At 67.3% G+C, this 55,611-nt stretch carries 55 protein-coding genes and 1 tRNA gene (2 of these 56 only partly in view); 28 read left to right on the forward strand and 28 right to left on the reverse strand.

Annotated features, from left to right (window positions below):
• The 4 genes from FDK12_RS04455 to FDK12_RS04470 form a co-directional block, all read right to left on the reverse strand.
• Positions 1-292 carry the 5' portion of a hypothetical protein gene (locus FDK12_RS04455; protein ID WP_137368442.1) on the reverse strand. Its footprint begins 53 nt before the window's first position, so only the first 292 of its 345 coding nucleotides appear in the window; it begins with the start codon at positions 290-292; the stop codon falls past the left edge of the window.
• An 86-nt stretch (positions 293-378) separates the two neighbouring features.
• Positions 379-1,353, reverse strand: a complete 975-nt coding sequence (locus FDK12_RS04460; RefSeq protein ID WP_137368443.1) for a DNA topoisomerase IB — start codon at positions 1,351-1,353, stop codon at positions 379-381.
• A gap of 79 nt (positions 1,354-1,432) precedes the next feature.
• Positions 1,433-2,371, reverse strand: a complete 939-nt coding sequence (pheA, locus tag FDK12_RS04465; protein WP_137368444.1) for a prephenate dehydratase — start codon at positions 2,369-2,371, stop codon at positions 1,433-1,435.
• Positions 2,368-2,694, reverse strand: a complete 327-nt coding sequence (locus FDK12_RS04470) for a rhodanese-like domain-containing protein (RefSeq protein WP_137368445.1) — start codon at positions 2,692-2,694, stop codon at positions 2,368-2,370. The genes pheA and FDK12_RS04470 overlap by 4 nt, the downstream gene beginning before the upstream one ends.
• 159 nt (positions 2,695-2,853) lie before the next feature.
• Between FDK12_RS04470 and FDK12_RS04475 the strand changes: the two genes are divergently transcribed.
• Both FDK12_RS04475 and FDK12_RS04480 read left to right on the forward strand, forming a co-directional pair.
• Positions 2,854-4,293, forward strand: coding sequence for an amidase (locus tag FDK12_RS04475; RefSeq protein WP_137368446.1), 1,440 nt, complete (start codon positions 2,854-2,856; stop codon positions 4,291-4,293).
• The gene (locus FDK12_RS04480) at positions 4,294-5,757 is read left to right on the forward strand and encodes a peptide MFS transporter (RefSeq protein ID WP_223263088.1); all 1,464 of its coding nucleotides are present in this window, start codon (positions 4,294-4,296) and stop codon (positions 5,755-5,757) included. It abuts the gene before it with no gap.
• A gap of 89 nt (positions 5,758-5,846) precedes the next feature.
• Here the strand turns inward: FDK12_RS04480 and FDK12_RS04485 are convergent, their stop codons facing one another.
• The gene (locus FDK12_RS04485) at positions 5,847-7,094 is read right to left on the reverse strand and encodes a glycerate kinase (protein WP_137368448.1); all 1,248 of its coding nucleotides are present in this window, start codon (positions 7,092-7,094) and stop codon (positions 5,847-5,849) included.
• Positions 7,095-7,146: 52 nt separating this feature from the next.
• Entirely contained in the window at positions 7,147-7,314 is a 168-nt protein-coding gene (locus FDK12_RS15015) for a hypothetical protein (RefSeq protein ID WP_181036337.1), read from the reverse strand.
• Between the two features lie 157 nt (positions 7,315-7,471).
• Here FDK12_RS15015 and pgm point away from each other — a divergent pair, with 157 nt between their 5' ends.
• The 3 genes from pgm (at position 7,472) to FDK12_RS04500 (ending at position 11,628) form a co-directional block, all read left to right on the forward strand.
• Complete coding sequence (pgm, locus tag FDK12_RS04490) at positions 7,472-9,103, forward strand: phosphoglucomutase (alpha-D-glucose-1,6-bisphosphate-dependent) (protein ID WP_137368449.1); 1,632 nt, start codon at positions 7,472-7,474, stop codon at positions 9,101-9,103.
• A 133-nt stretch (positions 9,104-9,236) separates the two neighbouring features.
• The gene (locus FDK12_RS04495) at positions 9,237-10,565 is read left to right on the forward strand and encodes a uracil-xanthine permease family protein (protein ID WP_137368450.1); all 1,329 of its coding nucleotides are present in this window, start codon (positions 9,237-9,239) and stop codon (positions 10,563-10,565) included.
• A 25-nt stretch (positions 10,566-10,590) separates the two neighbouring features.
• A complete protein-coding gene (locus FDK12_RS04500) occupies positions 10,591-11,628 on the forward strand; it encodes a hypothetical protein (RefSeq protein WP_137368451.1) in 1,038 nt (345 codons plus the stop codon).
• Positions 11,629-11,670: 42 nt separating this feature from the next.
• On the opposite strand, the gene FDK12_RS04505 is transcribed toward FDK12_RS04500, so the two are convergent.
• From FDK12_RS04505 to FDK12_RS04515, 3 genes are all read right to left on the reverse strand, one after another.
• Entirely contained in the window at positions 11,671-12,792 is a 1,122-nt protein-coding gene (locus FDK12_RS04505) for an HTTM domain-containing protein (RefSeq protein WP_137368452.1), read from the reverse strand.
• Entirely contained in the window at positions 12,783-13,535 is a 753-nt protein-coding gene (locus tag FDK12_RS04510; RefSeq protein WP_137368453.1) for a DUF5819 family protein, read from the reverse strand. The genes FDK12_RS04505 and FDK12_RS04510 overlap by 10 nt, the downstream gene beginning before the upstream one ends.
• Before the next feature lie 118 nt (positions 13,536-13,653).
• A complete protein-coding gene (locus FDK12_RS04515; RefSeq protein ID WP_189636262.1) occupies positions 13,654-15,957 on the reverse strand; it encodes a choice-of-anchor G family protein in 2,304 nt (767 codons plus the stop codon).
• Between the two features lie 496 nt (positions 15,958-16,453).
• Between FDK12_RS04515 and FDK12_RS04520 the strand changes: the two genes are divergently transcribed.
• Positions 16,454-17,107 carry a response regulator transcription factor gene (locus FDK12_RS04520; protein WP_137368455.1) on the forward strand — a complete coding sequence of 218 codons (654 nt, stop codon included), beginning with the start codon at positions 16,454-16,456 and terminating at the stop codon, positions 17,105-17,107.
• A gap of 209 nt (positions 17,108-17,316) precedes the next feature.
• Entirely contained in the window at positions 17,317-18,780 is a 1,464-nt protein-coding gene (locus FDK12_RS04525; RefSeq protein WP_137368456.1) for a glycoside hydrolase family 43 protein, read from the forward strand.
• Between the two features lie 162 nt (positions 18,781-18,942).
• Here FDK12_RS04525 and FDK12_RS04530 read toward each other — a convergent pair whose 3' ends face one another.
• The 4 genes from FDK12_RS04530 to FDK12_RS04545 all read right to left on the reverse strand — a co-directional run bounded on the left by FDK12_RS04530 (position 18,943) and on the right by FDK12_RS04545 (position 22,115).
• A complete protein-coding gene (locus FDK12_RS04530; RefSeq protein ID WP_137368457.1) occupies positions 18,943-19,773 on the reverse strand; it encodes a glycerophosphodiester phosphodiesterase family protein in 831 nt (276 codons plus the stop codon).
• Positions 19,751-20,560, reverse strand: a complete 810-nt coding sequence (locus tag FDK12_RS04535) for an HAD family hydrolase (protein ID WP_137368458.1) — start codon at positions 20,558-20,560, stop codon at positions 19,751-19,753. The genes FDK12_RS04530 and FDK12_RS04535 overlap by 23 nt, the downstream gene beginning before the upstream one ends.
• 72 nt (positions 20,561-20,632) lie before the next feature.
• Entirely contained in the window at positions 20,633-21,160 is a 528-nt protein-coding gene (locus tag FDK12_RS04540) for a YbhB/YbcL family Raf kinase inhibitor-like protein (RefSeq protein ID WP_137368459.1), read from the reverse strand.
• A 34-nt stretch (positions 21,161-21,194) separates the two neighbouring features.
• Complete coding sequence (locus FDK12_RS04545; RefSeq protein ID WP_137368788.1) at positions 21,195-22,115, reverse strand: carbohydrate kinase family protein; 921 nt, start codon at positions 22,113-22,115, stop codon at positions 21,195-21,197.
• Positions 22,116-22,378: 263 nt separating this feature from the next.
• Between FDK12_RS04545 and ftsW the strand changes: the two genes are divergently transcribed.
• On the forward strand, positions 22,379-23,602 hold the full coding sequence (gene ftsW / locus FDK12_RS04550; RefSeq protein WP_137368460.1) for a putative lipid II flippase FtsW: 1,224 nt from the start codon (positions 22,379-22,381) through the stop codon (positions 23,600-23,602).
• A gap of 70 nt (positions 23,603-23,672) precedes the next feature.
• Here ftsW and FDK12_RS04555 read toward each other — a convergent pair whose 3' ends face one another.
• Complete coding sequence (locus FDK12_RS04555; protein WP_137368461.1) at positions 23,673-24,638, reverse strand: TIGR03885 family FMN-dependent LLM class oxidoreductase; 966 nt, start codon at positions 24,636-24,638, stop codon at positions 23,673-23,675.
• 170 nt (positions 24,639-24,808) lie between these two features.
• Here FDK12_RS04555 and FDK12_RS04560 point away from each other — a divergent pair, with 170 nt between their 5' ends.
• The gene (locus tag FDK12_RS04560; protein WP_189636263.1) at positions 24,809-26,017 is read left to right on the forward strand and encodes an MFS transporter; all 1,209 of its coding nucleotides are present in this window, start codon (positions 24,809-24,811) and stop codon (positions 26,015-26,017) included.
• On the opposite strand, the gene FDK12_RS04565 is transcribed toward FDK12_RS04560, so the two are convergent.
• Positions 26,014-26,496, reverse strand: coding sequence for a PGPGW domain-containing protein (locus tag FDK12_RS04565; protein WP_137368463.1), 483 nt, complete (start codon positions 26,494-26,496; stop codon positions 26,014-26,016). The two genes, FDK12_RS04560 and FDK12_RS04565, sit on opposite strands and share 4 nt — an antisense overlap.
• 146 nt (positions 26,497-26,642) lie before the next feature.
• Between FDK12_RS04565 and FDK12_RS04570 the strand changes: the two genes are divergently transcribed.
• The 3 genes from FDK12_RS04570 to FDK12_RS04580 are packed head-to-tail and all read left to right on the forward strand — an operon-like array spanning position 26,643 to position 29,065.
• Entirely contained in the window at positions 26,643-27,620 is a 978-nt protein-coding gene (locus FDK12_RS04570; protein WP_137368464.1) for a ring-cleaving dioxygenase, read from the forward strand.
• Positions 27,621-27,627: 7 nt separating this feature from the next.
• Positions 27,628-28,269 (forward strand): alpha/beta hydrolase, encoded by a 642-nt coding sequence (locus tag FDK12_RS04575; protein ID WP_137368465.1) that lies wholly within the window; start codon positions 27,628-27,630, stop codon positions 28,267-28,269.
• Positions 28,262-29,065, forward strand: a complete 804-nt coding sequence (locus FDK12_RS04580) for an isocitrate lyase/phosphoenolpyruvate mutase family protein (protein WP_137368466.1) — start codon at positions 28,262-28,264, stop codon at positions 29,063-29,065. The genes FDK12_RS04575 and FDK12_RS04580 overlap by 8 nt, the downstream gene beginning before the upstream one ends.
• A 35-nt stretch (positions 29,066-29,100) precedes the next feature.
• Here the strand turns inward: FDK12_RS04580 and FDK12_RS04585 are convergent, their stop codons facing one another.
• Complete coding sequence (locus FDK12_RS04585; RefSeq protein WP_137368467.1) at positions 29,101-29,985, reverse strand: alpha/beta hydrolase family protein; 885 nt, start codon at positions 29,983-29,985, stop codon at positions 29,101-29,103.
• A 65-nt stretch (positions 29,986-30,050) separates the two neighbouring features.
• Here FDK12_RS04585 and FDK12_RS04590 point away from each other — a divergent pair, with 65 nt between their 5' ends.
• A complete protein-coding gene (locus tag FDK12_RS04590; RefSeq protein ID WP_137368468.1) occupies positions 30,051-31,160 on the forward strand; it encodes a GTP pyrophosphokinase family protein in 1,110 nt (369 codons plus the stop codon).
• A gap of 62 nt (positions 31,161-31,222) precedes the next feature.
• Here the strand turns inward: FDK12_RS04590 and FDK12_RS04595 are convergent, their stop codons facing one another.
• Positions 31,223-32,350: an alpha/beta hydrolase gene (locus FDK12_RS04595; protein WP_137368469.1), complete on the reverse strand. Its 1,128-nt coding sequence runs from the start codon at positions 32,348-32,350 to the stop codon at positions 31,223-31,225.
• A 344-nt stretch (positions 32,351-32,694) separates the two neighbouring features.
• Between FDK12_RS04595 and FDK12_RS04600 the strand changes: the two genes are divergently transcribed.
• Complete coding sequence (locus tag FDK12_RS04600; RefSeq protein ID WP_137368470.1) at positions 32,695-33,063, forward strand: hypothetical protein; 369 nt, start codon at positions 32,695-32,697, stop codon at positions 33,061-33,063.
• On the opposite strand, the gene FDK12_RS04605 is transcribed toward FDK12_RS04600, so the two are convergent.
• The 3 genes from FDK12_RS04605 to FDK12_RS04615 form a co-directional block, all read right to left on the reverse strand.
• Positions 33,036-35,465, reverse strand: coding sequence for a phosphoketolase (locus FDK12_RS04605; RefSeq protein WP_137368471.1), 2,430 nt, complete (start codon positions 35,463-35,465; stop codon positions 33,036-33,038). The genes FDK12_RS04600 and FDK12_RS04605 overlap by 28 nt on opposite strands.
• A gap of 49 nt (positions 35,466-35,514) precedes the next feature.
• Positions 35,515-38,127, reverse strand: coding sequence for an ATP-dependent DNA ligase (locus FDK12_RS04610; RefSeq protein ID WP_137368472.1), 2,613 nt, complete (start codon positions 38,125-38,127; stop codon positions 35,515-35,517).
• Positions 38,128-38,210: 83 nt separating this feature from the next.
• Positions 38,211-38,705 carry an SRPBCC domain-containing protein gene (locus tag FDK12_RS04615; RefSeq protein WP_137368473.1) on the reverse strand — a complete coding sequence of 165 codons (495 nt, stop codon included), beginning with the start codon at positions 38,703-38,705 and terminating at the stop codon, positions 38,211-38,213.
• A 69-nt stretch (positions 38,706-38,774) separates the two neighbouring features.
• On the opposite strand from FDK12_RS04615, the gene FDK12_RS04620 reads away from it, so the two are divergent.
• Positions 38,775-39,614, forward strand: coding sequence for a Ku protein (locus FDK12_RS04620; RefSeq protein ID WP_104116594.1), 840 nt, complete (start codon positions 38,775-38,777; stop codon positions 39,612-39,614).
• Positions 39,614-39,868 (forward strand): hypothetical protein, encoded by a 255-nt coding sequence (locus FDK12_RS04625; RefSeq protein WP_137368474.1) that lies wholly within the window; start codon positions 39,614-39,616, stop codon positions 39,866-39,868. Before FDK12_RS04620 ends, FDK12_RS04625 begins: the two co-directional genes overlap by 1 nt.
• 7 nt (positions 39,869-39,875) lie before the next feature.
• On the opposite strand, the gene nhaA is transcribed toward FDK12_RS04625, so the two are convergent.
• From nhaA to FDK12_RS04650, 5 genes are all read right to left on the reverse strand, one after another.
• The gene (nhaA, locus tag FDK12_RS04630) at positions 39,876-41,288 is read right to left on the reverse strand and encodes a Na+/H+ antiporter NhaA (RefSeq protein ID WP_137368475.1); all 1,413 of its coding nucleotides are present in this window, start codon (positions 41,286-41,288) and stop codon (positions 39,876-39,878) included.
• Between the two features lie 104 nt (positions 41,289-41,392).
• Positions 41,393-42,091 carry a potassium channel family protein gene (locus tag FDK12_RS04635; protein WP_223263089.1) on the reverse strand — a complete coding sequence of 233 codons (699 nt, stop codon included), beginning with the start codon at positions 42,089-42,091 and terminating at the stop codon, positions 41,393-41,395.
• Positions 42,084-43,385 carry a potassium transporter TrkG gene (locus FDK12_RS04640; protein WP_223263128.1) on the reverse strand — a complete coding sequence of 434 codons (1,302 nt, stop codon included), beginning with the start codon at positions 43,383-43,385 and terminating at the stop codon, positions 42,084-42,086. Before FDK12_RS04640 ends, FDK12_RS04635 begins: the two co-directional genes overlap by 8 nt.
• Before the next feature lie 294 nt (positions 43,386-43,679).
• Complete coding sequence (locus FDK12_RS04645; protein ID WP_137368477.1) at positions 43,680-44,348, reverse strand: haloacid dehalogenase type II; 669 nt, start codon at positions 44,346-44,348, stop codon at positions 43,680-43,682.
• Positions 44,348-44,599: a DUF2630 family protein gene (locus FDK12_RS04650; RefSeq protein ID WP_104116589.1), complete on the reverse strand. Its 252-nt coding sequence runs from the start codon at positions 44,597-44,599 to the stop codon at positions 44,348-44,350. The genes FDK12_RS04645 and FDK12_RS04650 overlap by 1 nt, the downstream gene beginning before the upstream one ends.
• Before the next feature lie 176 nt (positions 44,600-44,775).
• Between FDK12_RS04650 and FDK12_RS04655 the strand changes: the two genes are divergently transcribed.
• The 5 genes from FDK12_RS04655 to pstS all read left to right on the forward strand — a co-directional run bounded on the left by FDK12_RS04655 (position 44,776) and on the right by pstS (position 47,934).
• Positions 44,776-44,849 (forward strand) — tRNA-Val (locus FDK12_RS04655).
• Positions 44,850-45,046: 197 nt separating this feature from the next.
• A complete protein-coding gene (locus FDK12_RS04660) occupies positions 45,047-45,505 on the forward strand; it encodes an Hsp20/alpha crystallin family protein (protein WP_137368790.1) in 459 nt (152 codons plus the stop codon).
• A 118-nt stretch (positions 45,506-45,623) separates the two neighbouring features.
• Positions 45,624-46,421, forward strand: coding sequence for an SDR family oxidoreductase (locus FDK12_RS04665; RefSeq protein WP_137368478.1), 798 nt, complete (start codon positions 45,624-45,626; stop codon positions 46,419-46,421).
• A 102-nt stretch (positions 46,422-46,523) separates the two neighbouring features.
• Positions 46,524-46,745 (forward strand): hypothetical protein, encoded by a 222-nt coding sequence (locus tag FDK12_RS04670; RefSeq protein ID WP_104116587.1) that lies wholly within the window; start codon positions 46,524-46,526, stop codon positions 46,743-46,745.
• A 79-nt stretch (positions 46,746-46,824) separates the two neighbouring features.
• The gene (gene pstS / locus FDK12_RS04675; protein WP_137368479.1) at positions 46,825-47,934 is read left to right on the forward strand and encodes a phosphate ABC transporter substrate-binding protein PstS; all 1,110 of its coding nucleotides are present in this window, start codon (positions 46,825-46,827) and stop codon (positions 47,932-47,934) included.
• Between the two features lie 59 nt (positions 47,935-47,993).
• On the opposite strand, the gene FDK12_RS04680 is transcribed toward pstS, so the two are convergent.
• The gene (locus tag FDK12_RS04680; RefSeq protein WP_317616718.1) at positions 47,994-48,533 is read right to left on the reverse strand and encodes an SRPBCC family protein; all 540 of its coding nucleotides are present in this window, start codon (positions 48,531-48,533) and stop codon (positions 47,994-47,996) included.
• Between the two features lie 215 nt (positions 48,534-48,748).
• Here FDK12_RS04680 and FDK12_RS04685 point away from each other — a divergent pair, with 215 nt between their 5' ends.
• Together FDK12_RS04685 and FDK12_RS04690 are read left to right on the forward strand one after the other, a co-directional pair.
• Entirely contained in the window at positions 48,749-49,243 is a 495-nt protein-coding gene (locus FDK12_RS04685; RefSeq protein WP_137368481.1) for a Dps family protein, read from the forward strand.
• 236 nt (positions 49,244-49,479) lie between these two features.
• On the forward strand, positions 49,480-50,214 hold the full coding sequence (locus FDK12_RS04690; RefSeq protein WP_137368482.1) for a GAF and ANTAR domain-containing protein: 735 nt from the start codon (positions 49,480-49,482) through the stop codon (positions 50,212-50,214).
• A gap of 40 nt (positions 50,215-50,254) precedes the next feature.
• On the opposite strand, the gene FDK12_RS04695 is transcribed toward FDK12_RS04690, so the two are convergent.
• Positions 50,255-50,974 carry a FadR/GntR family transcriptional regulator gene (locus tag FDK12_RS04695; protein ID WP_223263090.1) on the reverse strand — a complete coding sequence of 240 codons (720 nt, stop codon included), beginning with the start codon at positions 50,972-50,974 and terminating at the stop codon, positions 50,255-50,257.
• A 150-nt stretch (positions 50,975-51,124) separates the two neighbouring features.
• Here FDK12_RS04695 and FDK12_RS04700 point away from each other — a divergent pair, with 150 nt between their 5' ends.
• The 3 genes from FDK12_RS04700 to FDK12_RS04710 all read left to right on the forward strand — a co-directional run bounded on the left by FDK12_RS04700 (position 51,125) and on the right by FDK12_RS04710 (position 54,014).
• Positions 51,125-51,643, forward strand: coding sequence for a gluconokinase (locus tag FDK12_RS04700; protein ID WP_137368483.1), 519 nt, complete (start codon positions 51,125-51,127; stop codon positions 51,641-51,643).
• A 30-nt stretch (positions 51,644-51,673) separates the two neighbouring features.
• Positions 51,674-53,074 carry a GntP family permease gene (locus tag FDK12_RS04705; protein WP_104116581.1) on the forward strand — a complete coding sequence of 467 codons (1,401 nt, stop codon included), beginning with the start codon at positions 51,674-51,676 and terminating at the stop codon, positions 53,072-53,074.
• A 172-nt stretch (positions 53,075-53,246) separates the two neighbouring features.
• A complete protein-coding gene (locus FDK12_RS04710) occupies positions 53,247-54,014 on the forward strand; it encodes an SDR family NAD(P)-dependent oxidoreductase (RefSeq protein ID WP_137368484.1) in 768 nt (255 codons plus the stop codon).
• A gap of 47 nt (positions 54,015-54,061) precedes the next feature.
• Here the strand turns inward: FDK12_RS04710 and FDK12_RS04715 are convergent, their stop codons facing one another.
• The gene (locus FDK12_RS04715) at positions 54,062-54,766 is read right to left on the reverse strand and encodes a substrate-binding domain-containing protein (protein WP_223263091.1); all 705 of its coding nucleotides are present in this window, start codon (positions 54,764-54,766) and stop codon (positions 54,062-54,064) included.
• 42 nt (positions 54,767-54,808) lie between these two features.
• Between FDK12_RS04715 and FDK12_RS04720 the strand changes: the two genes are divergently transcribed.
• On the forward strand, positions 54,809-55,201 hold the full coding sequence (locus tag FDK12_RS04720) for a DUF5997 family protein (RefSeq protein ID WP_137368486.1): 393 nt from the start codon (positions 54,809-54,811) through the stop codon (positions 55,199-55,201).
• Between the two features lie 168 nt (positions 55,202-55,369).
• Positions 55,370-55,611, forward strand: the beginning of a protein-coding gene (locus FDK12_RS04725; protein WP_137368487.1) for a hypothetical protein. The gene runs 583 nt beyond the window's last position; 242 of the gene's 825 nt are visible here — the first part of the coding sequence; its start codon is at positions 55,370-55,372; its stop codon lies beyond the right edge, outside the window.

The raw sequence follows: 55,611 nt of genomic DNA on the forward strand, positions 1-55,611 counted from the left end.
GCTTGTCCTTGTCCGTGTACTCGCCCTCTTCCGCCGGGCTCTGCGCGGAGGTGTACCCGCCCGAGCTTCCGGAGGGTTCGCTGCTGGTGTAGTTCCCCTCCCCGCCGTCGTCGACGACCTCCGACGCGTCGTGGTCGGCCCGCCCGGCCTGCTGATTGATGAGGGCCTGCTCCTCGGCGAAACGGATGACGTTGCCCTGGTCGCCGATGTCACCCTGCCAGTTGGGATCCGACGTCGAGCCGTCACCCTCGTTGGGGTTCACGATGTGTCCTCCATGAGCGTTCTCGGTCATGATGCTTCCTTTCGTCGAAGGATGCGCTCCTCGTTGGGCGCCCGCTGCCAGCGTACTGACGAACGGGATGGTTTGAAATGTGCGCGTCAGTCGCGCAGGAGTTCCTGCACGGCCTTCTCCGACGCCGAATAGGTCGTGATCGGGATGACCTCGCCACTCATGAACCGGTCGACGAGCCGGGGGTCCACGTAGGAGCTGCGGGCGACCGTCGGGGTGTTCCCGAGGTGGTCGGCGACGGCCTTCATCGTGGCGCTGACAGCCTTCTGGCGTGCCGTGCGGCTCGTCGCCTTGAGATCCTCCTTGGCCAGGGCCATGGCGGCGACGACGGTGGCCTGCCACGTCCGGAAGTCCTTCGCCGTGAAGGGTCCACCGGTGACCTGCCGGAGGAACTCGTTGAGCTGGGACCCGTCCACGTGGTGCCACTTGCCGTCGTCCGTCTCATAGGCGAGAACGGTGTCGGCGTCCTCGCGCTCCATCATGGGACGCAGGGCGTTGGCGAGGTCCTCGTCCTCCAGCCGGGTGTCCCACTGCTGGCCGCTCTTGCCGGGGAAGTCGAAGGTGATGACATGTCCTTCGACGGTGCAGTGCTCCACGAGGAGGGTCGTGACGCCGAAGGAGCCGTTCGCCTCCGCATACTGCGTCGAGCCGATGCGGAGGGCGCCTGCATCGACGATGCGGAGGGCCGCCGCGAAGGCGCGCTCCCTCGTCAGGCCCTCGCTGCGGAGATGCTGGGTGATGGCGCGGCGCGCACTCGGCAGCTTGGCACCGAAGTCGAGGGCACGGTCGAACTTCTCGCGGTCCTTCTGCTCGCGCCATGCCGGGTGGTACATGTACTGGCGCCTGCCGGCGTCGTCCGTGCCGATGGCCTGGACGTGGCCGTTGGGGTAGGGCGCTATCCAGACGTCCTTCCACGCCGGCGGGATGACGAGGTCCTTGATGCGTTCCAGCTCGTCGCGGTCCCGCAGCAGTTCGCCGTTCGGAGCGCGGTAGCTGAAGCCCTTGCCGTGGCGCCGACGCGTGATACCGGGCCTGCGCGTGTTGCTGCGGCGCAATCGAGCCATCGTGGAACCAGCCTTCGAGTGGGAGGAGGACCTTCGATAGTAAGCCTACTGTGCTTTCGGCCCTCCCTGCACCGTCGGTTCAGCGGCCTCCGAGGATCTGCCCGAGCCACGCATCGGCCGAACCGAAGGCCTCGTCGGAGGTGTGACGCTCGACGGCGGGCGTCCGGCGGTCGGCGCGTGCATAGGACCCGAGGAAGCGGATCCCGGGGCTGATGCGGTGCAGTCCCTTGAGCGCATCGGCGACACGGGCGTCCTCGACGTGGCCGTCCGCGTCCACGCTGAAGAAGTAGTCGCCGAGGAATTGCCCCGTGGGCCTGGACTCGATGCGGCTGAGGTTCACGCCGCGGGCCGCGAACTGATCGAGGATCTGCATCAGGGCGCCCGGGTGGTCCTCGGGCAGGGGGATCACGAGGGTCGTCTTGTCGGCTCCGGTGCGCGGCGGCAGGGCATCCGGCCGGCCGACGAGGATGAACCGCGTGACGGCGTCGCTGACGTCCCCGATGTCCGACGCCAGCACGGCGAGCCCGAGCCGCCGGGCCACCAGGGGTGAGCAGATCGCGGCCTCATAGGAGTCCTCCCCGTCGACGAGCCCGAAGGCCGCGGCAGCGGTCGACGACGCCGGGATGTACTCCGCTCCGGCGACATGGGCATCGACCCAGTTGCGGCACTGGGCCCAGGCGTGGCCGTGCGTCGCGATGCGGCGGACGGCGCCGAGCGCCGAACCCTGCCGACCAGCGAGGACGAAGGTGATCGGCACGAGTTCCTCGCGGAGGATGCGCAACGGCTTTCCGACGGCGATGGCGTCCAGCGTGGCGCTGACGCCGCCCTCCACCGAGTTCTCGATAGGCACCATGGCAGCGTCCACTGCGCCCGAACGGACGGCGTCCAGCGCCGCACCGACCGTCGATGCCGGCACCCGGCGGGCAGCATCGGCACCGGGCACCTGGAGCAGCGCGGCCTCCGTGAAGGTTCCCTCCGGCCCGAGATAGGCGTAGGAGGACGTGTCCGGACGCGTCACAGGACGGTGGGCTCGCTGCCCGTCTCGGACACCATCGGCTTACCGGCCTCGAGCCAGGCGCCCATGCCGCCGCTCACGTTGACGGCCGTGTAGCCGTTGCCCTCAAGCCACTCGGCTGCGCGCTGCGACCGGCCGCCGCTGCGGCAGATCACGTGCAGGTCCTCGTCGGGATCCAGCTCGGCGAGCCGTGCCGGAAGCTGGTCGAGCGGGATGTGCAGCGCGCCCTCGACGTGGCCCGCTTCCCACTCGTAGTCCTCGCGGACGTCGAGGATCCGCGCGTCGCTGGGCACGGCCGTCACCGGTACGTTCTGGGGTTCACTCATGCGCCTAGCTTTTCACGCCCCGGCGCGGGCCCGCCATTGCTACGTGCGGTCGCGGCTGCCGGTGGTCCCTTGAAGCGGCTCCTATAGTTGTGCTTGTTGTTGTCGGGGGCCCACGGCGTGGCGGGTCCCGGACCCGCCCGCCCAGCGACTGGAAGCCCCTTGAGCGAACTGCATGATCTCTCCGCACTCACCCTCCGGGACGCCCTGGCCCGAGGCGCCGTCAGTGCGCGCGAGGTCACCGAGCACTTCCTCCGGCGCGTGGACGCGCTCAACCCGGACCTCGGCTCGTTCGTCACGGTGACGCACGACGACGCCCTGCGCGCTGCGGACCACGCGGACGGGCTGCGCTCCACGGGAGTGGCCCTCGGTGCCCTGCACGGGGTTCCCCTTGCCCACAAGGACCTCACCGATGTCGCCGGAGTCAGGACCACGCTCGGCACGGCAGCGCTCGATCACGCGGCGGCCTCGGAGGACGCGCCGCTCGCCGCCGTCCTGCGTCGCGCCGGCGCCATCAGCCTGGGCAAGACCCAGGTGCCGGAGTTCGGGCTGAGCTGCTACAGCGAGAACCGCATCGCCCCACCTGCCCGCAACCCGCTCGACCGCCGGCTCAGCCCTGCCGGGTCCTCTGGCGGGAGTGCAGCAGCGGTGGCTGCCCGTATGGTTCCGTTCGCTCCGGGCACCGACGGTGGAGGTTCGATCCGCATCCCGGCAGCAGCGACCGGCCTGGTGGGCCTGAAGCCGAACCGCGGGCGCGTGCCCTCCGGCTCCGGGCAGGCCGACCTCGGGCAGTTCGTCGTCGCCGGACCGCTCGCCCGTTCCGCCGTGGACGCCGGGCTCCTCCTCGACGCCCTCGTGGCAGAACCGAACTACCGGCCCATGAGCGCCGCCTCACGGTACCCGGGGTCCTTCACCGACGCCGCTCTGCGCGCTGAGGGTCGTTTCCGCATCGGGGTCAGTACGGCGTCGCCCTTCTCGTCCGCGATGGACATCAGCCTGGACAGCGCTGCGACCGGGGCCCTCCACGCGGGGATCCAGCTGCTGCAGGGCGCGGGTCACGACGTCGTCGATGCCGACCTGGTGTACGACGAGCGCTACCACGACGCGTTCCAGCTCGTCTGGACCGCGGGCCTGGCGACCGCTCCGATACCGGCGGACCGGGAGGACCGGCTGACGGACATCACCCGCGTGCTGCGCCGCAGGGCGCTGGGACGCACGGCCGCGCAACTGGCGGGCGCCGTCGACGTACTGCGCCAGTTCGAGCAGAGCACCATCGAGCAGTACTCGCGCTACGACATGGTGCTCACCCCCGCGGTGGCCATGACCCCTCGTCCCATCGGGTGGTACACCGACGCCGACGGCGACACCGACTACCTGCGGCAGTGCCAGTACTCCCCCTACACGTCCATGGTCAATGTGTGCGGCCTTCCGGCCGTGACCGTCCCCACGCTGCGCCTCCCGGACGGACTGTCGATGAGCGTGCAGCTCATCGGACGCCCCGGGGAGGAAGCGCACCTCCTCGCGGCGACCGCCCAGATCGAGGCCCTCCGGGCGGGCGGAAGCGATTTTGCCTCCGCCGGCCCGAGCGGCACCATGGAGTAAGTGAGTACACTCCAGCGGACCGCCGACTCCGGCGAAAGAACGTTCCTTGGCCACCCGCGAATGTTGGCGAACCTCTTCAGCGTCGAACTGTGGGAGCGGTTCTCGTTCTACGGCATGCAGGCACTGCTGCTGTTCTACATGACGTATTCCCTGGCCGAGGGAGGGTTGGCACTCGATCCGGGCACGGCCGCCGGCCTCGTGGGCGCGTATGGCGGTGGCGTCTACCTCTCGACGATCCTCGGCGCCTGGCTGGCCGACCGGGTGCTCGGTAGCGAGCGGGTCCTGTTCTACTCCGCGATCATCATCATGTGCGGGCACGTAGCCCTCGCCCTGCTGCCGGGCGTCGTCGGCCTCTCGGTCGGCCTCGTGATGGTTGGCGTCGGGTCCGGCGGCCTGAAGGCCAACGCGTCCTCACTCGTCGGCACGCTCTACGCGCCCGGCGACGACCGCCGCGACGCGGGCTTCTCCATCTTCTACATGGGCATCAACATCGGCGGCCTCATGGGCCCGCTGCTCACCAACCTGGCCTGGGACACCTACGGCTTCCACGTCGGATTCGGGCTGGCCGCCGTCGGCATGGCAGCCGGGCTCCTCCAGTATGCAGCGACCCGCAAGAACCTTCCGGCCGCGGCGCACGCCGTCGAGGACCCCCTGCCCCGGTCGGCCTACCCGCGCTGGATCGCGATCGCGGCCGTCGTCGTCATTCTCGTCGGTGTGGTCCTGGCCACCGGGCTCCTCGATGCCGGCAACCTGGCCGGCGTGATGGCCTACACCGCCATCGCGGCGACCCTCGCCTACTTCGCCGTCATCCTCTCGAGCAGCAGGGTCACGGCCGAGGAGCGGCGCCGGGTCTACTCCTTCATGCCGCTCTTCGTCGCGAGTGCCGCGTTCTGGTCGCTGTTCCAGCAGCAGTTCACGGTGGTGGCGCTGTATTCCGAGAGCCGACTGGACCGGAACCTGTTCGGCTGGGAGATGCCGCCGGGCATGGTGCAGTCCATCAACCCGGTCTTCATCATCATCTTCGCCGGGATCTTCGCCGCCCTCTGGACACGGCTCGGCAGCCGCCAGCCCTCCTCTTCCCTGAAGTTCTCCTTCGGGCTGATTGTCATGGGCGTCGCGTTCCTCGCGTTCATCCCCTTCGCGGGCGGAGGGGCCAACAGCACACCGCTGATCGGCCTGGCCGGGATCCTGCTGCTGTTCACCTGGGCAGAGCTCTTCATCTCGCCGATCGGGCTGTCCGTGACCACCAAGCTGGCACCCGAGGCCTTCCGCACACAGATGCTTGCCCTGTTCTTCCTGTCCATCTCGCTCGGGACCACGGTGTCGGGCCTCCTTGCCGGTTTCTACTCGGAAGCGAACGAGGTGCCGTACTTCGCCTTCAGCGGCATCACGGCGATTATCCTGGGTGGTTCTCTCATCGCAGCCGCGCCTGCCATCAGCAAGGGCATGGGCGCGGTCCGCTAGCACCGTGCAGCCGCTCGATACCGCGGGTCGGCCCGTTGCGCGGACGGCGCCGTCGCCCGGACTTCTATCCTGAAGCGCGGGATCACGGTCTAGCGGGGAACAGTCGCTCCGAACACCCCGTAGACGTGTGCGGCGGCGTCCTCCATCAGTGACGCGGCGCCCTGGATGAGCTCCTCGAGAGCCATGGGACCCGTTGCGAGGGAGAACGCCCCCGCCAGCCCGGCGTCCTGCACCTGTACTGCCGAGAGCTGGACGCGCCCGGCGATCACGACGACGGCGCAGGTGTCGGGCGCGGTCGCGACGACGGCCTGCACCACCTTGCCACCCAGGGACTGCGAGTCGAAGGAGCCCTCACCGGTCAGCACGAGGTCGGCCTCGGCCAGCGCGCCGGCGAGCCCGACGGCGTCCGCCACGAGAGCGGAGCCCGGCACGATCTCCGCACCGAGAAACGGGACGAGGACGGCGGGGAGGCCGCCGGCGGCACCGGCACCGGGAACGTCCACCATCGCGACGCCGGTCCGCTCCTCGACGACGCGGGCGAGGTGGGACAGTGCGTGATCGAGTACGACGACGTCGTCCGGCGTGGCGCCCTTCTGCGGCCCGAAGACCGTAGCGGCACCGCGCGGTCCGCACAGGGGATTGTCGACGTCCACCGCGATGCGCCAGCGTACGTCGAGGGCTCGCGGGTGCAGGTTCGAGGTGTCGATCGAGGCCAGGGCAGTGAGACTTCCGCCACCAGGCAGCAGGGGGTCACCGTCCGCATCGAGGAACCGGGCACCGAGCGCGGACAGCAGCCCGGTCCCGCCATCCGTGGTCGCGGAGCCGCCGATGCACAGCAGGATCTCCTCGGCGCCGTCGTCGAGGAGTTGTGCCGCGATCTCGCCGACGCCGTAACTGGTGGCCGTGAGCGCATCGAGGGGGATGTCCGCGACCAGGGGCAGGCCGTTGGCTTCGGCGGCTTCGAGCACCCCACGTACCGGCAGCCGCTCCTGGCGCCTCGGGTCCGTCACGGGGTCCGACACGGGTGCCGCCTCCGCACCCGTGGCCGGGACCTGCGAGATTGCATACCGCGCCCTGCGGGCACGGCCGGCCGCGTCGTGGCACTCCGTGGTCCGCGGCTCGACCTCCCAGGCGGCGAGGAGCGCATCGAGGGTTCCCTCCCCGCCGTCCGCGAGCGGGGCCAGGACGACAGCCGGTTCGGGGTGACCGAGACGCCGGGCCGCAGCGCGGACCCCTGCGGACATGGCAAGGGCAGCCTCCGCCGCGGGGAGGCTGCCCTTGAGGGAATCCGGTGCGAGAACGATCCTGAGCGGACGCCGGTGCGCGTGCGTGGTCATCCAACCACCCTAGCGGTGGGTCCCGCCCCGTCCGAGAACCGGCCGGTATGCGTCAGTCGTCCGAACCGCCGTCGTTGTCCGCCTCGAAATCGGGGGCGATCTCGTCCTCGGTGCCGGGTCCGCCGTAGCCGCCGGCTGCCTGCTCCTCGAGCTTGCCGGCCTCCTCCGCGCCCTGCTCCTCGGGATCGCCGGTGGGGGTGTCGCTGGAATTCTCGCTCATGGTGGTACCTTCCGTGATGCGTCTGCCCCTGACTGGGTGCTGATACTCAGCTTACTGATGATCGTCGAACGGGCAACCGGATCACGTTTCCCCTGCGCTCGGTCGTCACGAACGATCAGCGGATGTAATCGGGGGCGTTCTTTGACATGCTGGGGCCATGGCTAACCGAGCGGGCACCGTAGCCCTTCCCAGCGACCTCGTAGATGTGACCAAGCTGCTCGACGCGTATTTCGACGTCGAGCCCGATCTCGGGGACCCCGCGCAGCGCGTGGCCTTCGGGACGTCGGGCCACCGCGGCTCGTCCCTGAAGTCATCCTTCAACGAGGGGCACATCGCTGCGATCACGCAGGCGATCGTCGAGTACCGTGCCGGGCAGGGGATCACGGGGCCGCTCTTCATGGGGAAGGACACCCATGCGCTCTCCGAGCCGGCGCAGAACACCGCGCTCGAGGTCCTGGCGGCCAACGGAGTGAGAGTCCTGATCGACGCGCGGGGCGCCTACACCCCGACCCCCGCGGTGTCCCACGCGATCCTCACCTACAACGCGGCGAAGATCGAGCAGGCCGACGGGATCGTCATCACGCCGTCGCACAATCCGCCGGCCGACGGCGGTTTCAAGTACAACCCGCCGCACGGAGGCCCTGCCGACTCGGATGCCACGACCTGGATCGCGAACCGCGCGAACGACCTCCTCGAGGGAGGACTGCGGGACGTCAGGCGCATGCCGATCTCGCAGGCCCGCACCGCGGAAGGAATCGGCAGCTACGACTTCCTGCAGCAGTACATCGACGACCTCCCCTCGGTCCTGAACCTCGACGCCATCCGGTCGGCGAACGTCCACATCGGCGCCGACCCCATGGGGGGCGCCTCGGTGGACTACTGGGGAGCGATCGGTGAGCGGCACAACCTGAACCTGACGGTGGTCAACCCGACGGTCGACCCCCAGTGGGCGTTCATGACCCTCGACTGGGACGAGAAGATCCGGATGGACTGCTCCTCGCAGTACGCCATGGCGTCGCTCATCGGCCGGGCGTCGGAGTTCGACATCTCGACGGGGAACGACGCCGACGCCGACAGGCACGGGATCGTCACACCGGACGGGGGTCTGATGAACCCGAACCACTACCTCGCCGTCGCGATCCAGTACCTCTACGCGAACCGCCCCAACTGGCGGGCGGACGCCGTCATCGGCAAGACCCTCGTGTCGTCGTCGATCATCGATCGCGTGGCCCTCGATCTCGGTCGGGTGCTGCAGGAGGTTCCCGTGGGCTTCAAGTGGTTCGTGCCGGGACTCCTCACCGGCGACCTCGCCTTCGGCGGCGAGGAGTCCGCGGGTGCTTCCTTCCTGCGCCATGACGGCACGCCCTGGAGCACCGACAAGGACGGCATCCTGCTGGCCCTCCTCGCCTCGGAGATCACCGCTGTCACCGGAAAGACCCCCTCCCAGCACTACGCAGGACTCACGGAGCGCTTCGGCGCTCCCGTGTACGCGCGCATCGACGCAGCTGCCACCCGCGAGCAGAAAGCGGCGCTGGGCAAGCTCTCGCCGTCCGACGTCACCGCCACCACACTCGCCGGTGAGGAGATCACGGCACGCCTGACGGAGGCTCCTGGCAACGGCGCGCCGGTAGGCGGCCTGAAGGTCACGACGGAGAACGCCTGGTTCGCTGCGAGGCCCTCGGGCACGGAGGACGTCTACAAGATCTACGCGGAGTCCTTCAAGGGCGAGGAGCACTTGAAGCAGGTGCAGGCCGAGGCCAAGGCCCTGGTGGACGGCGTCATCAGCTGACCACGGGAGAAAGCCCTGGCGCGGATCCGCAGGATTCGCCGACAGGGGTGTCGCACACGCCGTAACACCCCTGTCACGTGCTGCGGATAGGATTCTCCGGAACCCCCCGCGACCACCTGTGGAAGGCACGCCCATGAGCACACGAGGAATCAGCTGGACTCTCCATGGGGACGGCAGGAATGTCCTCCCGGGCGGTTTCGTCGCTCCCGAGGAACGCCTGAGCTGGCCCAGGACCATCGGCGTCGGAGCCCAGCACGTCGTGGCCATGTTCGGAGCGACGTTCCTCGTACCTCTCATCACGGGCTTTCCGCCGTCGACCACCCTCCTGTTCTCCGGCATCGGCACCATCCTGTTCCTGGTCATCACCGCGGGGAAGGTGCCGAGCTACCTCGGGTCGAGTTTCGCCTTCATCGCGCCGATCGCCGCTGCGCAGTCACAGCACGGCGCAGCCGGAGCCCTCGGTGGCATCATCATGGCGGGCGCGGCACTCGCCGTCATCGGTCTGATCGTCCACACTGCCGGGGCGCGCTGGATCCAGCTGGCCATGCCACCCATCGTCACGGGCGCCATCGTCGCCCTGATCGGCCTGAACTTGGCGCCCACCGCGAAGACGAACTTCGAGCAGGCACCCCTCACGGCCTTGGTGACCGTCATCGCGATCCTGCTCGTCACGGTGTTGTTCAAGGGAATCCTCGGGCGCCTGTCCATCCTGGTCGGTGTCCTCGCCGGGTACGTCGTCGCCATGTTCCGCGGTGAAGTCGATTTCGCCGCGATCAACGATGCCGCCTGGATCGGACTGCCGGAGTTCTCCGCGCCCGCGTTCCACCTGTCCGTCGTCGGCCTCTTCGTTCCCGTCGTCCTGGTCCTCGTCGCAGAGAACATCGGGCACGTGAAGTCGGTGGCCGCGATGACACATCGCGATCTCGATCCGCTGACCGGCCGCGCGCTCATGGCGGACGGCATCGCGACGATGGTCGCCGGAGCCGGCGGCGGATCCGGCACCACCACCTACGCGGAGAACATCGGTGTCATGGCGGCGTCGCGCGTGTACTCGACCGCGGCCTACTGGGTGGCGGGCATCGTGGCGATCCTCCTGAGCCTGTTCCCGAAGTTCGGTGCCCTGATCGCCACCGTGCCTCAGGGAGTGCTCGGCGGCGCCGGCGTTGTCCTCTACGGCATGATCGGGATCCTCGGTGTCCGGATCTGGGTGCAGAACCAGGTGAACTTCTCCAACCCCATCAACCTGTCGACGGCCGGGGTGGCCCTGGTGATCGGTATCGCCGACTTCACCTGGACCATCGGTGATCTCACCTTCGCCGGCATCGCCCTCGGAACGGCCGCGGCGCTCCTGATCTTCCACGGGATGACGGCGATCGCGCGGGTCCGCGGAAGCGAGCATGTCGCAGGGCCGGATGAGCTCGAATCAAGGGACCACGGCAGCAGGCCTTCGAAACTGGGCTGAGTCAGCCAGTGGAAGAATGATCAGCATGTCGCTCTTCCCCATCCCCGGTCCCCGGTCCCCGATGAACAACCCCCGCCAGACCTGGGCCTCCCCCGAGTGGCGACAGCAGGCGGAGCAGTGGATCGACCTCGTGCTGGAGACCTTCGGAGTGTCCCGGACCGGTCCGTCCGAACAGCCCCGCATCCGATTCTGGTCCACGCAGCTGACGGTGCCCACGGATCACGGAACACTGTGGTTCAAGGAGAACAACCTCGGACAGCTCGCGGAAGCATCCATCATGTCGCTGCTGGGTGAACTCGCTCCGGATCATGTCGCCGCTCCCCTGGCGATAGAGCCCTCGCGCGGCTGGATGCTCACCGCGGATCATGGAGCCACCCTCGACAGCCTGGGATCGGACGACGCTTCCGTCTGGTCGCGGGTGGCAACTGACTTCGCCGACCTGCAGCAGCTCGCCGCGCCGCACGGAGAACGGCTCTCGCAAGCCGGGTTGGTCATCATGAATCCCGAGGTGGCAGCGAACTTCGTCGAGAACCAGTTGCTCCTGCACACCGGGCTTCCCGATGGGCACCCGCTGTACCTGTCGGCCGAGGACGCGGACGACGTCGTACGACGGCTTCCGGTCATCAACGAGGCCGTCGACGTGCTGCGTGGTGTGTCCGTGCCTCTGTCGCTCGACCACAACGACCTGCACGCCCGGAACTGCTTCCTGCCGGGGAGCCCCGACGATCCGTTGCGTTTCTTCGATTTCGCGGACTCCTACTGGGCGCACCCGTTCAGCGCGCTGCTCGTGCCGATCACGCAGATGCGCGAGCAGTGGAACACGACGGCGGAGGACGCACGCATACAGTCGGTCGTCACCGACTATCTCGACCGGTGGACCACATATGCGCCATCCGAGGACCTCAGGGCTGCCGTCGAGCCGGCACTGAAGCTGGCGGGGGTGCACCGGTACGGCTCGTGGTTGCGCCTGCTGGTGTACGCCGACGACGAGTCGATGCGTACCTATGCCCCAGCAGCGCTTCACTATCTCCGGACACTCGGGAATCCGGTCCTCCGGGGGTAACGCATCGACCGGTCGATGACGACGGCGGCATGGCAGTCCGCCTCAGCGCCGGCTTACCAAAGCGCGATCCTCGCTGCGCGGGTTAGCAACCACATCGGTGTCGAGCCCCGGCACTGATGCAGACGGTACGGTTGTTGCCACTCCTCGTCGGATGCCCAGCTTTGCAGTCAGCTTCTGCAGCGCACCGGCGCCCCAGCGCTGAATTGCAATCCAGGTGGTGCTGCCGACCAGGACTGCATCGGCAGAGGCCATGATTCCCGAGAAGAACGGCAGGCCCATCGCGATCGCGATTCCGAGGTGCATCGCCAGGATCCCGAGCAGCGTGATGCGCCGGGTCACCTTGTTGAACAGCAGGAACGGGAAGGCGATCTGGATGATCACCGTGAAGTAGGTCGCCAGGACCGTCGCCCAGGCGAAGAACGTCAGAGCTCCCGAGAGCCAGGGAAGCGCTCCGTAGGTTTCGGACGCGAGCGGGTAGTAGACCGCGGTGCCGTTCTGCCAGGCGGTGCCCTGCACCTTGTACATGCCGGCCTCGAAGTAGACGAGGCAGAGCTGGGCGACGACCATGCAGAGCGCGAGGTTGTGCAGCACCGAGCCAGTCTGGGTACCCGGCGGGGACTTCCGGGCTCGCCGCCTGGCATCCAGCGACCATCTCCTCGAGATGTCCGCGAAGACCAGGTAGATGAGCATGATGCGGAAGAAATAGTTGCCGCCGTCGGCGATCACGGTGTTCTGTGCGTTGATGCCTGCATAGAACACGAACAGCAGGGGTGTGATGAAGCGTGTGCGCCACCCCAGAATGAATGCGATGACCAGCGCGATCGTGATGACGTACCAGGTCCAGAAGGTGCCGCTGCCAGCGTTCCGCAGCAGATCGAGCGGCCACATGTAGCCGATGACGTTGCGGTGGGGCTCCCAATAGGCCGAGCCGGGGCCCCAGATGCGCTCTGCTACCGGAAGGTTCGCCAGGAGCCATGCGAGTACGAGGCTCCCGGAAACGATTCTCATCACGGCCAGGCCGTAGGAACCGTGGCGGTCGGCCACGAACCAGGAGGATAGCCCGAGCAGCCATTCGGACGGCTTGTTCCGGTGCGCGCGCACCCAGGATCGGATGGGACGGTCTTCGGCGGCCGCCGCCGGTCGAGGAGGGGATGTTACAGCCATGCGTTTCGGGTCTCCTCGCTGAAGGGCATGACGCTGCGCCAGCCGATGTTCATGAAGCTCTGGGTGGGTTCGGCTGAGGCGTGGTGACGCTGCTCGAAGGGAACGACGGCATCCCGGCGCATGCGCACCTCGACAAGCGATGCTTCCTCGCCCCAGGTGTGAAGCGCATACAGCGAGGCGAAGCCTACGGCGACGTCCTCCATGCGCTGGTAGGTCCGCAGCTTGTTGAGCTGGTCGGCCGCGATGGTGTCGGCTGCTTCCTCGGAATCTAGGTCCACGCCGAAAACGGGTTCCTGGTCGAGGTGGCTTCCTTCGGCCATCTGACGGTAGTCCGGCGACAGGGCAGAAGCCGTAGGCCAAAAACGGCTGTGCACAACCTTGGATTGCCGGTGCTCGCGATTGGCGATGGTCCGAAGAGCCGCGTGAGGGGCTTCCTCCTCGCTGACGTTCCGCCACTCGGTGAACTCGGCGCCGGCCGCGTCGCCGCCCGCGCAGACCTTTGCCGGGCTGATGCACGCCCGAACGAGCATGTACTCGTCCTGTGAGTAGACGCCCGGCGCGAACAGGTTCCAGCCCTGGTCCAGCGGACCCAGGAAATACCGGTTGAGGCCCGGCTGCAGGGACTGCTTCAAGGGAGTCTGCGGTCCGGTGAAGGCGAGAGTTGCCGCCATGTGGCCGCCGCCGATCAGGGCTCCGACGAGGAGGACGATGGCGGGGATCTTTCGGATGCGTGGTGAGCTCACTGCTTTGCTCTCTGGAGATGGGAAAGGGAAGGGGTGTGCGTGAGGGGGCGAGACAAAGCCATGGCGGCAAGGGTTGTCCCCTGCCGCCATGGTTTGTTCCAGCTGGACGCGTTCCTGGTTAGGCGTGCGCCTGGTTCCGACGCTTGCTCAGGACCAGTCCGGCGATGCCGACCAGGAGGAGCAGGATGCCGAAGCCCACGAGGGGAACGACTCCTTCAGCGCCGGTGTGGACGAGCTGGGTGCCGGTGACGGCACCCCGCTTGTCCGTGACGCCATTCAGGGGCGGCGTCGTGGCGGTGTTGGTAGCGCCGTTCGTTGCGGGGTTCACCGCAGCGTTATCGGCACCGGTCACAGCCGTGTTGTCAGCTGTGTTATCGAGCGTGTTGTCAGCCGTGTTGTCGAGCGTGTTGACGGTGGTGTTGTCAGCACCGTTGTCTGCCGGGTTCACCGGGTTGTCAGCGCCATTGTCAGCACCATTCACAGTCCCGTTGACCGCACCATTGTCAGCACCGTTCACAGTTCCGTTGTCGGCACCGTTGACGTCACCCAGGACTGCAGTGTTGTCGGCACCGTTGACACCGCCAGCTACAGCCGTGTTGTCAGCGCCATTGATAGCACCAGCCACAGCAGTGTTGTCGGCTCCGTTGATCGCACCAGCCACAGCAGTGTTGTCCGCACCGTTGATCGCACCGAGCACCGAAGTGTTGTCCGCGCCGTTGACGTCACCCAGGACTGCAGTGTTGTCAGCCGTGTTCACCGTCGTGTTGTCGGCGCCATTGATGGCACCAGCCACAGCAGTGTTGTCCGCACCGTTGATGGCACCAGTCACAGCAGTGTTGTCAGCCGTGTTCACAGTCGTGTTGTCGGCAGTGTTGACTCCGGTGTTGTCGCCCGTGTTGTCGCCCGTGTTGTCGCCCGTGTTGTCGCCCGTGTTGTCGCCCGTGTTGTCGCCCGTGTTGTCTTCCTCAAAAGCGAAGACCGTGGAAGTCGCGAAGCGAAGCGACACCGGATCCAGTCGAGGCAGCAGTGTGACAGCGAGCGCGCTCACCGTGAAGGAATCGTCACCGAGAAGTCCCGGCGTGGGCTGCTCGTTGACCACGAGTTGAACAACCTCGGAGAGTACTACCGCGAGACCAGGCGACAGGGCGCCTACGGTCTGGTTGACGAAATTCGTGAGGCCTGCGGTCGCGTTGCTCAGCGTGCCGGTCAGGGCTGAACCGATTGCAGGTACAAGATTCGAGGTCAAGAGACCCGAAAGAGCCGTGGTCAGGTTTGCGTCCAGACCCGCGATGTTGAGCGCGACAGTCGGTGCCACTGCACCGGGGGTGCCGGTGAATCCACCGAGGGTTCCCGTGAGGGTAGCCGAACCCGAGAGGGTTGGAACGAGGGGAAGCGTGGAGGCGACCTCTACGCCAGCATTGACCGTTACCTGAAGCGCTGGGACAGCTCCCGTGATAGCGGTGTTGATCTCGGCGACAGCATCGGTCAGCACCTGGGTCACGGCGGCCGTGATCCGGTTGATGTCCGCTGATGTCAGCACCTGGGTGTTGGCGGGCCGACCGTTGAGGCCGAGAGCATCAAGGTCGACTGCGATCTCGCCGGTTCGCAGGTTCACAGAGACGAGCCCATCGGTGCTGACTCGAGGTGTGTCCAGGATCGGATCGACGACAGCGTCCAGGGCTGCGCCTGCTCCGTCCACCGTCACGGTGACCGGTCCGACGGCGGCGTTGGCGAGACCGAGAAGCGACAAGTCCAGGTCGATCCCAGCGCCCGCGTTGTTCAGCGCTGCTGCCAGACCGTCGACGGTCCTGCTTACGTCCGTGGTCAGGGTTCCGACCAGAGGGCTGCGCAGGAGGAGTTGCGCATCCGCGACGACGTACTGCGAGGTCGGCGTCTCGACGCCGCTCTGCGCAGCCCGCGACGCGAGCACACCCAGATCGAGCGAGAGCTGGTCGACGACGCTACCGCCGGCAACCTGGCTCAGCAGGGGCGTGAGGTCGACGGATGCTGCGTCCGCCCCGGACGCGGGCGAGACTGCAATTGCACCATCGGCGCCGACTGCGCCGGCAGCGGCGACAGCATTGGTGGCCGACGGAGCAGATGCGTAGGTGTTGAGCACTCCGGCTTCGCCGAACGATAGCAGGCCGCCCGTTCCGCCAGCGGGGTTCAGCAGTGGAACTCGGACAGTGCCGAGATCGACCTGGACTGCGTTCAGCACGGTTGCATTGAGCGAAGATGAGTCTGGTCCGGGATCGCTCGGGAATGCGCTCTCGGCAAGGCCGAGGCCGATCAGGTCGATTCCGGTGAACAACGAGCCGCTGAGAACCTCGGCACGCGCGGCACTCTCATCGGTGGGAAGGGGAGCGGCAACCGCTCCCTGCAGTGGAGCCAGGGCAAGGCCCGCTACAACTCCTCCTGCCATCAATCTCATGGTATTTCTATGCCGCCGTGTAGGCGGCCCCCCAATAAGTAACGTCAAAACTGCTCCTTGATCAAGAAGAAGCGCGCTCAGGACATGGCGCGGCCCTCGGAACGCTACCCACGCAGTAGGCCCGGAACCCATAGCAGGGCAGCTAGTGTGGCCTGTCCGACCAGCTAGCCTCACGCCCGTGCAGCGGCGACGACGGGCGGCAACATCGCGTATGGAAGGGCAGGAAACGCCGTGTCCTGCCTCCGACACCACGGCATGCTCTGACACGTCACCGCACGCCACGGATGGTGCCACTTCACCAGCCCAAAAGGACCGCGGCGAAGTAGCTGACAAGCTATCTGCGCGGTCCGACAGGCCGTAGCCGGTATCCCGTCTGGCTATCTCTGCCGGTTTCCGATATTCCTAGTTGAGGGGAGGCCGCGAGAGTTGCCGATCCGCATCACCGATTGCGTCGAGCTATCGGTTCAGGGGGAGGTTCTCGGCTTTGGTGCAGAAAACACTGCGCGTCCATCTGGTGGATGATGATTACCTGGTGCGCCTTGGGATGGAGCGCCTGTTCGAGCGTCTTGATCACATTGAGCTCCAGGCCGTCAGCTCGACGGGTGATGACGCGATCAAGAACGCGGTCGCTCTCATGCCCGATGTCGTGCTGATGGAGACCAAGGTGCGCAATGTCGACGCGCTCCGAGCCGTGCAGGAAATTTCCGCTCGCGCTCCCAAGGTCAAGGTAGCGATGCTGTCTTCCATCACCGACTTCGACGTCATGCGGGATGCCTACCGTGCGGGTGCCGTCAGCTACCTCTCCAAATACTCGGTCTCATCCGATCTGGACGCCGCCATCCGCATGATCGACAGGGGCGAGTGCATCTTCTCCATGCCGCCCGATCTCGAGCGGTTTCCAGTGGCTGCCGAACCCGAGGAGTCATTCGAACTTGCGCTGATCAAGCGCCTGCCGGCTCGTGACCGGGCGATTCTGTCCGCGCTGACCGAGGGTCGGACGAATGGCCAGATTGCAGGCGCGTTGCACGTCAGCGAGGCAACCGTGAAGGCCCAGATCACGAAGATCATGGCGAAGCTCAATGTGGCCGGCCGAGTGCAGCTCGCGGTGCTCGCAGTAAGGGCCGGCGTCGCTGCCCTCTAGCTTCCTCGTCGCCCCTCATTTCTGGCCGCGATAGCGCGCACCATCCCCGGGCAGCACCGGAGCGTCTCCGAAAGTTATGCTTTTCTTGACCCTCCCTTGACTGACCCGGTGCCCGCGTGACACTGTTCTACAACGATGTAGACAACGATGTAAATCGAGCGTGCACCGTCGCCCGCCCGCCCTCTCCCCATCGAAAGGACCACGTGATAATGACGTCACGTACGAAGCTCTGGTCGCGATCCGCGAGTGTCGCAGCCGTCCTGGCACTCGCCCTCACAAGTGCAGCACTGCCGGCGACGGCAGAGCCGAAAGTCCCTGCCCAGACCGGCGCCCTCACCCAGCAATCCGCAGCCCGGACCATCGACGACCTCGTCGGAGGCAAGTCGGTCGTCGGCGACACGACGCCCATCCACGATCCGGCCCTGATCATCGACGACGACGGCACCTGGTACGTCTACTCCACCGGCCTCCTTGCCCGGGAGAACGGCGGCACCATTCAGACCTGGTCCTCGAAGGACGAGGGGACCACGTGGGAATACCGGGGCACCGTGTGGGACGAAATCCCGGCGTGGATCGACGAGCGCTATGCAGGCGGTGTCCTTCCGGAGAACCTCTGGGCTCCGGAAATCTACGAGAACGACGGCACCTACTACCTCTACTACTCGGCATCCCAGTTCGGCGGGAACAACTCCCTCACGGCTCTGGCGACGAACACCACGCTCGATCCCGATGACCCCGACTACAGGTGGGTGGACCAGGGGCTCGTCGTCGACTCCCCCGTCACAGGCCTCGACCCGAACAATCCCGGCAAGACCTTCAACGCCATTGACGCCGGCATCGTCGAGGACGCTGACGGCAAGCCCTACATGTCGATCGGGTCCTTCTGGTACGGGATCTTCCTCGTGCCGTTGGAGTGGCCGAGTGGCAAGCCGGTGGAGAACTGGCAGTCGCAGACCGTGAACATCGCGGACCGCTTCATCCCGGGCAACCCCATCGAGGCGCCGTACATCATGCAGCGCGACGGCTACTACTACCTGTTCACGTCCTTCGATTTCTGCTGCCGCGGCGCGGACTCCACCTACAAGATTGCCGTGGCCCGCTCGGAATCCATCACGGGCCCGTACCTGGACAAGCAGGGACGCGACATGGTTGGCGGCGGAGGAACCATCCTCATGGAATCCCACGGGGCGATGAACGGCCTGGGCGGACAGTCCGTATTCGGTGACTACCTCGCGTTCCACTACTACGACCGCAACAACACGGCGGCCCCGTACGTCCCGACGCTCGGACTGCAGAGGATGGGTTGGGAGGACGGCTGGCCCACCGTCGACCAGACCGTGGAGCTGCCCGAACTCGCCTCGGCACCGCAATCGGTGACTGTGCGGGACGGGCACAAGGCACGCTTCGTGGCGAGTGCGACCGGAACACCGGAGCCCGTAGCGGTCTGGGAGAGTTCCGACGACGACGGCGCCACCTGGCAGGTCGCGGACGTCACCCAGCGTGCGGAGCGCAGCGACGACGGCACCTACACGTCGGTCGCCGAGGTCAAGAAGGCGCAGCCCGCCGAAGACGGCCGGCTGTTCCGCGCGACGTTCTTGAACCCCCACGGTGCGGCGACCACGGATTCCGTGGAGCTGACCGTCGAACCGAAGCCCGGCAAGGGCCGAAAGTAGCCGATCGGGCGTCCGCAGCGCGGACGCCCGATCCTAGACTCGATGGGTCAGCGGTGGGCGCGATACCCCGTTGATCCATCGATACCGAGGGAGCCCGGTTGCGGGAGTGGCCGCGACCGGGCTCCCGCATGTACGGGCGGTGGCGGTGACTGCCGATAGAGGCTAGGCGCGTACGTCACCCTGCGGCCAGGCAGACCTCGCCGCCATGCAATCCGCGAGGACGTCCGCGGCATCGGACACGAGTCCGTCGACCCCCAGGTCCAGCAGGCGGTCCATGTCGGCCCGGTCGTTGATCGTCCACACATGGACCTGCAGCCCGGCCGCATGGCACGCGTCGACGAATCGGCCCGTCACGACGCGCATCCCGCGGTAGGTCTCAGGCACCTGGAGCGCCTGGACCGCTGAGGCTCTGCTGATCGCTCCAGCCAGGCCGAGCGGCGCAAGGAGCTTCAGGAGCGTGGTGACCGCCATTCCCGCCGACGACGCCGTCGGTCCCTTCAGCAGCCGCAGCACCTTGCGGCGGCGGCGATCGGAGAAGGACGCTACGAGCACCCGGTCATGGGCGCGAAGGCGGTTGATGAGGTCCGCGAACGGCCGCACGCAGGCACCACTCTTGACGTCGATGTTCAGGCGGAGGTCGGGCCACCGCAGCAGCACGGCTTCGAGCGTCGGGATGCCGCCGTCTCCGCCGACGGACAACCCTCCGAGCTCCCGCGCGGTGCGAGCCGCCATGCGACCATGGGCGTCGGTCACGCGGTCGAGGTCCTCGTCGTGGAAGACCATCACGACGCCGTCGCTCGAGGCGCGTACGTCGATCTCGAGGTACCGGAAGCCGAGCTCCACGGCACGCTCGAAAGCGGCCATGGTGTTCTCGCCGCCGTCCGGCGCGAAGCCCCGGTGCACCAGGGCGATCGGGCAGGGACTCGGAGGATTCCCTGCCGCATTGTGCAGGTAGGGGTAGGCGCCCTGGTCAGGCCGTCCGAAGCGCCGCAAGCCGTTCCTCCAGCACCTGTGCCACGCCGTCCTCGTCGAACGGCGGTGCCACGAGGTTCGCCGCAGCAAGGGCGTCTGGGTGTCCCGACGCCATCGCGTAGCCCTGCCCCGCCCAGCCCAGCATCTGCACGTCGTTCGGCATGTCGCCGAAGGCGACGACGTCCGCTGCCTCGATGCCTCGCTCGGCCGCATACTGCGCCAGCGTGACGGACTTGTCGATGTCCGGCACGGCCATCTCGAGCAGGGCGATGGTCGGCGCGGAGTGCGTCGTCGACACGAGGTGCGCGACGGCCGGCCGGACCGCGGCGAGGAATTCGTCGGGTGAGATGTCCTTCTCCCGCGCGAGGAACTTCACGATGTCCTCGCCGGGCAGCGATTTCTCGAAGGGCTCCGCCGTGAGGCCGCCGAGGAGTTCGGAGGTCGACGCGTCGGCGAAACCCGACTCGACCTTGAACCCCGACACCGTCTCCGCGGCGAAGGTAGCTGCGGGAAAGAGGCCGCGGATGATGTCGCGCGCGGCGTAGACATCCTCGGGGTCCAGGAGTTTCGCATCGAGGACGTGCTCGGATGCCAGATCGTAGGTGAGGGCCCCGTTGGAACAGATCACCGTCCCGGTGTGGCCGAGCTGGTCGCGGAGGGGCTGCAGCCAGCGGGGTGGACGGCCGGTGACGAAGACGACGTCCACCCCGGCCTCGGCACACGCCCGAAACGCACGGATGGTGCGTTCGCTCATCTTGCCGTCATGACCGACGACGGTCCCGTCCATGTCGCTCGCCACGAGGCGCATCACTGACTCCTTTGTGTTCTGGGCTTCCAGCGTACCGGCGCCCGTCCTGTCGCGGGTTGCTCGGTCCGTGACCTACTGCTCGAACGTACCGATGATCCGCGCGCGCCCGATGCCGTGCGAGAACAGGGTGAAGCCTAGATACGCGGGCGTGGCTTCGGCCGGGACATCGAGGGTCTCGACGTCGACCGCGTGGACGACCACGTGGTAGTGGTGCGGACCGTGTCCTGCGGGAGGTGCGGCTCCCACGAACCCGGCAAAGCCGCCGTCGTTCCGGAGCTGCACCGCCCCCTCCGGCAACAAACCGGAGCCCGGCGTTCCGGCACCCGCCGGCAGGGATGTGGTGGTGACCGGCAGATTCAGAACCGCCCAGTGCCAGAAGCCGCTGGCCGTGGGGGCGTCCGGGTCGTAGACGGTCACGGCGAAGCTCTTCGTGCCGTCGGGGAACCCACTCCAGCTGAGCTGCGGGGACTCGTCACTGCCACCCGCTCCCATCAGCCCTGACACCTGTGCGGCGTCGAGGGGTGCGTTGTGGCTGATGCTCTCGCTGGTGAGCTCGAACTCGGGTACCTGCGGAAGGTCTGCGTACGGATCGCGGGTCATCGCTGTGCTCCTGGGGGTCGTGGCGAAGTGTGGCTCAGGGGTGGATCATCTCTTCGCGCGTGGGCGGATTGGCCCCAGCACGCGAGACCGTGATGGCTGCTGCCCGCGCCGCGTACTGCAGCATGCCGGTCAACTGTCCGAGGTTGATTCGGCGCAGCTCGTCCCGCCGATGGGCTCCGTCGAGTTCGAGGTCCACGAGGGACCCGAGCAGGGCCGCCATGAACGAGTCCCCCGCCCCCACGGTGTCCACGACGCTCGTCGAGGGCGCAGGAACGGACACCTCGCCCGCCCGGCAGACACCCCACGGTCCTTTCGACCCGCGGGTGACGACGACGACGGCGGCCCCGGCGTCCAGCCAGGCCCGCGCCGACTGCTCCGGGGTGCGGTCGGGATAGAGCCAGGCAAGGTCCTCGTCGGAGGCCTTCACGACGTCGGCGAGCACCACGAACCTCTCGGCCTGCTCCCGGGCGAACGCCGGATCGCGGATGATCGTCGGCCTGCAGTTGGGGTCATAGGTGACGGTGACGAGGGGGTGGGCCGCAGTGACGAGGGCCAGGACGTCGTCGGCCCCCGGGCTGAGCATCGTGGCGATGGAACCGGTGTGCAGGAGGGTCGTCCCATCGAGGAGACTGTCCTTGCGCTCGGGCAGGTCGGGGAGCTCCCAGACGAGCCGGAAGTCGTAGGAGGCTCCCCCGGCCGGGTCGAGGCGCGCCGTCGCGACGCTCGTGGGAGCGCCGTCCGGTTCGACGGGAAAGGGCACTGAGTTGTCGCGGAGGTGCTTCCGGATCATCCGGCCGTAGTCGTCGTCGCCGTACCGTCCGACGAACTGCGCCGGATGACCCAGACGTGCGAGCCCCACGGCGACGTTCATGGGGCTACCGCCCACGTGCGCGCGCATTGAGGCGGTGTCGCTGACGACTTCGTCGATGAGGGTTTCCCCGATTACGGTGAGCACTCGTTCAACGTACCAGCCCCGGCAGGGCGCCGACCCGGAGCGTTGGATCCTGCCCGAGGGGTCCCTGGGACTATCCTGCCTGCCGCGCGCCGCAGTACCGGGAAGCGCGTCGCCGAGGCGGTCCTCGCCGCCGTTCCCGTCGCCGTTCTCGCGGAATCGCCGATGCGCCTCCACGAGGCGGAAGGTCATCCTTGGCACACTTGTATTCCTTCCCCTCCGCCCGGACCTGTGCACCTGGTGCCGGTCATGTCCCCAGGACGCCGATGACACCCGCCCCTACCGCCGCACGCTCGAATCCCTCCGGTGCTCGGGCACCTTTCCGCCAGGTCCGCCTCCGGAAGATCGTCGGGGCGCCGCGACCGTACTCGAACAGGAACTCCCGGAACCTGCTGATCACAACGACCTTCGCCCTGGTGACGATCGGTCTGATGATGGTGCTGTCGGCGTCGTCGGTCGAGCTGGTCGCGGCCGGCGAATCGCCTTTCGACACCTTCACCAAGCAGCTCATGTGGGCAGGCATCGGCAGTGCCGCGCTGGTGGTCTGCGCGTTCGTCCCCCTGGCGACGTACAAGAAGCTGTCGTGGCTGATCCTCCTCGGTTCCCTCGCCTTCTCCCTGCTGGTGTTCAGCCCGCTCGGCGTCGAGGTCCAGGGCAACCGGAACTGGATCGGGATCGGTCCCCTGACCGCGCAGCCGTCGGAGTTCCTCAAGCTCAGCATCATCATCTGGGGCTCCGCGATCCTGGCGCGGAAGGCCAGGCTGCTCGGGAACTGGAAGCACATGGCGATTCCCGTCGTCCCGGCCGCGATGATCGCGATCGGGATCGTGATCGCGGGAAAGGACCTCGGAACCGCGATGGTGCTGGCACTCATCGTCGTCGGATTGTTCTTCCTCGCCGGTGCAAGCCCCAAACTGTTCGTCGGCGGTCTGGTCCTCGGTACCATCGGGATCCTCCTGGCGGTGACCTCCAGTCCCAACCGCATGCTGCGCATCAGCGCGTGGCTGGACCCGGCCGCCGAGGGGACGGCCGAGGGACTGGGTTACCAGAGCGCTCAGGCCCTGTACGGCCTCGCTGGTGGAGGTGTCTTCGGCGTCGGCATCGGCCAGAGCCGACAGAAGGTGAACTGGATACCCGAAGCACACAACGACTTCGTGTTCGCCATCCTCGGGGAGGAACTCGGACTCGTCGGAGCCCTGCTCGTGATCCTGCTCTTCGCAGTGCTCGCGTACTCCATCTACCGGATCTCGAAGCGGTCCAGGGATCTCTACGTCACCTACGTCAGTGGAGCGATCCTCGTGTGGATCATCGGACAGGCCATCCTGAACATCGCCGTCGTGACCGGCATGATCCCCGTGATCGGCGTGCCCCTGCCCTTCGTCTCCTACGGCGGGTCCTCGATGGTCGCAGTCCTTGCCGCCGTCGGGGTCCTCATCTCCTGCTCGAGGGCTACCGACCGTGAGGTGTCGTCATCCGGCGCACCTGCCTGATCCTGCGCTGCCCCTCCCGGCGGCCGCCCCGCACGGCGCCGCGATGCGATGGGCGGGGGCTGGAAGGGCGCTACTGACCGGCCATGAACTGCGGCAGGACGTGCTGGGCCATCGTGTCGAGGAAGAAGTCCTGGTTCTTGTCGACGTTGTGCAGGTAGATACGGTCCACGCCCTGACCCGAGATCCTGTCGATCAGGCCGCTTAGCTCGCCCGGGTCAGCCGTGACGAAGACGGATTCGGCCACGGCCTCCGGAGTGACATGCTCGGCTGCCTGATCGTAGTGCTCGACGGTCTCGAGATCCCAGCACAGAGGCGGCGGGAAGACGTTCGTCCGCCACTGGTCGTGCGCAGTACGGAGGGCCTGCTCATGCGTCGGCGCGACACTCACCTGCGTCTGGACGACGACGTCGCCGCGCCCCCCGGCGTTGCGGTATGCGGCGATGACGTCCGCGAGGTCGGCCATGGGCTGCAGTATCGTGACCAGCCCGTCGGCCCATGACGCGACCCACTCGGCAGTCTCCCGCGTCACCGCGGCTCCGATCAGCGGCGGCGGCGATTCCGGCAGGGACCAGAGGCGTGCCCGGTCCACCGTGACCAGGCCTCGATGGCTCACTTCCTCACCTGCCAGTAGGGCGCGGATGACCTCCACACACTCCCTGAGCCGTGCCTTCCGCTCGGGCTTCGACGGCCATCTGTCGCCGGTGATGTGCTCGTTCATGGCTTCACCGCTCCCGAGCGCGGCCCAGAACCTGCCCGGGTACATCTCCTCCAGCGTTGCGATCGCCTGGGCGGTGATGACGGGGTGGTACCGCTGCCCCGGAGCGGTGACCACTCCCAAGGAGAGGTCCGTGGACTCGAGCGCGGAGCCCAGCCAGGACCAAGCGAACCCCGACTGGCCCTGACGCTCGCTCCACGGGCTGAGGTGGTCCGAACACATCGCTGCGGTGAACCCGGCGTCCTCCGCGTCCTTCACCACGGTGAGCAGGGCGCGGGGACCCAGTTGTTCGTGGGAGCAGTGGAAACCGAGCAATGTCACGGCGCGTACCTCGTTCTGGAGTGGGTATCTGCTGGCGGGCATCTCCAGCTTCGGTGGGAGAGGCCGGACGGACAAGGCCATCGCTGAACTTCCCGGCGCCACGCGGACCTGCTATGCGATCGGCACCGGCCCCCGGCGAGCGCCTGCCATTGTGCGTATTGTTCGTTCCGATGAAGCGCTCATTCCAGGCAACCCCCGGTACCGCCGGTCCCCTCTTCGCCATGACGGCGGTCGCACTGATCGCGGCCACCTACGGACTGGCGAGGTTCGGTTATGGCCTCTTCCTTCCGCAGTTCTCCGGCTCGTTCGCGCTCACGCCCACGATCGGAGGCCTGCTGTCCTCCGGGGCGTCCATCGTGTACTGCCTGGCCGCAGCCGTAGGGTTCCGCTATGCGCCGCACCACCCGCGCGCGGTGACCATCCTCGCCGGCAGCTCGGCGTCCCTCGGCAGCGCGGGCATCGCTGCATCCACGGTGACGTCCGCTTTCGCCGCGTCGGTCCTGCTGGCGGGCATGGGAGCAGGCTTCGCGTCTCCCTCACTGGTGGAACTCGTGCGCCGCAATGTCACCGAGAGCCGACAGGACTGGCTGCAGTCGGTGGTGAATTCAGGCACCGGCTTCGGCGTCGTGGCGGCCGGCGTGCTCGCCCTGGCGCTCAGCACCTCATGGCGGCTCGCCTGGGCACTCATTGCCGTCGTGACCCTGGCTTCGATGATCGGGGTCCTGATGACGGACTCCTCACGCGCACGGACCGCACCGGGGCGGCAGCACCACGGCGTCCCAGCGCGAAGGACCCGCTGGTCGGACCTGCGCCCCTTGACCCACCCTGTCCTTGCGGCCTTCGCCTACGGCACGGGGTGTGCCGCGCTCTGGATCCACGGCCGCACCCTCCTCGAACAGCAGGGAGGCATGACGACGACGTCGTCCGCGGTGGTGTGGATCGCCCTCGGGGCCGGCGGCGCTGCAGCCGTCCTGACGGCTCCGTGGCTGGCGCGGCACTCCGTCAGGACCACCTGGACGATCACGGTGTGTGCCACCGCCGGTGCAACCGGCGCGATCGCTGCCCTTCCCGGCAGCACCGCCTTCAGCTTCGCCGCAGCCGCCCTCTTCGGCCTGGCGTATACCGCGGCTACCTCCGTGCTGATCATCTGGGCGACGCATACTGCGACGAGCAGCGCCGCCGGAACCTCGGTGCTCTTCACCAGCCTCGTGCTGGGTCAGGCCGCCGGATCGACCCTGACCGGCTCGCTGATCGACGCAGCGGGCTTCGTTCCCGCCTTCGCTGTCGCAGCGGCGATCTCGCTGATCGGCGCGATCGGGTTTGTGCGCCCTGCCCGCTGGCGGACGTCGATGGGACGGTCCTTCGATCGGCTGCCCTAACGGATGTCCGTTCGTGCGGCGGACGGCCGCGGCGGAATAGGCCGACCACGGAACCGCCGCACGCTGTACACGATCAGGACGACGGCGATCAGCGATGACGCGATCAGGCTGATGCCCGTGCCCGGCCCACCGAACAACCACCACCTGGAATCGAGGAACCACCACGAAGGAACGCCGGGCTGCAGTATCCACACGACGCCGAGCCCCATGATCGTCAGGGCGCTCAGGCAACTCACCGCGATCCGGGGGATGGTCTTCACCCCGAGCGCTGCGGCATGGTAAGCATTCGCCTTCAGGGGTGTCAGATATCGGCGTGCCCAGTGGTACTGCTGCGACAGGACGGCGAGCCCGGCGGCCAGCATCAGGAGACCGGGACCCGGCAGCACGAGGGCGGCTGCGCCCAGGATGACGAGGGTCCACCCGAGCACCTCGATGCCCGTCCGGCGGATCCAGCCCCGAACCCGCTCTTTCGCTGCCATGCACACAGGATGACATAGGTAGCTGAACACTGACGACGGTCAGCAGGCTGCCCGTCAGTGCGCCGGGTAGCGGGAACAGAACCAGTAGTGCATGCGTTTGCATACACATCCGGGAGTACACGGGCCAGTCCAACCAGGAGGACAGTGTGACAGCACGAACCGAAGGTCTTCACCACGTCACCGCGATCGCTGGTGACCCACAGAGGAACATCGACTTCTACATCAAGGGGTTGGGGCTGCGCCTCGTCAAGAAGACGGTGAACTTCGACGATCCGGGTACCTACCACCTGTACTACGGCGACGAGTCCGGCCGTCCCGGCTCACTCCTGACCTTCTTCCCGTGGCAGGGCGTCCGCAGCGGACGCGTGGGAAGCGGGCAATCGACCACCACAGCGTTCTCCGTCCCGCAGGGCTCCCTCGGCTGGTGGCAGGAGCACTTCAGGGCCATCGGCGTCGAGTCCACGATCACGAGCGCCTCCTCGGAGGAGGAGCGGCTCTCGCTCCGCGACCCGGACGGGCTGCAGATCGACCTCGTCGCGTCGTCCGTGTCGGATCCGCGCAACCCCTGGGACTCCGCCTCCGTTCCGGCGGAATACGCCGTTCGCGGTCAACACTCCTCCGTCCTGACGGTCCAGGACCCCACCAGGACCCTCGAGACCTTCACGCGGGACCTCGGGATGACGGTGCTGGCGGAGAAGGGCGGCCGTTATCGCCTCAGCACGCATGACGGCGAGCCGGGCAGCATCGTCGACGTCGTCACCGATGCACGCGGCGAGCGCGGACTGGTCGCGGGCGGCACCGTCCACCACGTGGCCTTCCGCGTTCCGGACCAGCAGACGCAGGACGTGTGGCGCCAGGAACTCGCCGAACGGGGCTACGCCGTGACGGCCATCCTCGACCGCCAGTACTTCACCTCGATCTACTTCCGCGAGCCCGGTGGGACCCTGCTGGAGATCGCGACCGACACCCCCGGTTTCGACATCGACGAACCGCTGCTGGAACTCGGCCGTTCCCTGAAGCTGCCACCGTGGCTCGAGCCGGACCGCGAGGCCATCTCCCACGCGGTCGCGAAGATCGAACTGCCCCGGGAGAACAACCCCGCCATCCAGGCCTTCCTCAAGTAGGGCGAACATGACCACCCCCCAGACCTGGCCGCACCTGTTCGAGGCAGGGACAGCAGGCTCTCCCGTGCTGCTGCTCCTGCACGGCACGGGCGGCGACGAACACGACCTCCTTCCGCTCGCCGACCGGCTTGCCCCGGGCGCCGGCTACCTCGCACCGCGCGGACCCGTGCAGGAGCACGGCATGAACCGATGGTTCCGTCGCTTCGGCGAAGGTGTGTTCGACGTCGACGACGTCGTCCGCCGCGCCGCTGAGCTCGCCGGCTTCGTCGAGCGGGCGCGCAGCCACTACGGCTTCGGGGACCGCCAACTCGTGGCCGTCGGCTTCTCGAACGGCGCGAATATCGCGCTTGCCATGGCGTTGCTCCACCCGCAAGCCGCACCGAGGACCATCGCGTTCTCCGGCATGTACCCACTCGAGGGGAGGACGATCGACGCGGACCTCTCCGGGACGGCGGTCGCCCTCTTCAACGGGACCTCCGACGCCATGGCGCCGATCGACAGCGCCATCCGTGTCGGTTCGATCCTCGAGAGCCGCGGCGCCGAAGTAGACCGGAACGTCCGAGAGGGCGGCCACGGAATCCACCCCACCGAGGTAGCCGGCGCAGCCGCCTGGATCACCTCCCACACGAAGAAGGTTCGCGATGACTGAAGCACCCACCAGCACCGATCGCAGTGACATCGCCGCGAAGGCAACCACACTCGCCGGACTGCATGCCGCTCCGGAGATCCTTCAGGTGGTCAACGTCTGGGACGTCATCAGTGCGAAGACCATCGCCGATATCCCCGGAACGAAGGCCCTCGCGACCGCGAGCCACTCGATCGCCGCATCGCTCGGATATGAGGACGGCGAGAACATCCCGGTCGAGGAGATGGTTGCAGCCGTCGGCCGCATCGCCGCCGCGACCACCCTGCCCGTCACCGCCGACCTCGAGTCCGGCTATGGGAACCCCGGGGAGACGGTCCGCCGTGCGATCGGCGTCGGGATCGTCGGAGCCAACATCGAGGACCAGATGCGCCCGCTGGCCGATGCCGTCGACCAGATGGAAGCGGTGCTGAGGGCCGGCCGGTCAGAAGGCGTCGACTTCGTGCTCAATGCGCGCACCGACGCCTTCGTGAAGGCCGGGGACCGTGACCCGGACGATGTCCTTGCCGACGCCGTCGAGCGCGGCAAGGCCTACCTGGCAGTGGGCGCCACGAACGTCTTCGTTCCCGGTCTCCTGGACGAGCACGCCGTCACCACTCTCGTCAGCGCTTTCGGCCCGCAGCGCCTCAGCGTCATCAACGTTCCCGGAAGTCTCGCGCCGGCCCGCCTGCAGGAGCTCGGCGTCGCCCGGATCTCCTACGGACCGTGGACCCAGCGTGTCGCCCTGACCGCCCTCGCCACCTCGGCGCGGGAACTCCTCTCCGGCGGCGCGCTGCCCGAAGGTACGCTTCCCCTGAACTAGGACGAAGGGTCCGGGTCCGGGTCCCGGTCAGGTCGTCACGGCCTGCCGGGATCCGGTGCGAGCGCCGCCCTGTCGATCAGTTCCACGATGCGCTCCCAGGCGCTGGAACCGGGAGTGATGACGTCGAAGTGGTCGCCCGGGACTCGCACGAATTGCGCTGTCGCCCCCGCCGCCGTCGCGGCCTCGACGTAGCTCTCCGACTGGCTCGGAGGAACCGTCGTGTCCTCCTCGCCGTGCACCGCGTAGACGGGGATGTCCAAAGGTATCGCCGTCATCGGGTCGGCGAGGGCATACCGTTCGGCGTCCCCGGGTGTTCCGAGCAGGTTCTCCACGGCCTGGTCGCCGAGTCCGAGTTCCCGGGCTTCCCGAAGGTTCAGCACACCGGCCTGGCTGACGACGGCGGTCAGGGGCACCGTGGGCGTCCCACTACCGGGCGTGCCTGCCGGCAAACCTGACCGCCCGGCAGCCCACACGGCCAGGTGGCCGCCGGCGGAATGCCCCAGCGCCGTTACCGATGTGAAGTCCAGTCCGTGCTCCCTGGCAGCCACAGCCAGATGATCGATGCCCGCGGAGATGTCGTCGAACGTGGCGGGCCAGCCGCCGCCGTCGCCCGCGCGCCGGTATTCGAGGTTCCAGCAGGCGTACCCGCGGTGCACCAGGTCCAGTGCAAGCGGCTCGCCGAGCTCCGCACCGAAGGTCGACCGCCAGTACCCCCCGTGGATGATGACGACGGCGTCGCGCACGCGCCTGTCCTCGGGCGGCAGGTAGAGGTCGGCGAACTGGCTGGGATCATCGCCGTAGCGGTACCGCTGCGGCGCGGGGAGGCTCCTGGTGGAAGCCTTGACGCCACAGGCCGCGAGCAGGGCCGCCCCGACGGCGGACACCAGGGCGAGGACGAAGCGTCGACCCACAGGATTCATGAGGGAAGCGTAACCGTCCCCGGGGTTGGCTACGATGAAGTCTCTCCTCCAGAAAGGCACGGTACATGGGCGCGTGGGATGAACTCGACGAGCGGCTGCGCCCTGTCGTCGAAGCGACCACGCGCGAGTACGAGCGCGTACGGCCGGCCCTCGATCGCGTCACCGTCGCCATGCGGGACAGCATCGCTGCCATCTTCGACGGAAGCGACCTCAACCCCCTGTTCGTGACGGCCCGCACCAAGACGGTGGAGTCCTTCCGGGACAAGGCGTCCCGCACCCTGCCACCGACGGATCCCGGCGCCCCTCCCACCCTCGTGTTCCCGGACCCGCTCCGCAACCTCACCGACCTGGTCGGCGTCCGGATCATCACCACCCTTCCGCACGAGGTCGACCTCGCAGCGAACCTGCTGAAGCGCCAACGCAACGAGTTCGACTGCCGCGGTGACCGCGAGAAGGACATCGGTTCCATCGAGTCCGGCACGTACGGCTATTCGAGCCGGCACCTCATCATGCGCACCATCCACAACGACGTCGTCCGGTCCTTCCAGCAGGCCGTGGACCCCGAGACGAAAGCGGCTGGAAGCTACCTGTTCGAGGTCCAGGTGCGCACCGTCCTCGCCCACGCCTGGTCGGAGATCGAGCACGACATCCGCTTCAAGGCGTCCAATCCGAAGGCGTGGAGCCCCTACTTCGATCGGCAGTTCACCGGTACCGCCGCGATGCTCGAGACCGTGGAGTCGGCGTTCGCCGAACTGCACGAGCGGTACGAGACGGTCACGGGTTTCTGGGACGAGGATGGAGAGGGCAGCGCTCCCCTCACACCGAATCGGATACGCGACGTGTGGCAGACGCTCCTGCCGCACGTCGACCGGAAGTCGGACGACGACTGGGGCTGGGCCGCCGAACTGCTGGCCGCCCACGGCCTGACCACCACGCTCGAACTCGTCTCCCTGCTGCAGGCCGATACCATCACGACGGTCCGCAAGGCTCTGGACCACCGGTACTCGCCCGGTCCGGACCGCCTCCTGGACGACATGCTGTTGTGGCACTACGGCGAGCGCCACATCGACCTGACGGCCGAAGCGCCCGACGCCGACAGCACCTCTCGCCGCGACAGCCTCCAGCGCAGGCGCCGGCAGATGGAGATCTACCGGACGCAGCACCCCGGCGCCTGACGGCTCGCGCCTGCTGCGCATCGCCGGGTTGCCTCACCGGGTGGTGCGTCGGCCCGTCCGGTTCAGGGCCTGTCGGCGACGTGCGTGGACAGGAAGTCGAGGGTCCTGTCCCTGGCCTCGCGCGCCTCGGCATGATCGAGATGGAACTGGTACTCGTGCGGGAGCTCGGGTTCGTGGTTGGCGGGCCAGAAGAGTTCGGTGACCGGAACGCCGACTCCTTTCAGGCGGTTGCTGTACGGGACGGATTGGATCCACGTGAGTCCGTCGCCGTTCCCGCCGCTGATGAACGTCGGCGGGAGATCGCCCGTGACGAAATCGATGGTGGACATGGTGCTACCGGCGTACGTCGAGGACCAGTCGCGGGTGCCCGTGTAGGCCCAGAGTGCGGTCTTGAATCCCCACGCGGGGATGCCGCTGAGGTCCGCCATCGCGCGGAGGTCGTAGACACCGCAATGCAGGATCGTGGCAGCCAGTTCCTCCTTCCGGAGGGCGGGTTCTATCCCCATGAGGTTGGCGTAGTCGGGGTTCACGGTCAGGGTTGCCATCTGGCTCGCGAGCTGGGCACCGGCCGAGTCGCCGGCCAGGACGATGCGGCTGGTGTCGACGTGCAATTCATCGGCGTGCGCCTTGATGTAGGCCAGCGCGTCGTTGATGTCCTGCACTGCCGTGGGGTACGTGGCCTCCGGGGCGATCGGATAGCCCACCCCGATCGTCGTGTAACCCTCCGCGGCGAGAATCCGGAGGTACGGGTCCACGTCGCTCTGCGCGCCGGAGATCCACGCACCGCCATGGATCCACACCACGGTCGGGAGCGGTCCCGTTGTTCCTTCCGGGCTGAAGACATCGAAGACGGCACCGGGCTTGTAGGACACGCCGGTTCGCGTCCGGAGCGGCGCGTCGGGGACGTACGGGGTCATCTCTTCGACGAGGGCCTTGCCGCCCCGCTCGAAGATACTCCGGATCACCAGGGCGGACGGCCACGGCGTAGCGGACACCGCGATGACGATGATCATCGCCAGAACGATGACCTGACCGATCTTCCGTCGTCGCGAGAACCGCCTCCTGGGACGCATCGGTCCCGCACCGGATCGCAGCACCTGCTCCACCGCCGGTGATGCGCCGTCGGGCGACGTCACCCGCGCACCGGTTTCCGTCGATTCCCGTGACTGCCCTGATTCCCGTGATTGCATAGCAGGCTCTCCCCCATTGTGTGTCTCCGAGCAATGCTAGGACCTTCGCGTTCGGCGGAGAACAGGTGGGCAACTCTGCTCACCTCCGGACCCACCCGCGCCTGCCGGTGAGCGACACGTCGCGCCGTCGCCCAACAGCGCATGGCCCGACCCACGGGTGCTGCAATTTCGCAAGACCGGACAACAAAAAGCGGAGGCGGGCTTTGTCCGGGAATCGGCCCTATGGGAACGTTGACGGAGTCTCAGGATGAAGTGCCGGAAAAGGGGAACATGCAGACAACAGACGACAGCCACGTCATGGCGCGATGTGCAGGGCGGAACCGTACGGCGACAAAGGAGCGATCGTGCTGAGCGCACACCTCCAGCAGTGGAGTGTCGTCCAGGCCGTGAGGGAGTCGGGCCTGGGCCTGGACGACATCCTCACCGCCTACCTCGACCTGTCCGGCTGCGCCGCCCACCTCGAAGTGCAGGAATACCTCGACGGCCTGAGGATGCTGCCGGTGAGGGAACGGGACCTGCTGACCCAGGCGGTCAACGAACTGCTGGACTGTGCCGACTCCGCCGTCGCAGGCGCACACTACAGCGACGACGACGCTGCGCCCTTCGCGGCGTACGTCGACCATCTCCCGCAGCTCACACTTCCCACGGACGGATATGACGACGGCATCCCGACCGTCGGGGACAATCACATCAGCAACGACGAGTTCCTCTGACGGTTACCCCCGCCCGACTTCGTCGCGTCGTCGGGTGAGGACTCGTCCAATGTCCAGCCGGTGATGGATTCCAGGTCCTTGCCGGCGTCGCGCGTGTACTGCCACGCTCGTTGACGCTGGTCCTGCAGGTCCTGTCGGAAGCGGGCCTCGGATGCACCCAGTGCCGGCACGCGGTCGATGACGTCCATCGCCAGCTGGAACCTGTCGATCTGATTGAGCATCGCCATGTCGAAGGGCGTCGTCGTGGTGCCCTCCTCCTTGTAGCCACGGACATGCAGGTTCTCGTGGTTGGTGCGCCGATAGGTCAACCGATGGATGAGCCACGGGTAGCCGTGGTAGGCGAAGACCACGGGCTTCGAGGTGGTGAACAGGGTGTCGAAGTCCCGCGCTGACAGCCCATGCGGGTGCTCTGAGCTGTCCTGCAGCCGCATGAGGTCCACGACGTTGACCACGCGGATCTTCAGTCCCGGCACGCCTGCCGTGAGCAGGCCCGCTGCGGCCACTGTCTCGAGCGTCGGCACGTCGCCCGCACAGGCGAGGACGACGTCGGGCTCCACGCCCCCTTCCTCGGAGCCTGCGAAGCCGAGGATGCCGATGCCGCGCTTGACGTGCAGGTGCGCTTCGTCCGGGCCGAACCACGTAGGGGTCGGCTGCTTGCCCGTCACGATCACGTTGACGGTGTCGCGAGTCTGCATGCAGTGCTCGGTCACGGCGAGCATCGTGTTGGCATCCGGGGGCAGGTAGACCCGGATGATGTCCGCCTTCTTGTTGACCACATGGTCGATGAACCCAGGGTCCTGATGGGAGAAGCCGTTGTGGTCCTGCTGCCAGACGTGGCTCGACAGCATGTAGTTGAAGGATGCGATGGGCCGGCGCCAGGACAGCGTACGGTGCACCTTGAGCCACTTAGCGAACTGGTTGAACATCGAGTCGACGATGTGCACGAACGCCTCGTAGCAGTTGAAGACACCGTGCCGGCCGGTGAGCAGGTAGCCCTCGAGCCACCCCTGGCAGAGGTGCTCGCTGAGCACCTCCATCACGCGGCCGGAGCGCGCGAGGTGCTCGTCGACGTCCTCGATGCGCGGCTGCCATACCTTGTCCGTCACCTCGTAGACAGCGGACAGGCGGTTCGACGCCGTCTCGTCCGGCCCGAACAGCCTGAAGTTGTGCGGGTTGCGCTCCATGATGTCCCGCAGATACCCCCCGACGGTCGTCATCGGGCTCACCTTCTCCGTTCCCGGGCGCGTCACCTCGACGGCGTGATCCGCGTAGCGGGGCAATACGAGATCGCGGAGGAGCCAGCCCCCGTTCGCGTAGGGGGTCGCGCTCATCCGCAGGTCGCCGGGAGGCGCAAGTTCCGAGATCTCCGGCCTGAGTTCCCCCGACTCCGTGAACAGCGTCGCGGGGTCGTAGGACCGCATCCACTCCTCGAGCTGGTGCAGGTGCTCCTCGTTGTCGTGGATCCCGGAGAGCGGCACCTGGTGCGCGCGCCAGGTCCCCTCGACGGGCTTGCCGTCCACCTCGGCCGGGCCGGTCCAGCCCTTCGGTGAGCGCAGGACGATCATCGGCCACCGCGCGGCGGCAGCGTCCGCACCTGCCGGAGAGGTCCGCGCCTTGTCCTGGATCGCGAGGATGTCGTCGATGCAGGCGTCCAGGACAGCCGCGAAGTCGCGGTGGGCGTCCTGCGTGGCCGACGGATCGGAGACCGTCACGAAGTGCGGGTCGTAGCCGTAGCCGTACATCAGTTGCCGCAACTGTTCCTCCGGCATGCGGGCCAGCACCGTCGGGTTGGCGATCTTGTATCCGTTGAGGTGCAGGATCGGCAGCACGGCGCCGTCGACGGCAGGGTCGACGAAACTGTTCGAGTGCCAGCTCGTGGCGAGTGGCCCTGTCTCGGCTTCGCCGTCACCCACGACCGCTGCGGCGATCAGCGTCGGGTTGTCGAAGACGGCGCCGTAGGCGTGGGCGAGGGTGTAACCGAGCTCCCCGCCCTCGTGGATGGAGCCGGGTGTCTCGGGCGCGGCGTGGGACGGGATCCCGCCGGGGTAGCTGAACTGCCTGAACAGGGCATTGAGCCCGGCGCCGTCCTTGCCGATGGTGCTGTAGACCTCGGAGTACGTCCCCTCGAGCCATGCATTGGCGACGTTGGCCGGGCCACCGTGGCCGGGGCCGGTGACGAACAGCATCTCCTGCTTGCGCTCGGAGATGACCCGGTTGAGGTGCGCATAGACGAAGTTGAGCCCGGGGGTGGTCCCCCAGTGTCCGAGCAGGCGTGCCTTGACGTCCTCGCTCGCGAGCGGACGCGTCAGCAACGCGTTGTCACGGAGGTAGATCTGCCCCACGGAAATGTAGTTCGCCGCCCGCCACCACGCGTCCAGGCCTGCGATATCAAGACCGGTCATGTATGCCTCCTCGGTTATACGTCATGGTGGTTCCGCCTGGGCGGCGGAGTCAGAGCTCGACGACGACGTCTGACGGCGTCTTGTCGGGGCGCCAGCCCCGCCACACCGGGTGGCGGAGCCGTCCGCTTCCCGTGTGCTCGCTGTACTGGACTTCCCCCACCAGCGCGGGCCGGACCCAGTGCGCGTCCGACGCGTCAGCATTCGGCACGTCGTCGAGCGGGGCCGTCTTACGTGCCAGCTTCCGGAGGCGGGCACCGACCTCGGCGAGATCCCGTTCCGTCAGTCCGGATCCCACGCGGCCCACATATCGCAGGTCGACGCCGTCGGGCACTGCTACGAGCAGCGATCCGACCTTCGCGGTACGGCTGCCCTTGCCGGGGCGCCACCCGACCACCACCACTTCCTGGGTGTGGACGTGCTTGATCTTCACCCAGGACGACGACCGCGCGCCGGGCTGGTAGTCACTCGAGAGGCGCTTGGCCATGATGCCTTCGAGGCCGAGTTGCCGGCTGGCCTCGACTGCCTCCTCCAGCGTCGCATCGAGCGCCGGTGGAACCTGGATGTGACCGTCCTCCGCCTCGTCGACCGCTTTCTCGAGCAGTTCGCGGCGCTGGCAGTACTCCAGTCCGGTGAGATCGTTGCCATCGAGCTCCAGCAGGTCGAACAGCATGAGACGGACCGGCGTCGTCCTGCGGGCCGCCGCTATCTCCGCTGTGTGCGTGAGCTTCATGCGCGTCTGCAGCAGACCGAAGTCCGGACGCCCCTTCCCGTTCAGCGCGACGATCTCGCCGTCCAGCACCGCACTGTCGGCGCTCAGATACTCCCCGAGATCACCGATCTCCGGGTAGGTCACCGTGGTGTCGATGCCGTTCCGGCTCGCGAGGGTGACCCGTCCGTCCCTGACGGTCGCGATACATCGCACGCCGTCCCACTTCATCTCGTACGCCCACTCGTCCGGGTCGGCAATCCCGTGCTCGGAGCCGAGTGTGGCCAGCATCGGGCGGATGACGCCGGCCCCGGAAGCCCGGACTCCTGCGGGCGGGCGCGCAGCCTCGGCGTGCCGGGACGGGCTGTCCGAGGTGCGTGCGCTCCCGGCATCCCTGGCTACCGAGCCGGCGGTCTCCTGGCCCGTCCTCGAGCCGGTACCCGAGCCTGGCTCCTGGCCGGCTTCCCCCTCCTCGTCCCCGGTGGGACTTGCGTGGGAGCCCTGCTGCGCCTCGGCGGGCTGGTCCTTCATCAGGTGGATGAGCCAGTTGCTCTTGCCGTTCGCTCCCCCACCGGTGTTGATCAGGGCATAACGGCGGATAGCGGTACCCCCCCGGGCCAGACCGCCGTCCGGTTTGCCGTGGAGGGTGCAGATGACTTCCTTGCCGTCCCGCCACTTCTCCAGCTCGTACGTTCCGGCATCCCAGATGGCGACGTCGCCCCCACCGTATTCCCCTTTGGGAATAGTTCCTTCGAAGGAGCCGTAGTCGAGGGGGTGGTCCTCCGTCTGCACTGCCAGGTGGTTCTTGCTCGGCGTCAGGGGCGGACCTTTCGGAATGGCCCATGACACGAGCACGCCGTCGCGCTCCAGGCGAAAATCGTAGTGGAGCCGTCGGGCGTGGTGTTCCTGGATGACGAAGCTGTTGCCTCCCGGCGGTCCCACCGCGTCAGGGACCGGTTCGGGTGTCTTCGTGGCGTCCCGCATCGCCCGGTACGTGGACAGCCGGTCCGACGGCGCAGCGTTTCCACCGGCCTCGTCGTCCCCGCCGGCGTCAACGGACGTCGTTGCCGGGGCGAGCACGTCACCCAGGGACTCCACCCGCTGCATCACCTCGTGGTAGTCGAGGTGGCCCAGGTCCTCGTCATCGAGTTCCTCCCACGTGCGCGGCGCGGCGACGGTCGGCTGGAACCGTCCGCGCAGCGAGTAGGGACTGACCGTCGTCTTGTTGGCGTTGTTCTGGCTCCAGTCCACGAGCACCTTGCCCGAGCGCAACGCCTTCTTCATGTCACTGACGGCCAGGTCCGGATGGTCCGCCTCGAGGGCGCGGGCCAGTTCGTGCGCGACGGCGGAGACCTGCTCGGATGTCTGCCCTCCGTCGAGGGCGCAGTAGAGGTGGATGCCCTTCGATCCGCTGGTGACAGGGTAGGGCTCGAGTCCCATGTCCTGCAGGATCGGCCGCGCAAGCCGTGCCACCTCTGCGCACTCCGCGATCCCTGCTCCGTCCCCCGGGTCCAGGTCCAGCACGAGGCGGTCGGGATTGCCCTTCGCACCGTCGGCCCCGAAACGCCACTGCGGCACATGGATCTCGATCGCCGCGATCTGGCCCAGCCAGGTCAGCGTCGCGAGGTCGTTGACCATGGGGTAGACGTTGACGTGATCCTTGTGCTGGATGGCGTTGCGCGGCACCCAGGAGGGCGCGTTGTCGTCGATGTTCTTCTGGAAGAACACCTGGCCCGGCTCGTCCGGTGTGCCCACACCGTGCACCCAGCGCTTCCGCGTGACGGGACGATGGCCTGCGTGCCGGATCAGGTGGGGAGCCACTGCGGCGTAGTAGGCCAGGACATCGGCCTTGGTCGTTCCCGTCGCCGGGTACAGCACCTTGTCCAGATTGGACAGCCGGAGCGTGCGCCCGTCCACGGTGACGGTCTGTTGCCGGGCAGAGCTCGGAGGGGCCATTCACCCAGTCTCGACCGGATACGCGCGGGATGCCAGTGGCAATCAGCCGATCGGTGACGCGTGGAGGGGCGGCGCCGCGTGTCCTAGTCGACGAACTGCGCCCGGTAGCGATCGACGTAGATGTCCCAGAGTGCCGGATCCTGGCCGAGGTTCCGCTTGTTGAGGAAGTCGTCCAGGCCGGCGATCGTGAGGTGCCAGCCGGCTGCCATCGTCGGCGAGTGCCGGGGGCTGCCCGGCGTCAGGTGGAGCACGAGCTGCGTACCGTTGTCGCCCGTCCGCGCGAGCTCCCAGCGCAAGCTGTCCGTCTCCCAGGTATAGGCGAGGAGGCGTGGGCGCTCCGCCTCGAGGACCACCCCGCGCAGTGGCTTCTGGTCCGCGTACCGGAAGAGGATCTCCTCGTCCTTCCGCGGTTCGAACTCCATCTCGCAGGGGAACCAGTACTTCAGCTTGTCCGCCTCGGTCAGGTGCTTCCACAGGACGGTCGGCGGGAACGCGAACTGGAACTCCAGGCGCAGCACGGTGGCGCCGTCGTCGCTGGTTGTCTTGCTGACGATGGGCTCTACGGTCTCGGAAGTCACCCCTCAAGTCTAGGGGTGGACCGAGGGCATCCTCTGGCCCACTAAGCCTGCTTGGTGTTGACTTGACCCATGAGAGCCATCTGGAAGGGTGCGGTTGCATTCGGGCTGGTCAATGTGCCGGTCAAGGTCTACAGCGCCACCGAGGACCACGACATCTCCCTGCACCAGGTGCACGACAAGGACGGCGGTCGCATCCGCTACCAGCGGCGCTGCGAGATCTGCAGCGAGATCGTGGACTTCAAGCACATCGACAAGGCCTACGACGACGGCGAGCACACCGTCGTCCTCACGGACGAGGATCTCGCCTCCCTTCCGGTCGAGAAGAGCCGGGAGATCGAGGTGGTGGAATTCGTCCCGAGCGAGCAGATCGACCCGATCATGTACGACCGCGCCTACTACCTCGAGCCCGACAGCACCTCCACGAAGGCCTACGTCCTGCTTCGGCGGACCCTCGAGGACACGGAGCGCACCGCGATCGTGCAGTTCTCCCTCCGCCAGAAGAGCCGCCTGGCCGCGCTGCGGGTCCGCGGCGACGTCCTCATGCTGCAGACGCTGCTCTGGGATGACGAGGTCCGGGAGGCGTCCTTCCCCGCCCTCGAGGAGAAGGTGCGCATCTCCGCGAAGGAGAAGCAGATGTCCGCCGCCCTCGTCGATTCCTTCTCCACGGATTTCGATCCGGAGAACTTCACCGACGAGTACCAGGTCCAGCTGCGCACCCTGATCGACGCGAAGATCGAGAAGGGCGACACGCTCGACACCGAGGAGACCTTCGGTACGGACGCGAGCGAGGACGACGGCGACAACGTGCTGGATCTCATGGAGGCCCTGCGCCGGAGCGTCGAGAAGAACCGTGAGAAGAAGGCCGAGACCAAGAAGACCTCCGGCACCTCCAAGAAGAAGGGCGCGTGATGGGATTCTTCACCGACAGCCTGGGGCGCCAGACGATCGCCCAGAAGCCCAACGCACCGATCCTCGGCTGGGCACTGCTCGGCGCCGCGTCCCTCATGGCGCTCGAGGAGGAAAACCGCGAGCGCCTGCGCCGGGCCAGTGCAGCCTGTCTCGCCCTCTGGGCGGCGCTCGAGGTGGTCTCGGGCCGGAGCGGGTTCCGTCGCAGCGCCGGCGCCCTGACGCTGTCCTGGCTTGCTCGCCGTATCCAGGACTGATGCGCCCCTAGCGCCCCTCGAACACGTCCGGCACGCCGTCGTTGTCGGCGTCGATCTGCTCCTGCGCCTCGATCTCGCGGTAGCGCTTGTTGCGCCGCCGCAGCAGGATTGCCGCTGCAAGCGCGGCGATCAGGGACCCTGCCAGGATCGCGACCTTTGCGTGGTCGTCCTCCGGTGTTCCCTGCCCGAACCCGAGTTCGCTGATCAGCAGCGACACCGTGAACCCGACACCGGCCAGCAGAGCCACGCCGATGATGTCCACCCAGGCGAGGTCCGGGTCGAGGCTGGCCTTCGTGGTCCTCGTGACGGCGAACGTCGCGATCAGGATGCCGACCGGCTTGCCGATCACCAGTGCCACCATGATGCCGATGGCGATGGGATCGGTGATAGCACTGACGAGTCCCTCGATGCCGCCGATCGCGACTCCTGCGCTGAAGAATGCGAACACCGGCACCGCGAACCCGGCCGAGACGGGGCGGATGCGGTGCTCGAGGGTGTCGGCGAGGCCGTCGGGGGCGACGTCGTGCGCCTGCGTGGGCCCGTCGTCATCCTGCACGGTTATGGGGTGCACCACGACGTCCCCAGCCGCCTTCCTGCCCTTCGGCAGCACCGGGATGGCGAATCCGAGAAGCACACCGGCCACCGTGGCGTGCACCCCCGACTCGTGCACGAGTGCCCACACCACGAAGCCGATGGGCAGGAGGATGAGCCAGGGCGCCCAGACGTTGCGCTGGAAGAAGGTGGGGAAGCGCTGCGCAAGGAAGGCGAAGAGCGCGAGCGGGACGATCGCGAACAGCAGCGGGGGCGCCTGGATGTCCTCGGAGTAGAAGAAGGCGATGATGCTGATAGCGAGGAGGTCGTCGACGACGGCCAGCGTGAGCAGGAAGATCCGCAGCGCGCTCGGCAGGGACGAACCGACGACGGCGAGGACCGCGACGGCGAAGGCGATGTCGGTGGCGGTCGGGATGGCCCAGCCGCGCAGCGCCTCCGGTCCCGCGGTGGCAGTGATGGCGACGTAGACCAGCGCGGGAACGACGACACCGCCGACGGCGGCAGCGACGGGCACGACGGCGCGGTCGAACTTCCGGAGATCACCGGCAACGAACTCGCGCTTCAGTTCCAGCCCTGCAAGGAAGAAGAAGATGGCGAGCAGACCGTCCGCGGCCCAGGCCCCGACGCTGAGTTCGAGGTGCCACGGTTCGTAGCCGAACCGGAAGTCCCGCACCAGGAAGTACGCGTCGGCGGCCGGCGAGTTCGCGAGGATCAGGGCCAGGATCGTGGCCAGGAGGAGGAGTGCGCCGCCCACCGTCTCCTTGCGCAGGATCGTCGAGATCCGCAGGTGCTCCGGGTAGCTGCTGCGTGTGAAGACGTGGCTGCCGGGCGGTGCGGAGGGTTGGGGAGAGGCTGGCTGTGTGTTCATCGGGAGTCCTTCGGTCGGGCACGCTCAGGGGAGCGCCGACCAGACTTCCCGGCTCACCAGAGCTTCAAGCCTAGCCTGAATGGACGGTCGCTGTCTCCGCGGTCCTACACCAGCGAGCTGAACAGCTCGGCCTTGCGCGTCGGCCCGGCGACGATGATCTCGTCGTCGTCGTACAGCGTGGTCTCGGCCGTCGTGTAGTCCCATCCGCCGCCCTTCCGTTTGACCGCGACCACGGTGACGCCGTACCGGGCGCGCAGTCCGGTGGTGCCGAGCTCCCGGTCCCAGTACTCGCGCGGCGGGCGGGTCTTGACCATCGCGAAGTTGTCCTCGAACTCCACGTAGTCGAGCATCGTCCCGCGGACCAGGTGTGCCACGCGCTTGCCCATGTCGTGCTCTGGCCGGATCACGCGTTCCACGCCGAGTTGGGAGAGGATCTGCGCGTGCGGCTCGCTGATGGCCTTCGCCCAGATGGTAGGGCGGTCGAAACGCAGGAGGATCGACGTCGTCAGGATGCTCGCCTCCAGGTCGCTGCCGATACCCACGACGACGCGGTCGAACTCGGGCAGTGACAGTTGGCGCAGCGCCTCCTCCCTGGTGGTGTCCGCCCGGACCACGTGCGTCAACCGCCCGTTGTAGGACTGGACGATGTCCTCGTCGTTGTCGATCCCGAGGACCTCCGTCCCCGCGTCCTCGAGTTCGAGCGCGAGTGCGCCGCCGAACCTGCCGAGGCCGATCACTGCCACAGAATCGGCGGCTGCGATCGCCTCGGTCGGCGTGGAGGAGAAGATGCGTTGCCTAGCCAATGAGGGGCCTTTCCTTCGGGTACTCGTAGTAGAGGGGTTTCGAGCGGAGTGCGAGAGCTGAGGCGAGGGTCACCGGACCGAGCCGCCCCGCGAACATCACGACGATGAGGACGACCTGGCCCGTGGGTGGGATGCCTGCCGTGATACCGGTGGAGAGCCCGACCGTGGAGAAGGCGGAGATCACCTCGAAGAGGATGCGGTCCAGCCCGAAATCCGTGACGAGCATGAGGAACATCGTCGCCGCGGTCACGAGTCCGACGGCGAGCAGGACGATGGAGATGGCCTGCCGGTGCACCGAGCGGGGCAGACGCTTGCCGAAGACGTTGACCGCCGTGCCGCCGCTGATCTCCGTGTAGAGGATGAAGAACAGCACGCCGAACGTCGTGATCTTCAGGCCACCGGCCGTACCGGCGGGACCTGCACCGATGAACATGAGCACGTCCATGGCCAGGAGCGTGACCGGATCGAGGTGCGCGAAATCCACGCTGTTGAAGCCCGCCGTGCGTGTCATGGTGGACTGGAAGAACCCTGCGAGGATGCGCTCCTCCGCAGGCAGGGCACCGAGGGTCGCAGGATTGGACCACTCGACGGCCGTGATGAAGAGCGCTCCGACGACCAGGAGGATGATGGTGCCGCCGAGCACCAGCCTGGTGTTCGTGTGCCACTTCCGCGGATACCGGAAGTTCCGCCGCAACTCGAAGAGGACCGGGAACCCGAGCCCTCCGATGATCACCGCGCCGCAGATCGGGAGACAGATCCATGGATCGCCCACGAAGCCGATCAGGTTGTCGCTGAAGAGCGCGAAGCCCGCATTGTTGAAGGACGAGATCGAGTGGAAGACCCCGAGCCACACCGCTTCCCCGAGCCCGTAGCCGTAACCGAGGAAGAAGCGCGCGGCGAGCAGCACCGCAGTCACCGACTCCACGAGCAGCGTGATCCGCAGGACGCCGAGGAGCACGTTGCGCACGTCGCCGAAACCTACGCTCTTCGTTTCGGCTGCCGCCGAGATCCGTGATCGCAGGCCCATGCGGCGGGCCAGGAGCACACCGAGGAGCGAGGCGAAGGACATGATCCCGAACCCGCCCACCTGGATCAGGGCGAGGATGATGACGTGCCCGCTGCCGGTCCAGTAGACGGGGGTGTCGACGACGATCAACCCGGTCACGCAGACGGCCGAGGTCGCGGTGAACAGAGCCTCGAGGAATGTGGCGCTGCCCGGACCCACCCTCGACGTCGGGAGCATCAACAGGCCTGTGCCGACGAGGATTGCCGCCGCGAACCCGAGCACGATCACCTGGGCGGGGTGACGTGGACTGAGGTGTTTCGCCCACGCACCGGTGGTTCGGACGAACCTGCGCGCGTCGGCGGCGACGGATGGTACCGATCTCCGGAGGGTATCCCTGCTCGAACTCACGGGAATGCTCCGACCTCCGGGTGATGAAGTGACCGGTGCGGCGGTCGCACCAATCGATCATTCAATCCGATGCCCGGTGGCCGGAGCGGCGTCTTTACGCTTTCTTGATGCAGGCCCTACCGGCGCGCCCTCCGCGTCAGCAGGTTCCCGGGTACCCGGCTACGCAGAACGCTGTCAGCCATTTAGCACGCGGATCAGGTCACGGATCGAGGGGACTTCATGATCCGGACGCGTCATGGTGGCCGGGTAGGGCGTGCCCTCCCGGTTGAGCCAGACGGTGCGGAGACCCGCACGCGCTGCACCGTCGACGTCCCAGGGGTGCACGGCGACCAGCACGACGTCGTCCGCTGACCTCTGCAGTGTTTCCAGGGCATGGGAGTAGGACTCCGGCGCAGGTTTCCAGCGCGGCGCGTCCTCGACGGACAGGACGGCATCGACGGCGTCCCTGATGCCGCCGCGGTCGAGCAGCGCTTCTGCCGTGGACGCCGCACCGTTGGTGAGCACCGCGACGGCGACTCCTCCGGCACGCAGTGCCCGGATACCGTCGGCGACGTCCGCGTGCACCGGGAGGTCCTGCAGCGCCGCCATCACGTGCTCCACGGCATCATCAACGCCCCTGTTCAGGACCTGATCCGCGAGGACCACCCGCAGGGCTTCCGCTGCGACGTCATGGAAGGCTACGTTCTGTCCGACGGCGGTCAGCGCGAATCCGTCCCGGAGCACGGAGGCGAACCACAGGGCTGCCAACGGGGCCGGCGCTCCGATCTCCTCGAAATGCTGGGACATGCGGCCCGTGTCCGAGAGGGTGCCGTTGACGTCGAACAGCGCTAGGGGCGGTGCCATTACTGGCGGTACCCCTCCACCTGGCTGATCGGACGAGCATCGGCATCAGCGGGATTCTCGCCGGCGTCGGCCTTCGCCCGGCGCTGGCGGAGCAGGTCCCAGCACTGGTCGAGGTCCTCCTCGACGCGCTTCAGCCTGGCAGCGTGATCCTGGTGGGCCTCGCCGGCGCCGGCGTCCTGGGGCTGGTCGCGGAGCTCGTGCTCCTCCTGCACGAGTGCCTGGATGCGCTGCAGAATGTCCTGGTTGTCCATGGTGCGTTCCCTTCGTCATGGCGTGCCGCGGCATGCGGAACGCCCGCCCGGCTTCCCGTTCAGGCTACTGAGGACGGGGGGCAAAGACCAGCGCCCGCAGGACGGGGGACGCAGGCGCCGGTACGCGCAGAATTTGGAGCGGAGCCCGGATGGCCTAAGCTGTTGGAGAACCAATTGCCTGTGTAGCTCAGTCTGGTAGAGCATCCGCTTCACACGCGGAAGGCCCGGGGATCGAGGCCCCGCGCAGGCACGAGGATCATCTGGAAGGCCCGTATCGATACATCGGTACGGGCCTTTCTGCGTGCCAGGGCGTTCGTTCTGGGCGAACAGAAACGCTTAGCACTCGAAAGGCGTGAGTGCTAATATTTTCCTAGTTGAGCGAAGGGCGCTCAACCCAAAACCGACCACCTGCCGGTGGCACAGACGAAGGAGTTGTTTCCAGTGGCCATGAAGTTTGATCCGTTCCGCGAGCTGGACCGCGTTGCCGGCGCTCTTTTGGAAAGCCGTCCCGGTCTCCGTCTCATGCCGATGGACCTGTACCGCGAGAAGGACCACTACGTCCTCTCCGCGGATCTTCCGGGCATCGATCCCGGCTCGGTCGACATCGACGTCGACGGCCAGCTCCTGACCATTCGCGCCGAGCGCACACTGCGCGGCGCCGAGGGCGTCAAGTGGCTGACGCGCGAGCGCGAGAGCGGCTCGTTCCTCCGCCAGCTCAACCTCGGCCAGGGCGTCGACACCGAGGGCATCTCCGCCCGCTACGAGAACGGCGTCCTCAGCGTGACGATCCCCGTGAGCGAGCGCGCGAAGCCTCGCAAGATCGAGATCATCAGCGGTGAGTCCTCGGTGCCGGTCGAGTCCACGGCGGTCGGTTCCCCCGAACGCCAGGAAGCGGTCGAGGCATAATCCTCGCCGAACTGCAGCACCCCCGGGCGGTGTCCGGGGGTGCTGCAGTTAAGGGGGCAGGAGTTGAAGAGCCAGAATCTGCTTGCGGGCTGATGCTGCGAATGCAAAGGATGGAGTCATGGACTTCACACCGAGCGCAGCAATAGTCACCGGTTCCGACTCCGGCATCGGCCGGGCCACAGCCCTGGCCCTCGCAGGCCTGGGCTGTGACGTCGGCATCACCTGGCACTCGGACCAGGAGGGCGCGGAGGAGACCGCGCGGCTGGTCCGCGAGAAGGGCGTGCGGGCCGCCGTCGCCCAGCTGGACACGACGGACGCTCCGGCGTGCGGAGACGTCGTGGACCAGTTGGCCCACGAACTCGGCGGGCTCGACGTCTTCGTCAACAACGCAGGCGTCAACGGTGGAACCATGTTCATGGAGACGGACTGGAACACGTGGCGGGGCACCGTGGGGGCGAACCTCGACGGCGCCTTCGTGTGCATCCAGCGCGCTGCACGCCACATGATCGACGGCGGCAAGGGCGGTCGCATCATCGCGGTCACCAGCGTCCACCAGGAGCAGCCTCGTGTCGGATCCGCAGCCTACGACGCCTCCAAGCACGGCCTCGGCGGCCTCATCCGCACCGTCGCGCTCGAACTGGCCGACCGTGGCATCACCGCCAACGCCGTGCTGCCCGGCGAGATCAACACTCCCATGAACAACTCCGCGGAACAGGATCCACACACCATGGACCGCCCGGGCATCCCGCTGGGCCGCCCCGGCGCGCCGGAGGAGATCGCCGACGTCGTCGCCTTCCTCGCATCGGGTGCCTCCAGCTATGTCAACGGCGCGTCGTTCGTGGTGGACGGCGGAATGCTCCTCATGGGACCGCAGGCGGGCTCGCACCTCTCGAGCGGAGACTGGCGCACTCTCTGACCGGGAGCGTGTGAGCACTGCCACAACTTTCAGCGCTCGTTCATAAGGCGTTCAGGGAGCACCGCTAGCGTGGTGAGTCCTATCCTCCCGAAAGGCGCACCCATGGATGCTTCCCCTCCTCCTTCCCTCGAATCCGATGCTCAGGACTGGTCGGGCATCCGGCGCGGAGAGCACATCACCCTGCAGCACCCGGCAGGCTCGCAGCTCAGCGGTGTACTGGACATGAGGACCGACGACGCCTCGGTGGTCTGGATCCAGCTGCACGACGGCGGTGGGCGGCGCCTCGTACACCGGGCCGACGGCTATCGCCTGCGCCGCGGCTGAGCACACGCCGCTCGCGGACCGCTCGTTCACCTGATGTCCACCTTGGGTTCATCTTTCAGCCACCTGTAACGTTGCTGGGGTGAGAACCCGAGCCACCGTTTACCTGCCCCTCGCCGTCCTCCTCGGACTGACCGGCTGCGGATCCGACTATCCGCTGGGACCGGAGCAGGAAGCCGCCGCACAACGTGGGGACACATCCCTCCAGGGTGCGGTGACCGCTGCCGGATCCTCTGCCCAGGGGCCGGCGATGGATGCGTGGCGCTCAGGATTCGCGAGTCTCTACCCTCGCGCCCAGGTGCAGTACTCGCCGGACGGATCGGGGGCGGGGCGTGGCGCCCTGCTTGCAGGAGCGGTCGGATTCGCCGGGTCGGACGCGTATCTCAGCGACGAGGAGCTCGCCGAATCGACGGAGGCCTGCGGGCCGGGTGGCGCCTTCAACATTCCGGCCTATGTCTCGCCCATCAGCGTGGCGTTCAACCTGCCCGGCATCTCGGAACTGAGATTGGACGCCGCGACGGTGGCCCGCATCTTCCGCGGCGAGATCACCTCGTGGGACGATCCCGCCATCGCCGACCAGAACGACGTCGATCTCCCCTCCCTGCCGATCTCGGCGGTCAGCCGGTCCGACGACTCCGGTACAACCGAGAACTTCACCGACTACCTGCACGCCGTGGTCCCCGACATCTGGACCGAGGAGCCCGACGGCACCTGGCCCTCGGAGCTCGAGAACGAGAATGCCAAGGGCAATGCAGGAGTCGTCAGCACCGTGGCGGGCACGGTCGGTGCCGTGACCTATGCCGACGACTCCGCAGTGGGGGATCCCCTGGGCCGTGTGGCACTGAAGGTCGGCGGGGCCTACGTGCCGGTGAGTTCCGAGGCCGCTGCGGCCGCCGTCGACCTGGCCGGGCGCGTTTCCGGCCGCGAGGACTACGACATCGCGCTCGACCTCGACCGGACCACCAGCGAGCCGGGGGTGTACCCGCTGGTCCTCGTGTCCTACCACGTGTACTGCGCGCGGTACGAGAACGAGGCGACCGCCGCCGTCGTCCGGGCGTTCGGAAGCTACGCGGTGAGTGCGGAGGGGCAGGCGGCAGCGGCGGAAGCCGCGAAGAGCTCGCCCATCTCGGAGGAGCTGTCCCGCCAGGCGACGGATGCGATCGCCTCCATCGAGGTCGGCGACATCTCCTAGGACAGCCGGGACGGGTAGGGCGGACCCCGGGAAGGGATCCGCCCTACCCGAGAGGAGCGTCAGACGACGCGGGGACCACCTGAATCGGGATCATTGGTCGACGCGTCCGGGACCGTGCTGTTCGCCGGTGTCGCATCGGGGCTGCCACCGGTGGGCGGAGCCTCGACATTCCCGCGCCAGGCGCCGGTCTCGCCGCCGCTCTTCTCGATGAATTCCTTGAACCTCTTCAGGTCGCCCTTCACCTGGGCTGCATCGGCGTTCACCACGGCACCGAGCTTCTCGGTGAAAGTCTCGGGGTGCCAGTCGATCTGGACCATCAGCCGCGTCGTGTTCTCGTCGAGACGATGGAAGGTCACGACCCCGGCGTGCGATTCACCGTCGGTGCTCTTCCAGGCCACACGCTCGTCCGGGTGCTGCTCCGTGATCTCGGCGTCGAACTCGCGCTTGACGCCGCCGATGCTCGTGACCCAGTGGGTGTGGGTGTCCGAGGTCTGCGTGATCGAGTCGACGCCACCCATGAACTGGGGAAAACTCTCGAACTGCGTCCACTGGTTGTAGGCCGTGCTGACCGGTACTGCTACGTCGATAGATTCCTGCACTGAAGCCAAAAGGGTTCCTCCTTCGTAGAGACTCCGGCGCCTGCCATAGCCCCCTGTCGGGGATCCGGCAGGCTGAACCGTAAGTACCCTTAGCGTAGGCAGGTCGGGTGGATTTTGGCCAACGCGCAGGTCTAGGGTGAAGAGAGCCCACCCGGTGGAGATCGGTGCGTCCGCGCCCTGCCGGAGGAGCACTCGTCTCGAGCACCGGAGGATCAATGAAGGCTTCACCCACCCTCACAGACAACATGCAGGCCGTTCTGGTCGACCTCATCGAATTGCACCTCCAGGGCAAGCAGGCCCACTGGAACGTCGTCGGCAAGAACTTCCGCGACCTCCACCTGCAGCTGGACGAGATCATCGACGACGCCCGCCTCTTCGCGGACGAGATGGCCGAGCGCATGCGCGCGCTTCATGCCGTTCCGGACGGCCGTAGCGTTGCAGTAGCCGAAGCCACCAGGATCGCCCCCTTCCCGGCCGGGCTGGTCTCCACCGAGGATACGGTCGGCCTCGTGGTCCGCATGCTGAACGCCACCGTGAAGACCATGCGCGACGTGCACGACCAGATCGACGAGGAAGACCCCACCACCGCTGACCTGTTGCACGGCTTCATCGCGAAGCTCGAGCAGTACGCCTGGATGGTCGACGCCGAGAACATGGAACCGACCGCCGACGTCGTCACTCCTGTCGGCACGGACCACGCCACGGTCTGACGCCGGGACCCGGGTCGACGCGGGAAGGGGGGCGCCTGCTGCGCCTCCCTTCCGTCTGCGTCCGCGCCGGACCTTCTGCTGGTACGACCTCTAGTACTATGTAGGCTGATTAGAGGTCTAGCAGAAGGCCGATCACAGACACCCTGGGTTTGTGTATCGGTTCCGGAGCTCTCCAAGCGCCCCGACGGCGCGGTGCACGCGATGCTCGGCGGCTGAGCGATACAGGATCAGTACATATGGCCGACCAGGTTGCCGGGCAGATCGTCACGGACTACCTTCAGGACCTGCTCCTCGACACGGACGACGTCGAGGAATTCCTCACCGAATTCGCGAAGTTCGCTGCGGTGCGCCTGTTCGAGCGCGGAGGGCAGACGCTGTGCAGCATCACCCTGCTGCGAGACAAGCGAGCCGGTACCGTCGCCAGCAGCAGCGACGCCGCGCGGACGCTCGACGAACTCCAGTACCTCTTCGCCGAAGGTCCGTGCCTCACCGCCTGCAAGACGCAGGAAACAGTGCACGTCGCCGACGTGGCAACGGATGAACGCTGGGAAGGCTACCTGTCGCGCGTCGCCGAGCACGGGGTCCGCTCGATCCTGGCCGTCCCGTTCTCGCTCGAGGCGGGCGCCCGCGCGGCCCTGAACGTGTACTCCACGGAGAAAGGGGGCTTCGATCCCGACGCCATCACCACCGCGGAGACCTTCGTGGCCCAGACATCGAAGGCGCTCATGCTCTCGGTCCGACTCGCGCAGCGCAACGAGTCTGCCGCCAGCCTCAAGACGGCGATGAAGTCTCGGACCGCGATCGACATCGCGATCGGGATCATCATGGCCCAGAACCGTTGCACCCAGGCGGAGGCTTTCTCCATCCTGAAGTCGGTCTCCAGCAGCCGGAACGAGAAATTGCGTGACATCGCGGCATCGGTGGTGGCATCCATCGGGCAAGCGGAACCCGAGACCCATTTCGACCCCTGACGTGGGGCTCGGTGGCACTGCTGACCACCGCGGGCGTCCGTCAGTCGATGGCGCTGCTGACCTCGGCGAGCAGTGACGCCATGCAGGCCTCGGCCGCAGCGGAATCACCGGCCGCGATCGCGGAGGCCACCTGCTCGTGCGTCCGGAGCGCGTGTTCCTTGGGATTGTGTGGCATGAGCCCCTGGTGCGTCCGGCCGGAGAGCACCTCGGCGATCACCCCACGCAGGGCGTCGAACATCTCATTGCCGCTGGCCTCGAGGACCAGGGTGTGGAATTCGATGTCGACGCCCAGGAACTCGACGAGCTCGCCACTCTCGCCCAGGCGCCGGAGGTCCTGACCGAGCTCGACGAAGCGCGTGCGCTGCGCAGGTGAAGCCTGCTGCGCGGCAAGGGCTGCGGCGACCGGCTCGACGGCACGGCGCAGGTGCGTGAGGGAGCGGAACTGGGCTGCCCGGCCGGGACCGTTGAGCCGCCACCGGATGATCCGGGCGTCGTAGACGTTCCAGCGCCCGGGCCCCTGCACCACGAGCCCGATCCGGCGTTTGGGGACGATGAGGTTCATCGACTCCAGCACCCGCATACAGTCCCGCACCACGGTGCGCGAGACGCCGAACTGCTGCTGCAGGCCTTCGATCGTCAGCCGCGTTCCCTCGGGCACGACGCCGTCCACGATGTCCTGGCCCAGCGAGTCGATGATCCGCGTATGGAAGACCTCTGCGGTTGCCGCCGGCATCCCCGTCGGAGCTGACTGCGCCGTCATCGTCCTCCTCGCTGTGCTCCGGGGCCGTTCGACCCGGTCACCCAACCATAGATCGATACGGGGGCCGAGCAAAGGTACTACCTTTGCCGTGCGAATGGTGTTACCTTTACTCGAGATCGTGAGCAGTCACACATCGACAAGGGAGTCAGCATGGATGCACAACCTCGCCACGTGGTCGTCATGGGGATCTCCGGGTCCGGCAAGACCACCATTGCCACCCGGCTCGCGGAAGCGCTCGGCTGGGTGTTCGCCGAGGCGGATGACTTCCACCCCGCGGAGAACATCGCGAAAATGACCTCCGGGACACCGCTCACCGATGAGGACCGCTGGCCGTGGCTGGAGTCCATGCGGGACTGGATGACAACCCAGGCGCACTCGGGTCGCAGCACCGTCGTCACCTGCTCGGCCCTCAAGCGCTCCTACCGCGACGTGCTGACGCAAGCCGAGGGACGGGTTCGATTCGTCCACCTTGTCGGCGATACCGATCTCATCCTGGAACGCATGAAGACCCGCAGTGGCCACTTCATGCCGCAATCACTGCTGCCATCGCAGATCAGCACGCTGGAACCACTCGAGCCCGACGAGCAGGGCGTGAAGATCGACAACGCCGGCACGCCGGACGAGGTCACCGAACTGGTCATCGATCAGCTCGCCCTGCGCAGCAACTAGCCCCCACCAAACCCTTTCAACGGAGAAAACATGACCATCGAAGGATGGACCCAGAGCCTCACCGCCGGTCCGCTCCTCCTGATTGCCGCAGCGGCAATCCTCGCCCTGCTGTTCCTGATCATCAAGCTGCGCGTCCACGCGTTCGTCTCCCTGATCATCATCAGTCTCGCTACGGCCTTCGCCACCGGGATCCCCACCTCGCAGATCGTGACCGTCCTGGTCAGTAGCTTCGGAACGACCCTCGGCGCGGTGGCGCTCCTCGTCGGACTCGGTGCCATGCTCGGCCGCCTGGTCGAGACCAGCGGCGGCGCGAAGGTCCTGGCGGACTACCTCATCAGGGTCTTCGGTGAGAACAGGGCACCCTTCGCGCTCGGTGTCGCCTCCCTGATCTTCGGCTTCCCCATCTTCTTCGATGCGGGTCTCGTGGTCATGCTGCCGGTGGTCTTCTCCGTTGCCCGGCGCCTGGGGGGCGGCGTCCTGCGCTTCGGACTGCCTGCTGCCGGCGCGTTCTCCGTCATGCACATCTTCGTGCCGCCCCACCCGGGACCGGTCGCCGCTTCGGAGTTCTTCGGTGCCAACGTCGGCATCGTCATCATGGTCGGCCTCGTCGCGGCAATTCCCACCTGGTACGTCACGTCCTATCTCTACGGTCTGTGGGCAGGCAAGAAGTACGTCCTGCCGGTCCCCGAACTGCTGGGCACGGCGGATGAGCACGCCGAGGCCAACCCTCCGAAGTTCGGCACCGTCGTCGGCATCCTCCTGCTCCCGCTCGTCCTGATCTTCCTCAACACCGGACTGAACACCGTGGCCCGTTCGGGTGCCGCGGACGAGGGATTGACCGATCAGGCCTGGTTCCAGCTGCTCAGGACCCTCGGTGAGACTCCCGTGGCCCTGCTGATCTCCCTCCTCGTTGCGTCCTACGTCCTCGGACGCCGCCGCGGTATCGACAAGACCGTCCTCGAGAGCACCCTCGAGTCCGCACTCGGTCCGGTCTGCTCCGTCATCCTCATCACGGGTGCGGGCGGCATGTTCGGCGGCGTGCTGCGTACCAGCGGCATCGGGGATGCCCTGGCCGATGCCCTCGGAGACCTCGGCATCCCGCTGATCCTCGCGGGTTTCCTCATCGCGGCGATCCTCCGTATCGCCCAGGGCTCCGCGACCGTCGCACTCACCACCGCTGCGGGCCTCATCTCCCCGGCGATCCTGGCCGGTGACTACAACGCGCTTCAGCTCGCCGCTCTCGTGGTCGCCGTCGCGGGCGGATCCGTGGTGGCCAGCCATGTGAACGATTCAGGCTTCTGGCTGGTAGGCCGCTTCTTCAACATGGACGTCAAGACCACCCTGAAGACCTGGACCGTCATGGAGACGACGATCGGCGTCATGGGCTTCGCGATCGCGGCCGCCGTGTTCGCACTCGCGTCCCTCGCCTGACCGAAGGGTCGGTACCGCACTGGAAGGTCTGCCCCGAACATCTCGGGGCAGGCCTTTCGTCTGCCCGGTAGCAGGTGTGGCACCCCCGCGGGAGCGGATGCAACCGGCAGGCGGCCGTTGCGGGGGTGCGATCCGGATGCAACGGTGGAACGAGAAGAGAGGATGGTGGGGGATGGACCGCAGATTCGATGGGAAGGTCGTCATCGTCACAGGTGCCGGATCGGGCATCGGCGAGGCGACGGCACGGCGATTCGCAGCCGAGGGAGCACGCGTGGTCCTGACGGATACCGTCGCGGACAAGATCGACGCCGTCGCGGCATCCCTGCCGCCGGGACAGGCGACGGCGGTACGGACCGACTCCTCCGATTTCGACCAGGTGTCCGCGATGGTGCAGGCCACCATCGACCGGTACGGCCGCCTCGACGTCCTCGTCAACAACGCGGGGACGATCACGCAGGGAACCGTCCAGGACACCAGCATCACCGACTGGCACCGCGTCATCGAGACCGATCTCTCCGGCGTGTTCTACGGAACGAAGGCCGCGCTCGGACACCTGCTGGAGAGCAAGGGGTGCATCGTCAACGTCTCGTCGGTGTCAGGGCTGGCTGGCGATTGGCACATGAGCGCGTACAACGCAGCCAAGGGAGGCGTCAGCAACTTCACCCGCGCCGTCGCCCTGGACCACGGCAAGGACGGCGTGCGGGTCAATGCCGTCGCTCCCGGTTTCATCTGGACCGACCTCACGAGCGACGACGGCGAGGCGCACGAGCTCTCCGACGAGTTCTCCCGGCGCATCGCCCTCGGGCGCGGTGGATTACCTGACGAGGTCGCTGCCGCCATCACGTTCCTCGCCAGCGAGGACGCGCGCTTCATCACCGGCGTCGTCCTTCCCGTGGATGGCGGGACGATGGCGAGCAACGGACAACCGGCACAGGCCTGAGGACCCTAGGACTGCCGGAGCAGTAGCGCGGGAGCATCGATGCGAGGTCAGCGTCGCTTTCCGCGCGAGCCGGACGGACGGGCCGGCTTCCTCGGCTGCGGCTTCCGGCCACCCTTCTGCTCCTTGGTTCCCCCGCCGGCGGCCGCCTTCTTCGCGGCTGCCTTCTGCGACGCGGACTTCTTGGGTGCCTCGCGCTGGGAGGGCTGCCGTGAACTCTGTGCCGTCCGACCACGGACGATGCCGATGAACTCCTCGACGTCGTCGGACTCGTCCTCCACCCGCCACGCGATGCCGATGGTCGTCGTGGGCAGACCTGGAACGGGCCGGTGGACGGCATCCTTCCGGGCGAACAGACGGGCGACGGACATCGGCAGGACGACGACGCCCGCACCGGAAGCCGCCACCTCCACAGCCGTCCTAGGACCGCCGCATTCGACGACGTCGAGCAGCATCTCCCCCTCGAGCTCCGCGGGCGGCACATCGTCGTAGAGCGACAGCTCGTTGTCCCTCGACATCACGACCACGGGCTGTTCCTCGTAGAGCGGGATGAGGTGGAACCCCGTGCGATCCACCGGCAACCGGACGAAAACGACGTCGTCGGACCCGTCGCGCAATGCCGCCAGGGCGTCGTCGTGCTGGTGGAGCTCCAGGGGTACGTCCGGATGCCGCTCACGCCACCTGGCCACCCACTTCCCCGGCGTCACACCCGGCACGAAGCCGACGGACAGGGTTCGGGGCTGGTCGCTGGGCACCTGATCACAGTAGCGCCTGCCCATGACCGTTAAGCTTGGACCATGACTCCCGCGAAGAACCCCCAAACCCTGAAGCCCGCCACAGCGGCGAAGAAGCTGGGAATCTACCTGCCCGCCGCTCCCCAGGATTTCCAGAAGACCGAACTGACGCGCGCGGAGTTCAACGAGTTGCAGCAGACCCCGCCGGAGTGGCTGGCAGAACTGCGCCGCACGGGCCCCCACCCGCGCCCCGTCGTCGCCCAGAAGCTCGGCATCTCGATCAGCGGGCTGGCCCGCGGGGGCATCACGGATCCGTTGACGAGCGAGCAGATCACCGCCCTGCTGCAGGAACCACCCGCATGGCTGGTGGCCGAACGATCCACGCAGGCGGCCGTCCGCGCGGAGGCCGCACGGGTGAAGGAGCGCGACGCCGGGAAGAAGTCCGCGGACGCCTGAGGCTCGACGCCGGGCCGAGCTGTCCCTGCAGACGTACTCCGCTGAATCCTTCGCTCCCCCGGACACCATCACCACTCCCCCTACAGGCGCGCGCCTACCATAAGAAGAACGGTTTTCGGCGGAGGCGCGCCGATTGACTTAATCGAACACGTATTCGAATATTAACGGGTGACGCCTCCAGCTGCCGGCTCTGCCCTCGAATGGGATGAGCCCTCCCCCGACCTCGAGGACGCGTCACGCCCAAACTTCCTCGGTCGCCAGGGCAGTCCGGCCGCCGACGCCAGGCTCGACCTGCAGGCACGCATCAACAGCATGCAGGCCAGCAAACTCGATTCCCGCCGGATGCCCACTGTTCCGGCCCTCGCGCGGATCCTGCCCGGCGGAGGGCTCCAGTCCGGCGGCTCATACGC

This window comes from Arthrobacter sp. NamB2, from assembly GCF_005281365.1.
Classification (GTDB): Bacteria; Actinomycetota; Actinomycetes; order Actinomycetales; family Micrococcaceae; genus Arthrobacter_D.

What these genes read in the sequence shown, in the direction of transcription:
- pgm (WP_137368449.1), top strand. Translation starts at nt 7,472, where the DNA reads ATGGCTAACCGAGCGGGCACCGTAGCCCTTCCCAGCGACCTCGTAGAT.
- FDK12_RS04685 (WP_137368481.1), top strand. Translation starts at nt 48,749, where the DNA reads ATGAAGGCTTCACCCACCCTCACAGACAACATGCAGGCCGTTCTGGTC.
- FDK12_RS04620 (WP_104116594.1), top strand. Translation starts at nt 38,775, where the DNA reads ATGAGAGCCATCTGGAAGGGTGCGGTTGCATTCGGGCTGGTCAATGTG.
- FDK12_RS04535 (WP_137368458.1), bottom strand. Translation starts at nt 20,560, where the DNA reads ATGCGCCTCGTGGCGAGCGACATGGACGGGACCGTCGTCGGTCATGAC.
- FDK12_RS04700 (WP_137368483.1), top strand. Translation starts at nt 51,125, where the DNA reads ATGGATGCACAACCTCGCCACGTGGTCGTCATGGGGATCTCCGGGTCC.
- FDK12_RS04625 (WP_137368474.1), top strand. Translation starts at nt 39,614, where the DNA reads ATGGGATTCTTCACCGACAGCCTGGGGCGCCAGACGATCGCCCAGAAG.
- FDK12_RS04540 (WP_137368459.1), bottom strand. Translation starts at nt 21,160, where the DNA reads ATGACCCGCGATCCGTACGCAGACCTTCCGCAGGTACCCGAGTTCGAG.
- FDK12_RS04470 (WP_137368445.1), bottom strand. Translation starts at nt 2,694, where the DNA reads ATGAGTGAACCCCAGAACGTACCGGTGACGGCCGTGCCCAGCGACGCG.
- FDK12_RS04500 (WP_137368451.1), top strand. Translation starts at nt 10,591, where the DNA reads ATGTCGCTCTTCCCCATCCCCGGTCCCCGGTCCCCGATGAACAACCCC.
- FDK12_RS04660 (WP_137368790.1), top strand. Translation starts at nt 45,047, where the DNA reads ATGAAGTTTGATCCGTTCCGCGAGCTGGACCGCGTTGCCGGCGCTCTT.
- FDK12_RS04580 (WP_137368466.1), top strand. Translation starts at nt 28,262, where the DNA reads ATGACTGAAGCACCCACCAGCACCGATCGCAGTGACATCGCCGCGAAG.
- FDK12_RS04485 (WP_137368448.1), bottom strand. Translation starts at nt 7,094, where the DNA reads ATGACCACGCACGCGCACCGGCGTCCGCTCAGGATCGTTCTCGCACCG.
- FDK12_RS04525 (WP_137368456.1), top strand. Translation starts at nt 17,317, where the DNA reads ATGACGTCACGTACGAAGCTCTGGTCGCGATCCGCGAGTGTCGCAGCC.
- FDK12_RS04665 (WP_137368478.1), top strand. Translation starts at nt 45,624, where the DNA reads ATGGACTTCACACCGAGCGCAGCAATAGTCACCGGTTCCGACTCCGGC.
- FDK12_RS04505 (WP_137368452.1), bottom strand. Translation starts at nt 12,792, where the DNA reads ATGGCTGTAACATCCCCTCCTCGACCGGCGGCGGCCGCCGAAGACCGT.
- FDK12_RS04595 (WP_137368469.1), bottom strand. Translation starts at nt 32,350, where the DNA reads ATGCAATCACGGGAATCAGGGCAGTCACGGGAATCGACGGAAACCGGT.
- FDK12_RS04585 (WP_137368467.1), bottom strand. Translation starts at nt 29,985, where the DNA reads ATGAATCCTGTGGGTCGACGCTTCGTCCTCGCCCTGGTGTCCGCCGTC.
- FDK12_RS04590 (WP_137368468.1), top strand. Translation starts at nt 30,051, where the DNA reads ATGGGCGCGTGGGATGAACTCGACGAGCGGCTGCGCCCTGTCGTCGAA.
- FDK12_RS04695 (WP_223263090.1), bottom strand. Translation starts at nt 50,974, where the DNA reads ATGACGGCGCAGTCAGCTCCGACGGGGATGCCGGCGGCAACCGCAGAG.
- FDK12_RS04610 (WP_137368472.1), bottom strand. Translation starts at nt 38,127, where the DNA reads ATGGCCCCTCCGAGCTCTGCCCGGCAACAGACCGTCACCGTGGACGGG.
- FDK12_RS15015 (WP_181036337.1), bottom strand. Translation starts at nt 7,314, where the DNA reads ATGAGCGAGAATTCCAGCGACACCCCCACCGGCGATCCCGAGGAGCAG.
- ftsW (WP_137368460.1), top strand. Translation starts at nt 22,379, where the DNA reads ATGACACCCGCCCCTACCGCCGCACGCTCGAATCCCTCCGGTGCTCGG.
- FDK12_RS04645 (WP_137368477.1), bottom strand. Translation starts at nt 44,348, where the DNA reads ATGGCACCGCCCCTAGCGCTGTTCGACGTCAACGGCACCCTCTCGGAC.
- FDK12_RS04495 (WP_137368450.1), top strand. Translation starts at nt 9,237, where the DNA reads ATGAGCACACGAGGAATCAGCTGGACTCTCCATGGGGACGGCAGGAAT.
- FDK12_RS04650 (WP_104116589.1), bottom strand. Translation starts at nt 44,599, where the DNA reads ATGGACAACCAGGACATTCTGCAGCGCATCCAGGCACTCGTGCAGGAG.
- FDK12_RS04705 (WP_104116581.1), top strand. Translation starts at nt 51,674, where the DNA reads ATGACCATCGAAGGATGGACCCAGAGCCTCACCGCCGGTCCGCTCCTC.
- FDK12_RS04565 (WP_137368463.1), bottom strand. Translation starts at nt 26,496, where the DNA reads ATGGCAGCGAAAGAGCGGGTTCGGGGCTGGATCCGCCGGACGGGCATC.
- FDK12_RS04710 (WP_137368484.1), top strand. Translation starts at nt 53,247, where the DNA reads ATGGACCGCAGATTCGATGGGAAGGTCGTCATCGTCACAGGTGCCGGA.
- FDK12_RS04670 (WP_104116587.1), top strand. Translation starts at nt 46,524, where the DNA reads ATGGATGCTTCCCCTCCTCCTTCCCTCGAATCCGATGCTCAGGACTGG.
- FDK12_RS04560 (WP_189636263.1), top strand. Translation starts at nt 24,809, where the DNA reads ATGAAGCGCTCATTCCAGGCAACCCCCGGTACCGCCGGTCCCCTCTTC.
- FDK12_RS04690 (WP_137368482.1), top strand. Translation starts at nt 49,480, where the DNA reads ATGGCCGACCAGGTTGCCGGGCAGATCGTCACGGACTACCTTCAGGAC.
- FDK12_RS04605 (WP_137368471.1), bottom strand. Translation starts at nt 35,465, where the DNA reads ATGACCGGTCTTGATATCGCAGGCCTGGACGCGTGGTGGCGGGCGGCG.
- nhaA (WP_137368475.1), bottom strand. Translation starts at nt 41,288, where the DNA reads ATGAACACACAGCCAGCCTCTCCCCAACCCTCCGCACCGCCCGGCAGC.
- FDK12_RS04515 (WP_189636262.1), bottom strand. Translation starts at nt 15,957, where the DNA reads ATGGCAGGAGGAGTTGTAGCGGGCCTTGCCCTGGCTCCACTGCAGGGA.
- FDK12_RS04575 (WP_137368465.1), top strand. Translation starts at nt 27,628, where the DNA reads ATGACCACCCCCCAGACCTGGCCGCACCTGTTCGAGGCAGGGACAGCA.
- FDK12_RS04720 (WP_137368486.1), top strand. Translation starts at nt 54,809, where the DNA reads ATGACTCCCGCGAAGAACCCCCAAACCCTGAAGCCCGCCACAGCGGCG.
- FDK12_RS04460 (WP_137368443.1), bottom strand. Translation starts at nt 1,353, where the DNA reads ATGGCTCGATTGCGCCGCAGCAACACGCGCAGGCCCGGTATCACGCGT.